Source organism: Marinomonas epiphytica (genome assembly GCF_054780655.1).
In genome coordinates this window covers 1-57671 of record NZ_BAAGVX010000016.1, presented here as the reverse complement: position 1 = coordinate 57671, position 57671 = coordinate 1, and the positions used below count along the sequence as shown (strand labels likewise).

Annotated in this window: 61 protein-coding genes and 4 tRNA genes (1 of these 65 running past the window's edge); 10 read left to right on the top strand and 55 right to left on the bottom strand. The window is 44.8% G+C overall.

Annotation, left to right across the window (positions count from 1 at the left end):
• Together ACYVGZ_RS04885 and ACYVGZ_RS04880 are read right to left on the bottom strand one after the other, a co-directional pair.
• On the bottom strand, window positions 1–1550 hold the 5' portion of the coding sequence (locus ACYVGZ_RS04885) for a DUF4962 domain-containing protein (RefSeq protein ID WP_460752012.1). Its footprint begins 532 nt before the window's first position; only the first 1550 of its 2082 coding nucleotides appear in the window; the start codon lies at window positions 1548–1550; the stop codon falls past the left edge of the window.
• Window positions 1551–1737: 187 nt separating this feature from the next.
• Entirely contained in the window at window positions 1738–2634 is an 897-nt protein-coding gene (locus ACYVGZ_RS04880; RefSeq protein ID WP_460752010.1) for an EamA family transporter, read from the bottom strand.
• A 126-nt stretch (window positions 2635–2760) separates the two neighbouring features.
• Between ACYVGZ_RS04880 and ACYVGZ_RS04875 the strand changes: the two genes are divergently transcribed.
• From ACYVGZ_RS04875 to ACYVGZ_RS04865, 3 genes are all read left to right on the top strand, one after another.
• Window positions 2761–3219 carry an Lrp/AsnC family transcriptional regulator gene (locus ACYVGZ_RS04875; protein ID WP_460752007.1) on the top strand — a complete coding sequence of 153 codons (459 nt, stop codon included), beginning with the start codon at window positions 2761–2763 and terminating at the stop codon, window positions 3217–3219.
• A gap of 806 nt (window positions 3220–4025) precedes the next feature.
• Complete coding sequence (locus tag ACYVGZ_RS04870) at window positions 4026–5702, top strand: dsDNA nuclease domain-containing protein (RefSeq protein WP_460752004.1); 1677 nt, start codon at window positions 4026–4028, stop codon at window positions 5700–5702.
• 1 nt (window position 5703) lies between these two features.
• Window positions 5704–7854: a DEAD/DEAH box helicase gene (locus tag ACYVGZ_RS04865; RefSeq protein ID WP_460752002.1), complete on the top strand. Its 2151-nt coding sequence runs from the start codon at window positions 5704–5706 to the stop codon at window positions 7852–7854.
• A gap of 322 nt (window positions 7855–8176) precedes the next feature.
• Here ACYVGZ_RS04865 and ACYVGZ_RS04860 read toward each other — a convergent pair whose 3' ends face one another.
• Complete coding sequence (locus tag ACYVGZ_RS04860; protein ID WP_460751999.1) at window positions 8177–9130, bottom strand: nucleotidyl transferase AbiEii/AbiGii toxin family protein; 954 nt, start codon at window positions 9128–9130, stop codon at window positions 8177–8179.
• Window positions 9096–9506: a DUF6088 family protein gene (locus ACYVGZ_RS04855; protein WP_460751995.1), complete on the bottom strand. Its 411-nt coding sequence runs from the start codon at window positions 9504–9506 to the stop codon at window positions 9096–9098. The genes ACYVGZ_RS04860 and ACYVGZ_RS04855 overlap by 35 nt, the downstream gene beginning before the upstream one ends.
• A gap of 306 nt (window positions 9507–9812) precedes the next feature.
• Here ACYVGZ_RS04855 and ACYVGZ_RS04850 point away from each other — a divergent pair, with 306 nt between their 5' ends.
• Entirely contained in the window at window positions 9813–10580 is a 768-nt protein-coding gene (locus tag ACYVGZ_RS04850; RefSeq protein WP_460751993.1) for an endonuclease/exonuclease/phosphatase family protein, read from the top strand.
• A gap of 515 nt (window positions 10581–11095) precedes the next feature.
• A complete protein-coding gene (locus ACYVGZ_RS04845; RefSeq protein ID WP_460751990.1) occupies window positions 11096–11227 on the top strand; it encodes a hypothetical protein in 132 nt (43 codons plus the stop codon).
• A gap of 177 nt (window positions 11228–11404) precedes the next feature.
• Here the strand turns inward: ACYVGZ_RS04845 and ssb are convergent, their stop codons facing one another.
• A complete protein-coding gene (gene ssb, locus ACYVGZ_RS04840; RefSeq protein ID WP_460751987.1) occupies window positions 11405–12097 on the bottom strand; it encodes a single-stranded DNA-binding protein in 693 nt (230 codons plus the stop codon).
• 32 nt (window positions 12098–12129) lie between these two features.
• Entirely contained in the window at window positions 12130–13488 is a 1359-nt protein-coding gene (locus ACYVGZ_RS04835; protein WP_460751984.1) for an MFS transporter, read from the bottom strand.
• 157 nt (window positions 13489–13645) lie between these two features.
• Here ACYVGZ_RS04835 and uvrA point away from each other — a divergent pair, with 157 nt between their 5' ends.
• Window positions 13646–16468, top strand: a complete 2823-nt coding sequence (gene uvrA / locus ACYVGZ_RS04830; RefSeq protein ID WP_460751982.1) for an excinuclease ABC subunit UvrA — start codon at window positions 13646–13648, stop codon at window positions 16466–16468.
• Window positions 16469–16600: 132 nt separating this feature from the next.
• On the opposite strand, the gene rplQ is transcribed toward uvrA, so the two are convergent.
• From rplQ to ACYVGZ_RS04585, 49 genes are all read right to left on the bottom strand, one after another.
• Window positions 16601–16978, bottom strand: a complete 378-nt coding sequence (gene rplQ / locus ACYVGZ_RS04825; RefSeq protein ID WP_460751980.1) for a 50S ribosomal protein L17 — start codon at window positions 16976–16978, stop codon at window positions 16601–16603.
• Window positions 16979–17021: 43 nt separating this feature from the next.
• Window positions 17022–18026 (bottom strand): DNA-directed RNA polymerase subunit alpha, encoded by a 1005-nt coding sequence (locus ACYVGZ_RS04820; protein WP_460751979.1) that lies wholly within the window; start codon window positions 18024–18026, stop codon window positions 17022–17024.
• A gap of 33 nt (window positions 18027–18059) precedes the next feature.
• Window positions 18060–18680: a 30S ribosomal protein S4 gene (gene rpsD / locus ACYVGZ_RS04815; RefSeq protein ID WP_460751976.1), complete on the bottom strand. Its 621-nt coding sequence runs from the start codon at window positions 18678–18680 to the stop codon at window positions 18060–18062.
• 16 nt (window positions 18681–18696) lie between these two features.
• A complete protein-coding gene (rpsK, locus tag ACYVGZ_RS04810) occupies window positions 18697–19089 on the bottom strand; it encodes a 30S ribosomal protein S11 (RefSeq protein WP_009836290.1) in 393 nt (130 codons plus the stop codon).
• A 66-nt stretch (window positions 19090–19155) separates the two neighbouring features.
• Complete coding sequence (gene rpsM / locus ACYVGZ_RS04805) at window positions 19156–19512, bottom strand: 30S ribosomal protein S13 (protein WP_460751972.1); 357 nt, start codon at window positions 19510–19512, stop codon at window positions 19156–19158.
• Window positions 19513–19632: 120 nt separating this feature from the next.
• The gene (rpmJ, locus tag ACYVGZ_RS04800) at window positions 19633–19749 is read right to left on the bottom strand and encodes a 50S ribosomal protein L36 (protein WP_460751969.1); all 117 of its coding nucleotides are present in this window, start codon (window positions 19747–19749) and stop codon (window positions 19633–19635) included.
• A gap of 19 nt (window positions 19750–19768) precedes the next feature.
• A complete protein-coding gene (secY, locus tag ACYVGZ_RS04795; RefSeq protein ID WP_460751966.1) occupies window positions 19769–21100 on the bottom strand; it encodes a preprotein translocase subunit SecY in 1332 nt (443 codons plus the stop codon).
• Entirely contained in the window at window positions 21101–21535 is a 435-nt protein-coding gene (gene rplO / locus ACYVGZ_RS04790; RefSeq protein ID WP_460751963.1) for a 50S ribosomal protein L15, read from the bottom strand. It abuts the gene before it with no gap.
• 1 nt (window position 21536) lies between these two features.
• Window positions 21537–21722, bottom strand: coding sequence for a 50S ribosomal protein L30 (gene rpmD / locus ACYVGZ_RS04785; protein ID WP_460751960.1), 186 nt, complete (start codon window positions 21720–21722; stop codon window positions 21537–21539).
• A 6-nt stretch (window positions 21723–21728) separates the two neighbouring features.
• The gene (gene rpsE, locus ACYVGZ_RS04780) at window positions 21729–22229 is read right to left on the bottom strand and encodes a 30S ribosomal protein S5 (RefSeq protein WP_460751957.1); all 501 of its coding nucleotides are present in this window, start codon (window positions 22227–22229) and stop codon (window positions 21729–21731) included.
• Between the two features lie 10 nt (window positions 22230–22239).
• Entirely contained in the window at window positions 22240–22590 is a 351-nt protein-coding gene (gene rplR / locus ACYVGZ_RS04775) for a 50S ribosomal protein L18 (protein WP_460751954.1), read from the bottom strand.
• 10 nt (window positions 22591–22600) lie between these two features.
• On the bottom strand, window positions 22601–23134 hold the full coding sequence (gene rplF, locus ACYVGZ_RS04770) for a 50S ribosomal protein L6 (RefSeq protein ID WP_460751951.1): 534 nt from the start codon (window positions 23132–23134) through the stop codon (window positions 22601–22603).
• Window positions 23135–23142: 8 nt separating this feature from the next.
• Window positions 23143–23535 carry a 30S ribosomal protein S8 gene (gene rpsH / locus ACYVGZ_RS04765; protein ID WP_460751948.1) on the bottom strand — a complete coding sequence of 131 codons (393 nt, stop codon included), beginning with the start codon at window positions 23533–23535 and terminating at the stop codon, window positions 23143–23145.
• A 130-nt stretch (window positions 23536–23665) separates the two neighbouring features.
• Window positions 23666–23971 carry a 30S ribosomal protein S14 gene (gene rpsN, locus ACYVGZ_RS04760; RefSeq protein WP_013797829.1) on the bottom strand — a complete coding sequence of 102 codons (306 nt, stop codon included), beginning with the start codon at window positions 23969–23971 and terminating at the stop codon, window positions 23666–23668.
• A gap of 12 nt (window positions 23972–23983) precedes the next feature.
• Window positions 23984–24523 (bottom strand): 50S ribosomal protein L5, encoded by a 540-nt coding sequence (gene rplE / locus ACYVGZ_RS04755; protein ID WP_460751945.1) that lies wholly within the window; start codon window positions 24521–24523, stop codon window positions 23984–23986.
• A 17-nt stretch (window positions 24524–24540) separates the two neighbouring features.
• Window positions 24541–24858 (bottom strand): 50S ribosomal protein L24, encoded by a 318-nt coding sequence (gene rplX / locus ACYVGZ_RS04750; RefSeq protein WP_460751943.1) that lies wholly within the window; start codon window positions 24856–24858, stop codon window positions 24541–24543.
• Between the two features lie 17 nt (window positions 24859–24875).
• On the bottom strand, window positions 24876–25244 hold the full coding sequence (rplN, locus tag ACYVGZ_RS04745; protein ID WP_445977677.1) for a 50S ribosomal protein L14: 369 nt from the start codon (window positions 25242–25244) through the stop codon (window positions 24876–24878).
• A gap of 47 nt (window positions 25245–25291) precedes the next feature.
• Window positions 25292–25552 carry a 30S ribosomal protein S17 gene (rpsQ, locus tag ACYVGZ_RS04740; RefSeq protein ID WP_110577371.1) on the bottom strand — a complete coding sequence of 87 codons (261 nt, stop codon included), beginning with the start codon at window positions 25550–25552 and terminating at the stop codon, window positions 25292–25294.
• A 1-nt stretch (window position 25553) separates the two neighbouring features.
• A complete protein-coding gene (rpmC, locus tag ACYVGZ_RS04735; protein ID WP_110577370.1) occupies window positions 25554–25745 on the bottom strand; it encodes a 50S ribosomal protein L29 in 192 nt (63 codons plus the stop codon).
• The gene (gene rplP / locus ACYVGZ_RS04730) at window positions 25746–26159 is read right to left on the bottom strand and encodes a 50S ribosomal protein L16 (RefSeq protein WP_013659455.1); all 414 of its coding nucleotides are present in this window, start codon (window positions 26157–26159) and stop codon (window positions 25746–25748) included.
• Between the two features lie 10 nt (window positions 26160–26169).
• On the bottom strand, window positions 26170–26850 hold the full coding sequence (gene rpsC / locus ACYVGZ_RS04725) for a 30S ribosomal protein S3 (protein ID WP_460751938.1): 681 nt from the start codon (window positions 26848–26850) through the stop codon (window positions 26170–26172).
• Between the two features lie 14 nt (window positions 26851–26864).
• Complete coding sequence (gene rplV, locus ACYVGZ_RS04720) at window positions 26865–27197, bottom strand: 50S ribosomal protein L22 (protein WP_460751935.1); 333 nt, start codon at window positions 27195–27197, stop codon at window positions 26865–26867.
• Window positions 27198–27211: 14 nt separating this feature from the next.
• On the bottom strand, window positions 27212–27487 hold the full coding sequence (gene rpsS / locus ACYVGZ_RS04715; RefSeq protein WP_012071932.1) for a 30S ribosomal protein S19: 276 nt from the start codon (window positions 27485–27487) through the stop codon (window positions 27212–27214).
• A 15-nt stretch (window positions 27488–27502) separates the two neighbouring features.
• On the bottom strand, window positions 27503–28327 hold the full coding sequence (gene rplB, locus ACYVGZ_RS04710) for a 50S ribosomal protein L2 (RefSeq protein WP_460751932.1): 825 nt from the start codon (window positions 28325–28327) through the stop codon (window positions 27503–27505).
• A gap of 14 nt (window positions 28328–28341) precedes the next feature.
• Complete coding sequence (gene rplW / locus ACYVGZ_RS04705; RefSeq protein ID WP_191596020.1) at window positions 28342–28638, bottom strand: 50S ribosomal protein L23; 297 nt, start codon at window positions 28636–28638, stop codon at window positions 28342–28344.
• The gene (rplD, locus tag ACYVGZ_RS04700) at window positions 28635–29240 is read right to left on the bottom strand and encodes a 50S ribosomal protein L4 (RefSeq protein ID WP_460751928.1); all 606 of its coding nucleotides are present in this window, start codon (window positions 29238–29240) and stop codon (window positions 28635–28637) included. Before rplD ends, rplW begins: the two co-directional genes overlap by 4 nt.
• Before the next feature lie 12 nt (window positions 29241–29252).
• Window positions 29253–29891 carry a 50S ribosomal protein L3 gene (gene rplC / locus ACYVGZ_RS04695; RefSeq protein ID WP_460751925.1) on the bottom strand — a complete coding sequence of 213 codons (639 nt, stop codon included), beginning with the start codon at window positions 29889–29891 and terminating at the stop codon, window positions 29253–29255.
• Window positions 29892–30020: 129 nt separating this feature from the next.
• Window positions 30021–30332: a 30S ribosomal protein S10 gene (gene rpsJ, locus ACYVGZ_RS04690; protein WP_012071937.1), complete on the bottom strand. Its 312-nt coding sequence runs from the start codon at window positions 30330–30332 to the stop codon at window positions 30021–30023.
• A gap of 212 nt (window positions 30333–30544) precedes the next feature.
• Window positions 30545–31768: an elongation factor Tu gene (gene tuf, locus ACYVGZ_RS04685; protein WP_460751920.1), complete on the bottom strand. Its 1224-nt coding sequence runs from the start codon at window positions 31766–31768 to the stop codon at window positions 30545–30547.
• A gap of 35 nt (window positions 31769–31803) precedes the next feature.
• Window positions 31804–33897: an elongation factor G gene (fusA, locus tag ACYVGZ_RS04680; protein ID WP_460751918.1), complete on the bottom strand. Its 2094-nt coding sequence runs from the start codon at window positions 33895–33897 to the stop codon at window positions 31804–31806.
• A gap of 21 nt (window positions 33898–33918) precedes the next feature.
• Entirely contained in the window at window positions 33919–34392 is a 474-nt protein-coding gene (gene rpsG / locus ACYVGZ_RS04675; RefSeq protein WP_460751915.1) for a 30S ribosomal protein S7, read from the bottom strand.
• A 92-nt stretch (window positions 34393–34484) separates the two neighbouring features.
• Complete coding sequence (gene rpsL, locus ACYVGZ_RS04670; protein WP_036163109.1) at window positions 34485–34856, bottom strand: 30S ribosomal protein S12; 372 nt, start codon at window positions 34854–34856, stop codon at window positions 34485–34487.
• Window positions 34857–34993: 137 nt separating this feature from the next.
• Window positions 34994–39196 carry a DNA-directed RNA polymerase subunit beta' gene (gene rpoC / locus ACYVGZ_RS04665; protein ID WP_460751912.1) on the bottom strand — a complete coding sequence of 1401 codons (4203 nt, stop codon included), beginning with the start codon at window positions 39194–39196 and terminating at the stop codon, window positions 34994–34996.
• Between the two features lie 65 nt (window positions 39197–39261).
• The gene (gene rpoB, locus ACYVGZ_RS04660; protein WP_460751909.1) at window positions 39262–43362 is read right to left on the bottom strand and encodes a DNA-directed RNA polymerase subunit beta; all 4101 of its coding nucleotides are present in this window, start codon (window positions 43360–43362) and stop codon (window positions 39262–39264) included.
• A gap of 183 nt (window positions 43363–43545) precedes the next feature.
• Window positions 43546–43917, bottom strand: a complete 372-nt coding sequence (rplL, locus tag ACYVGZ_RS04655; protein ID WP_460751906.1) for a 50S ribosomal protein L7/L12 — start codon at window positions 43915–43917, stop codon at window positions 43546–43548.
• Window positions 43918–43992: 75 nt separating this feature from the next.
• Window positions 43993–44493, bottom strand: coding sequence for a 50S ribosomal protein L10 (rplJ, locus tag ACYVGZ_RS04650; protein WP_460751902.1), 501 nt, complete (start codon window positions 44491–44493; stop codon window positions 43993–43995).
• Between the two features lie 215 nt (window positions 44494–44708).
• Window positions 44709–45404 (bottom strand): 50S ribosomal protein L1, encoded by a 696-nt coding sequence (gene rplA, locus ACYVGZ_RS04645; RefSeq protein WP_460751900.1) that lies wholly within the window; start codon window positions 45402–45404, stop codon window positions 44709–44711.
• On the bottom strand, window positions 45404–45838 hold the full coding sequence (gene rplK / locus ACYVGZ_RS04640; RefSeq protein ID WP_317005406.1) for a 50S ribosomal protein L11: 435 nt from the start codon (window positions 45836–45838) through the stop codon (window positions 45404–45406). The genes rplA and rplK overlap by 1 nt, the downstream gene beginning before the upstream one ends.
• Window positions 45839–45887: 49 nt before the next feature.
• Complete coding sequence (gene nusG, locus ACYVGZ_RS04635) at window positions 45888–46421, bottom strand: transcription termination/antitermination protein NusG (RefSeq protein ID WP_460751897.1); 534 nt, start codon at window positions 46419–46421, stop codon at window positions 45888–45890.
• Between the two features lie 9 nt (window positions 46422–46430).
• A complete protein-coding gene (gene secE, locus ACYVGZ_RS04630; protein ID WP_460751894.1) occupies window positions 46431–46799 on the bottom strand; it encodes a preprotein translocase subunit SecE in 369 nt (122 codons plus the stop codon).
• A gap of 40 nt (window positions 46800–46839) precedes the next feature.
• A tRNA-Trp gene (locus ACYVGZ_RS04625) sits at window positions 46840–46915 on the bottom strand.
• Window positions 46916–47030: 115 nt separating this feature from the next.
• Window positions 47031–47106, bottom strand: a tRNA-Thr gene (locus tag ACYVGZ_RS04620).
• A gap of 4 nt (window positions 47107–47110) precedes the next feature.
• Window positions 47111–47185 (bottom strand) — tRNA-Gly (locus ACYVGZ_RS04615).
• A gap of 3 nt (window positions 47186–47188) precedes the next feature.
• Window positions 47189–47272 (bottom strand) — tRNA-Tyr (locus tag ACYVGZ_RS04610).
• A gap of 73 nt (window positions 47273–47345) precedes the next feature.
• Window positions 47346–48077 carry an SPOR domain-containing protein gene (locus ACYVGZ_RS04605; RefSeq protein WP_460751892.1) on the bottom strand — a complete coding sequence of 244 codons (732 nt, stop codon included), beginning with the start codon at window positions 48075–48077 and terminating at the stop codon, window positions 47346–47348.
• Window positions 48074–48808 carry a type III pantothenate kinase gene (locus ACYVGZ_RS04600; protein WP_460751889.1) on the bottom strand — a complete coding sequence of 245 codons (735 nt, stop codon included), beginning with the start codon at window positions 48806–48808 and terminating at the stop codon, window positions 48074–48076. Before ACYVGZ_RS04600 ends, ACYVGZ_RS04605 begins: the two co-directional genes overlap by 4 nt.
• Complete coding sequence (birA, locus tag ACYVGZ_RS04595; RefSeq protein WP_460751886.1) at window positions 48792–49748, bottom strand: bifunctional biotin--[acetyl-CoA-carboxylase] ligase/biotin operon repressor BirA; 957 nt, start codon at window positions 49746–49748, stop codon at window positions 48792–48794. Before birA ends, ACYVGZ_RS04600 begins: the two co-directional genes overlap by 17 nt.
• A gap of 14 nt (window positions 49749–49762) precedes the next feature.
• Window positions 49763–50650, bottom strand: coding sequence for a phytanoyl-CoA dioxygenase family protein (locus tag ACYVGZ_RS04590; protein WP_460751883.1), 888 nt, complete (start codon window positions 50648–50650; stop codon window positions 49763–49765).
• A 13-nt stretch (window positions 50651–50663) separates the two neighbouring features.
• Complete coding sequence (locus ACYVGZ_RS04585; protein ID WP_460751880.1) at window positions 50664–51836, bottom strand: alpha/beta hydrolase; 1173 nt, start codon at window positions 51834–51836, stop codon at window positions 50664–50666.
• A 117-nt stretch (window positions 51837–51953) separates the two neighbouring features.
• Here ACYVGZ_RS04585 and ACYVGZ_RS04580 point away from each other — a divergent pair, with 117 nt between their 5' ends.
• The 4 genes from ACYVGZ_RS04580 to ACYVGZ_RS04565 all read left to right on the top strand — a co-directional run bounded on the left by ACYVGZ_RS04580 (window position 51954) and on the right by ACYVGZ_RS04565 (window position 56273).
• Window positions 51954–52388, top strand: a complete 435-nt coding sequence (locus ACYVGZ_RS04580) for a GNAT family N-acetyltransferase (protein ID WP_460751878.1) — start codon at window positions 51954–51956, stop codon at window positions 52386–52388.
• Window positions 52389–52517: 129 nt separating this feature from the next.
• Window positions 52518–53855 carry a GH1 family beta-glucosidase gene (locus tag ACYVGZ_RS04575; RefSeq protein ID WP_460751875.1) on the top strand — a complete coding sequence of 446 codons (1338 nt, stop codon included), beginning with the start codon at window positions 52518–52520 and terminating at the stop codon, window positions 53853–53855.
• Between the two features lie 133 nt (window positions 53856–53988).
• The gene (locus ACYVGZ_RS04570) at window positions 53989–55230 is read left to right on the top strand and encodes a uracil-xanthine permease family protein (RefSeq protein ID WP_460751872.1); all 1242 of its coding nucleotides are present in this window, start codon (window positions 53989–53991) and stop codon (window positions 55228–55230) included.
• Between the two features lie 155 nt (window positions 55231–55385).
• Window positions 55386–56273 carry an EamA family transporter gene (locus ACYVGZ_RS04565; RefSeq protein WP_460751869.1) on the top strand — a complete coding sequence of 296 codons (888 nt, stop codon included), beginning with the start codon at window positions 55386–55388 and terminating at the stop codon, window positions 56271–56273.
• Window positions 56274–57671 lie beyond the last annotated feature (1398 nt).

The following is a 57671-nucleotide window of genomic DNA, read 5'->3' as shown; positions in this document are numbered from 1 at the left end:
ATACAGTAGCGGTCTTGGTGCTCGCCTTCGAAGTTCGACGTAGTGTTCTCGGCGTACTGGCCTTTGCCATCGAACAATGGCAAGTTTTTAGAGAAGGTACGACGACGCCACTTAATGTGCATGTCTACACCAAAGCCACCGTAGTAACCGGTAATGGCCGCCAAGGTATCGCCAAAGGCATGCAAGGTATAAGCGTTTTGGTCACCGTGTGAATGGCTGATAGAACCAAATGGGCTACATTTGTACACCATATGAATGTGCTCATCGCGCTTGGTCATGTTGCTATGGAAAGCGGCCCAGCCAGTGATCGGGAAGACTTTTAATAACGGCTCGTCAGACGGTGCAACCTCTGGCATATCATTCCATAGGTAATCAAAGCGCAAATCATCGTAACCGAAATCCCACCAGCCAAAGTTATAGAATTTGGTATGGGCTTCTGTATCACGAGCTTTCAATTGGTTGTAATACCAGATGTATTCAGGCTTGTTGTTCACACCCGCAAAATGCTTAATGTTGTAAGCCAGTTTCAAGCCAGGGAAGTCACCAATACTGGACTGGTCACAGAAGCTGGCTCGCTTAGAGTGCACCGGCATACAGTAGAGGGGGAAATCTCCCGTGTTTTTGTAAAACTCTTTATTAAACATATTGATGGACGTGTAGCTTTTCAGCAAATCGAACGACTCTCCAAGGAATGCCATCTGAGTATTCCAGTAGTCTGGGCCTTCTGCCCATGCGCCATCTTGCCCACCCCATGGCGGGTAATGTTTCGCATAGTACTCGATACCGTACTCGATATATTCACGCGCTTTCGGATATTCATTGTAAAGGGCAATACAAGTTGGGATCACTGCGGAACTGATACTGCGCACCCCATGGCTGTTTAATGGGTTCGCTAGTAGATCCACGGTTACTTGCAAGTGATGCATGATCTCTTCTAAACGAGCAATAAGCGCCTGTTTAATGGTGTCACGTTCCGCTTCAGTGAAGTAAGCGTGCAGCCAGTCGTAACCCCAAGCCATCGCCGCAATCACACGGAAAGCCGCTTCATCGTTATAACCGCGAGAAGTCACGCCTTCTGGGTCATAAGAGGCTAGTTGTAATGTCCAAGCTTTGGCTTTCGCTATCATGGCTTGGTCTTCTAGCACGATACCAGCAATGGACAAGTTACGGGTGGCGTTAAAGGCTTCTTGGCAGCTAACGTACATTTGACGCCAGTAAGGGCGCCACAAAGACGCTTTTCCGACCGTTTCTTCAGGATAAGGCTGAGGCTCTTCGTAGGGCGCTACGTCTAAAAATTTCTCGGTAGAGTTCGCCATGAAGGCATCGAACTTACAGTAGCTCGGATCTTGTTTTAGATTGTCACGAAAGGCCGCTAGGTCTTTGCTTTGCACCAATAATCGTGGATGCTCGACACTTAAGTTATCCAAAAAGGATAAGTCGATATCGGCGGGTTGAACCTTAATAGGCATGACATCCACTAGATTACCTGCGGACTTATCATTCTCCATTTTGATGGCTTTAATCGCATCAAATGACTTTTGATCAGACATTAGAACCTCATTGTAAAAGGAAGTTGCTACAAACCTAAAAATCATTTTTCAGCGTCTAAGCTTACTCAAAAAGCGTCATCGGCATGGTTGTTAGGTTTGTGCGATATTGTTATTAAAATCAGCATAGACCCATGCTTTATTGAGTAATCTTAACGCTTTTCAATTAATTTGTCATACAAATAAAATTCTACCCTTTGGCCTTTGCCTCATGCTGTAAAGCTGGTTTCGTGGCGAAAGGTGATAGTACGATCCCCATTGAAGCCACAACGATAGCCCCAACACCCAAACATTGCTGTACAGATAATTGCTCACCTAGAATAAAAAAGCTCACGATGGCTCCCATTACGGGTTCACCGCTTGCCATAACACCATAGACGTTTGTGGGTAAATTACGCAGTGCAAACATCTCTAGCATTAAAGGAATAGCACTGGACAACATGGCAATCACAACCACAAAAAGAAATAAATTCATGTCTAATATTTGTGATATTGAATCAGAGTTCCCTACTGGCATCACCATCAGTGAGGCGCATATCAAACCTAACGATGGCGCTTTGCTGCCAAAGTGCTCCCCCGCTTTCTTGCCCATCACAATGTAAGCGCCCCAAAAAAATGCCGCCACCAAGGCATAACACAACCCGGTTACATCAAGGCTTTCTACCTGAGCGGATTTAGGCAATAACAAAAAAATGCCCGTTGCAGCCAATAGCACCCACAAATAATCAGAGCGTTTCTGAGAATAAAACGCAGCCACCGACAAAGGACCTATTAACTCGACGGCTAATGCCACCCCCACTGGCACTGTCTTAATTGACAGGTAGAAAAACAAATTCATGCCAGCAACCGCTAGCCCATAAGCAAACACGGTGGATAAACTTTTGCGGGTTGGCCGTACGCGCCAAGCTTTTAATAAAATGAATAGTAGCACCGCAGATACCGACAAACGCAGCACAGTGACATCTTCTGGTGTGAAGACAGAGAACATAGACTTGGCCAATGCAGCTCCAGCGGTAATGGACACAATGGCGATAAGTAAAGCGGTGATCGAAACCACAAGCCTGAATGAAGAGGAAGTTGTCGTCATGAGTTGATCTCTTTTAAGTCAAAATGAATGAGATAAAATTTATCAACTTAACAGGCTTTTCTAAGTTATTATTTCTCTGTTTTTGATAATTTTTATCAAATTTTCGAACCAAAAGGGCAACAACTGATGGACACTTTAGATAAGAAGATTCTTGAACAGCTGCAAATAGACGCCAAAGCTTCAATGGCATCTATTTCAGAAAAAGTTGGTTTATCTGAACCCGCCTGCTACCGCCGAGTAAGGCAACTTCGCAGTAGCGGTGTCATAGAACGGGAAATGGCCATTGTGAAACCCAAGACCATGGGCTGGCCCCTAAGTATGTTAGTTATGGTCACCTTCGAAAGAGACCACAGTGCCATTATTAATAGCTTTCTCACACGGGTTAACAAAGAACCGGAAGTACTCGATTCTTGGTGTGTAACAGGGGATCATGATGTGGTGCTGCAAGTGCTGTCTACCGACATGGAAGCCTTCGATGATTTCACCAACCGGGTGCTACACAAAGACGACAGCGTGAAATACTTTCGCACTCTCGTGGTACTCAAACACGCCAAAGCCAACAGCCCTATTCCGCCGGCGGGGTAACAGCTCACAAATACAGTAAGAGAACGAAGGCTTTACGGTCTATCTAAACAAGGGAAGTAAAACAAACCAGAATGCGAATTTTACTCTCAGCCATTTATCTCGTATAAAGATGATGAGTGATTTAATTTTACTCTGACCACTATTTACACATGCTATTTAGTTCCACCCCTCATTTAAACTCTATATAGCAATTAACCTGCTTATGGCTGAAGGTTCGTGTTTAAGAACTGGGATTATAAATGGTATATGAAATTTTGGTAATATGAATGATACTTTGCTTGTAGTTGTTGAAGACTAGTACCACAAGCTCTTAGTTATCATAGATTTAAATTATGCACTCTTTTCACGCCCCTTCTACGATTCATAGCATGATAGAACGCATTCTCATAATCTATTTGTAAAGTCCTAGAGAAAGCTATTTACTCCATAAGCAGTAAACTAAACACCTAAGCCCTTCATATTTGAAGTCAGGTTTTACCTATTTGGTTCCTATTGAAAAAATAAAATATTTTTCCATATTTTACAAAAGGCAAAACTATAAAACCCTCTCTCACTTCAATTGTACTAATTGTTTTTTTGCCTAGCGCATGCTAGCTTAACTTACTTATACTGTTCAGATAAACTATTGATTGTGATGAAAATTATTAGAATCACAATTTCACTCTAGACTTTTAAAAATGTATCAGATTAAGAGCGGATACAGGTATAGCGTTTAAAAATAGAAAGCCTTACTCATTGGTAAAAATCTCTACTTGATGTCGGTTGAATTTGATCGAAATATAGTAGCAAGTTAGGAGCAAAAAAACATGGAACAAAGTGATAGCGGTGGAGTTGGTGCTAAAAAAGGCTTTTTATACCAAGACTACGCTGCGGCATACTTTTTATTAAAGATGTTAATGGATAAGAGTATTATCTCGATACAGTGTGAAGTGACCGACGACATTGATGTTGTTTATCAAGACTATATAGAGTATGTCCAAGTTAAAACTACTGATGCAGAGAGAAAGTGGACTTTAAAAGAATTCACAGAGCCTAGCTATAAATATGTAGAGCCAACAGGTAAACAGCGTAAAAAGCAAAAAGTCCGTAATAACGACTCTATCTTACACAAATCAATGAACTGTGATAACGACACCAGCAAACGCAGTAAATTTCGTATTTTGTCTCCAAGAGATATTCTAAAGCCTCTAATTTTTTTGAAAACCCCATTTCACGCAAGACCCGGAAAACCAGGTCGTAGTGAGCTTTTAGCCCAATTAAAAAAGAAGATTTCCGATTATAAATCCCCCAATGGTAATGATGTAGAGTATTGGTTAGATAATGCCACTTGGGAAGTTATACCTGCACCTGAACACTTAGAATTAGAGTGTCGAAAAATGATTTTGCAGTCTGCTTGCAGTAAAGGTTATATGCTTAATATTGATCGAGATTGTGACGTTATTTTAAACTCTATTCTAAACACTCTAACTAAAAAAAGTGCTATTTCTCGGATAATTTATTCTGTAAGAGATAAAAGTTATTCAAGGCATGATTTTTTCGATTGGTTTTATAAAGAATTAGATACTATTACGAAAAACTCATCAAATAACGTCAAAATATACACTAAAAGCACATCTGAATTGCAAGCAGTGTTAAGAGAATTTACATCTAGAACAGATATCTATGCTGATAAATCATTTGTGGGCGATAAAAGTTGCTCTGGTTTAGAAGGCAAGTATGAAATGCGGCGTTACCGATATGATCATATTGCAAAGTCAATAAAAAAGTGGTTGCCCGAAGTTTTACTTACACCGAGTGAGTTAGCGGACATTCGACCAGAAAACTTTGAAGCAAAAATCAAGGAATATACGAAAAGAATAGATAAAAACATTGGCGCGCTGTCAAAAATGGTTGCTCATGTACTTCTTCACTCAGTCATTCGGACTACGACGGGCAGTCAACCAATTCCAGCTTACCTATATGTTGATGATGATAAAGAAACCTGTTTCGAAAACGTCCATATCGTTATTAGAGACCATTCAGAAGATCAGCTGTGGATGGGGTTTAGCTACTTCGTTAAAGATGACTTTGAAGGTCGTCTAGCAGAAATTGTTGATGACTTTTTCGTTTTATTAAACTCCGACGCTTTTGCTGAAAAAAAAGCCAAAATACTCGATGTCAAAGAAGATCGTTTTTTAGTTAGCCATGATATAGATAAGTTACTTCTAAGTACTACATCAATTGACGAATGCTTAGATAGTTTTCATTTTGTATTCTTTATTGGATACGAGTCTGAGCATTTAAGCTGTAAGAGTGCAGATTTAGATGATGATTACCAAGAAAAAATAATTGACGAAGTATACATAAGGTTTGCGAGACTGATTGATGGCTTAATTGACAAAGACGATTTTATGCAAGATTTACATATCGATGTTTATCTTTATCCAATCCCTTCCGTAGACAACCTTTTAACAACTGCTCAAAAAGAATTTGAGGTTAGCTGATATGGAAAAACTAGCTTATAAAAATTATGAGAATTTACTTTCTAAAGAACTTACGCCTTTTGAATATTTAAAAATAGCCAATAACTACCTGTCCAATTCATTTTATGAAAAGGATGGACGAGAAATGGTTATCCGTGCACTTGCTCATAAAAAACATTTTTATCTTTATCAGAAACTATTAAAAAATCTAGTCAGAAAGTCAGGCTTGTACCCTTATTTAAACAAGCACTTTGCTGATGTTAGTGACGAACATAAGCTGCTAATTGAGTTAAATAGAAGTAGCTTTGATAAGAACTTTGTCTATCACGCGATGCAGGCAAAGATTCTTAACTTGTTGCTATCTAGGCAAAATGTTGTTCTTAGTGCCCCTACAAGTATGGGGAAAAGCGTTATTATCGATTCTCTGATAGCTAGCTCAAGATATAACAAAGTTGTGATTGTTGTTCCTACGATTGCTTTAATCGATGAAACACGTAGACGTATATTCGAAAAGTTTAACCATGATTATCAAATCATATTTCACGGCTCTCAAGCTATCACAAGAAAAAAAGTAGTATTTATTCTTACGCAAGAAAGAGTGAATGAACGTGACGATCTTAAAAATATAGACTTGTTCATTATCGATGAATTTTATAAGTTGGCATACCAAGAGAGTGATGATGATTCGAGAGCAATAGCGTTAAATATAGCTTTAAGTAAATTATTAACTATATCCAAGCAGTTTTACATGATTGGTCCTCACATAGATAGTGTTAGAGGGCTTGGAAACTTAAACAAGAACTACGTTTTTATCCCATCAGAATTCAACACAGTAGCTTTGAACTTAAATGAATATAATATTGGCGGTGACAATTACCTAGAAAAGAATAACGTTGTTAAAAGTATACTGAGTAAATACGATGGGCAATGTTTAATATATTGTAGAGGGCAAAACTCAGCGGCTAAGCTTGCTAATTTTTTAAATAAAAACATTAAGTTGCCCAGTAATATCCCTAGAGACTTTTTAGATTGGGTTGCGGAAAACTATGGTAAAGAGTGGATTTATCACAGAGCTTTAGCTTGTGGAATTGGTATACATCATGGGACTCTTCCTCGCGCGATTCAGCAGAAAACAATAGACTTGTTTAATACGCATAGAATTAGAGTACTGTTGTGTACTTCAACCATTATAGAAGGCGTAAATACTGTTGCAGAAAATGTCATAATATACGACAACAGAAACGCAAACAAAGGAATTAACAAATTTACACATAACAACATAGCAGGCAGATCTGGCAGAATGAACCAACACCTTATTGGAAATGTTTTTTGCCTTGAGAGAATCCCAGCGAACGATGTTGAGTCTCGCTCTGTTGATGTTCCATTAGGTCTACAAGGTAGTAATACGCCTATGAACCTACTAGCTGGAATTCAAAATGAACACTTCTCTGAAGAAAGTACAGAGGGCTTTTCTACGTTTATTAATGACTTTAGATTACCATTAGAATTACTAAAGAGTAATTCTGCCTACAGTATTCAAAAACTTTTAGCTGCGTTAGATTTTGTTGAGGACTTGGAGCGAACTAGTATAGACAATTTGATCAGCCCAAAAACAGTAGATAGTTCAAGTTTGACTATTATTGTAAAATTCTTAAAACTTGTTGAATCAGCGCCCTTGCAACGATTACGAATTCAGCACGAAGATAACAATATTTTAAGACATAGAATTTCTTCTTATATATTCGCAAAATCTCATCAAGATTATCTAAGCTCCCGTATTTGTGATATTTACAATACTCATGGCGATGTTAATGAACGTTCAGATCGCACAGAAATTGAACTATCCATTCTAAGAAATATATTTCAGCATGCAGTTCCAAGAGCATTAAATTTACTTCAAGATCTTGTTAACTTCACATACTTTCCGACGAATGCTGGTAAAGGTGCTGATTTTGGATACTTGATGCATTTGTTTGAAAACAGCCATCTTCCTTCTGTCTTTACAGCATTGGAAGAAATGGGGATTCCAATTCAAACTCTTGAAAAACTTAATGCGGAGCGGTTTAATGACGTCAAAATAGAAGTAATTCTCAGATATCTAAGGCTTTATCTCTGTAAGTTCAAATATTTTACCAACTTAGAAAAATCATTTATTAAAAAATCAATAATTTAAAGAGATATCAATTAAATAATAAAACGAGGCAGAGTTAAATTAACAGCTCCTCTACTGCGATTTACCCCCATAACGAACACACATTCAATCTCCCAATCAAAAAAAGCCCCGCAATTGCGAGGCTTTCTATTTTGGTGCTTAAACCACAAGTCTCAGAACGGATATCATCGTCGAAGTTCGGTGCTTGCTGTGGTTTTTGCTCTGGCTTCGCAGCAGGTTGTTGTGGAGCGCTGTTTGCGTAACCACCCTGTGCACCACCAGCATGAATAAAATGGGTCAGAGTTGAATCAACACAAATAAGAAATAACCTTGCTGTCGCATCTCAGCTAGAAATATAAGAAGCTATTCTTTCCAAACTTAAGATGGCTTTCTCAAAAACGATCTGTTGGTCATCATCAGCATAGGACATTGCTTCTGCAAACTGACGATACTCTTGAGCATACAAGGAGTCTGATTTTAGTCTGTCTATCATGATACCGATACTATCCACAAAACCACCATTCACATCACGATTCTCTATCTCTTGGTCGCCTTCAAACGAAGTAATAGCAATCGATTTGAACTGTGGTACATGCTGTGAAATTTCCTGTTCAAGCGCACATAAATCATGAATATGTCGGACAAGAGTAGGATCATCGCTCTCACTGTCTCTGTCACGTTTGAGTACTCTCCAGGTTAAAGCACTGAGTTTGTCTGCACCTATTTCAGTTGGTTGCATACACGCAATACTTGTTTCGGCAGGCTCACCTAAGTATTCGTTTACCATAGAAATAATTGGTTTTAAGACAGGAGGTAGACTAGGAGGAGTAAAACTAAATTCTAGCTCTAGATCTGTTCTTAAAGCGTCATGGGTAGATGTGTTTTTAGGGTAACTAAGAGGGAACTTAAAATATTTTCCACTTTGTTGTAGAAGCTCTTCATTGAACGTTAAAAAATTTTCGATACTTAGTGAGCGTATCAAACACGTTCTCAATTCCCTTTTGGCATTGCGTCTCTGTCCCTGTGAAAGTGAGCCTAGGTAGTGACAACGAAAGTCGAGGTCTTCAGAAAACCTTTGAATCAGTCCATACCCCTTTGAAAGGCTAGTGCCGCCTGAAAATATCGTTTGGATATTTTCAACCTCAGAAATATTTGAAGATATTAGCTTTAATGCTTGAACGGCAAACCAATCTTTTTCAATAAAAGCCTCACTTACATTGCGATGCGAGGCTACTTCCTGAATCAGATCCGGTTCTGGAATATTATGAGACACGTTGATACTTAATTGTTGATCCATTTAAGCTCATACGTCTTGTTACTCGCCCCTTAACCGCTATAACACGACCAGTTGGCACTTGAGTGGTTTGATTTTGGTTGTATTGCGTCTGCTCTTTTGAGCTTACAACCTTAACATTTAATTTATTTAAAGCTTCTACTGCTAAATCTGTTAAAGGTCTGACTGGCAAAACCTTTCCAGTATATTTAGATACTTTCGTTTTTGCGTATAAGCCTTGCCCAAAACGAATCAAACGTTGTTCAGACACAAGTTGTCTTAATGCTCTTCCTATCTGGTCTCTATCAGAAAGGTCAAAAAAATCACTAGGCGTAAAGACATCAGATTTACTTCGGATAATACGATAATTAACCTTGCTTTTAAGGGTTTTGGTAGCCATCTAAAGTCCTCCTCTGAAAATCACCAAAGATACAAACATACGACAAATTGATTAACAAATATACGACAATTAAAAGGGCTACACAAGTAAGCCCCATGACATGGAAGCCTTCGATGATTTCACCAACCGAGTGCTACACAAAGACGACAGCGTGAAATACTTTCGTACTCTCGTGGTACTCAAACACGCCAAAGCCAACAGCCCGATAACTGCGAAGAGTTAGTTATGTATGAGAGTAGAACTTTTGACAGCTCATGCTAAAAATTCGTATGGTGACCCCATTCTAACCTTCACAAGGAGCGTTAATTGAAGACTGGCCTGAACATTATTACATGGAATTGTAATGGAGGGTTTAGAAACAAACTTGACCCTATAAATAAATTAGAAGCGGATATTCTTGTTATACAGGAATGTGAAGACCCTGCACGCTCAACAGAGGCGTATAAAGCTTGGGCTGGCAGTCAATATCTATGGAAAGGCGAATCCAAAAACAAAGGCATTGGGGTTTTCGCGAGAAACGAGAATACGATCCAAGAGTTAGACTGGCAAGGCTCTTTTACTATACAAGGCTTAACCAGCAAGAGCCCAACCTTAACATGGCACTCAAACCATTTAAGACTGTTTATGCCCGTACTCATTAACAATGAACATACATTGCTGAGCGTATGGACGAAAGGTGGTAGAGATGATGTATTTGGTTATATGGGACAGTTTTGGAAGTACCTACAAATTCACAGAAAAGAGTTGTCTAATAGAAAAACGATTATTGCGGGCGACTTCAATAGCAACGTGAAGTGGGATAAACCCGACCGATGGTGGAATCACTCGGATGTTATAAAAGAGCTAGCAGACTTAAAAGTCATGAGCCTTTATCATAAAATTTACAACGAAGAACAAGGTCGCGAGACCCAACCCACCTTTTACCTTCATCGTAATGAAAGTAAACCTTACCATATAGACTACATTTTTGTTTCGGAAGACCTTTTGTCTAGATCTAAACTAGAATTTCCTAACGAAGAATGGCTCAAGTTTAGTGATCATCGCCCTATGTGCATGCGCCTAGCGGCCAATTAAAGCTTTAATTATCAGTGGTTGGTAGGGCAAGCGTATAGGAGAGCTCTATGCTGGTCGATGGTTCATTTGTTTACGTTATGGGAACTGCGTTCCCAGCGGTGCATTACGGCCTTCGGCCTAACGCCCCCTACGAGTTGGTGGATATTTTTCTCTTCAAAGTACAGGGCAGTGGCTGGTGGGACAGGCACGTTTAGGAAAGCTCTATGCTGGTCGATGGTTCATTTGTTTACACTATGGGAACTGCGTTCCCAGCGGTGCATTACGGCCTCCGGCCTAACGCCCCCTACGAGTTGGTGAATATTTTTCTCTTCAAAGTACTGGGCAGTGGCTGGTAGGACAGGCACGTTTAGGAGAGCCCTATGCTGGTCGATGGTTCATTTGTTTACGTTATGGGAACTGTGTTCCCAGCGGTGCATTACGGCCTCCGGCCTAACGCCCCCTACGAGTTGGTGGGTATTTTTCTCTTCAAAGTACAGGGCAATAGTTGGTAGGACAGGCACGTTTAGGAGAGCTCTATGCTGGTCGATGGTCCATTTGTTTACGCTATGGGAACTGCGTTCCCAGCGGTGCATTACGGCCTTCGGCCTAACGCCCCCTACGAGTTGGTGGATATTTTTCTCTTCAAAGTACAGGGTAGTGGTTGGTAGAGCATATGCTGGTCGATGGCTCATTTGTTTACGTTATGGGAACTGCGTTCCCAGCGGTGCATTACGGCCTCCGGCCTAACGCCCCCTACGTTGTTCGTGGTAATCACGACAATAAAAAAAGCCCCGTTATACGGGGCTTTCGTTTTTGTTTTTTTACATCTTCTAACTTGTCTTTGATCAGAACGGAATATCGTCGTCGAAGTCGTCAAAGTTCGGTGCTTGCTGTGGTTTTTGCTCTGGCTTCGCAGCAGGTTGTTGTGCTGGTTGTTGCGGTGCACTGTTGCCCCAGCTACCAAATGATTGTGGAGCGGCTTGCTGCGGTGCAGGTTGTTGTGGTTGCTGACCATAGCCGCCTTGTGCTGGCTGTTGGTTGAAGCCACCCTGTGGCGCTCGTTGTTGTGGTGCTTGTTGCTGAGGCGCTTGATTAAAGCCACCCTGCGGTTGTTGTGGAGCGCTGTTTGCGTAACCACCTTGTGCACCACCAGCATCGTAACCACCTTGTTGGCCACCCATGCCGTTGTCGTTACGGCCATCAAGCAGTTGCATTTCGTTGGCTACGATCTCTGTGGTGTAACGCTTGATGCCGTCTTTTTCCCATTCACGTGTACGCAGGGAACCCTCTACGTAGACTTTGGATCCTTTTTTGATGTAGTCGCCAGCAATCTGACCTAGGCGGTAATTACCACGGTCCATAAAAGCAACACGGTGCCATTCGGTACGCTCTTGCATTTGGCCGGTTTGCTTGTCGCGCCAGCTTTCAGATGTCGCAAGGTTTACATTCGCCACAGCGGCACCTGAAGGCATGAAGCGCACTTCGGCGTCGTTACCTGCATTACCAATTAAGATGACTTTATTTATTCCACGTGCCATGACGTTTTCTCCAACTCTTGTCTGAATGTTCTCTAAATGTGTATTTGCGGTGCGATTTGGCGCAACGCGTCTTTATCTAGTTTTTTCTTATCTACTTTAAGATAAGCGGTTTGCTCATCGGCAAACACTTGCAAGTCTTCCACTCCTTGGACCTGTGAGAGTTTCGCAGTCAACGTGGTGATGGCACTTTGGCTCGGATCGCTCACACTGAAGGCAATACTGCTCAATTGTCTTGGCGCTGGTTGTATAAAACATACCACAGTCCAAGCGAAGAATAGTAAACCCACGGTCCAAAAAACAGCGTCATTTGAATAATTTTGTAACAACCAGCCACCCACTAAGCCGCCTAAAAAGGAACCCATGAATTGGTGGGTTGAGAATACTCCCATTGCGGTTCCACGGTAGCCGACTGGGGCCAGCTTACTGATCAAAGATGGCAAGGTCGCTTCAAGGGTATTGAACGCAATAAAATACAACCACAGCAAGACGCCAAGCATCCATACATAGGCTACCCACTGCAACAATACAGCGCTCAGGGCCATCAGCAACAACACAAAAACCAATACGGCTTTCATGTGGCCTTTACTCTCAGCCAAAACAACTAATGGTACCATACCTACAAAAGCAAAACCCATGACGGCTAAGTAAATCCAACTATGTTGATTCAGCGGAATGTTAAACTGCTCTATTAAAAGGTTTGGAATGGTTAAAAATAAGGCTGTTAAACTACCATGCAATAAAAGCACACTGATGTTTAAAAACCTTAATCGACCATCTTTTAAAACTCGCCCCAGTGCCACAAGGCTTGGGCTAGTGTCACGTCGAAAAGCATGCTGAACCAAGTTTGGTACGGCCCATACAATGAGTCCCATGCCTAATAAAGAGAATACAAACGATAGGTAAAACAGCCCCGACAGGCCTAACTGTGCAAAGAGCCAAGGCCCTAATACTAATGACAGCATAAAAGAAGCACCAATACTGATGCCCACAGTCGCCATCGCTTTGGTGCGGTTCTGCTCTCTCGTTACATCACTCAATAATGCCATTAGGGTACTGGCAATTGCGCCTGCTCCCTGTACAGCACGCCCTAAAATGAGGGTCATTATGTTGTCTGTGTTGGCACAGATTAAACTGCCTAAAGCGAATAAAACTAAGCCAATTAAAATCACTCGTTTACGGCCAATACGGTCAGACCACATTCCCATAGGGATTTGCAGCAACGCTTGGGTAAAACCATAAATACCAATCGCTAAACCTATTTTGGCTGCGTCAGCTCCGTTAATGCCATCGGCAGCTACGCTGATCACAGGCATGATCAGAAATAAGCCCAGCATACGAAACAAGTAGATTAATGCTAACGCGAGAACGGAACGACGTTCGAGTGCATTCATAAGGCGTTTAAACCGGCCAATAAAAAAGGGTTAAATTAGAAAGATGGTAATATTACAAAAAATACCGTTGAAGCTCCATTTCAACTACTGTAAAAATAGACAGTAATTAGAGTAACATATAAGACTTAACTGTCATCCAAATTTACATTGGAGAAACATGGATACCATTACGATACGTGGCGCCCGCACCCACAATTTGAAGAATGTGGACCTTGATATACCAAGGGATAAGTTAGTAGTCATTACCGGCTTATCAGGCTCTGGTAAGTCTTCCTTGGCGTTTGACACCCTGTATGCTGAAGGACAGCGCCGCTACGTAGAATCCTTGTCTACGTATGCCAGACAATTTTTGTCTATGATGGAAAAACCAGACATAGATCATATTGAGGGCTTGTCACCGGCGATTTCCATTGAGCAAAAGTCCACTTCGCACAACCCTAGATCTACCGTAGGTACTATTACCGAAATCTATGACTATTTACGATTGTTGTTTGCACGGGCAGGACAGCCAAGATGTCCTGACCATGGCGAGCCATTAGAAGCACAAACGGTCTCGCAAATGGTAGACAAAATTATTTCTCTACCCGAGAACAGCAAGATGATGCTTTTGGCTCCCATTGTAAAAGATCGCAAAGGTGAGCACTTACACACCATCAATGAGCTTCTTTCAAAGGGATTCATTAGGGCACGCATTGACGGCATTGTCGTTGACCTTGATGACGCCCCTGCCCTAGAAAAAAACAAGAAACACACCATTGAAGTGGTCGTAGACCGCTTTAAAGTACGCGAAGATCTACAATTACGTTTGGCTGAATCTTTTGAGACTTGCCTTGGTTTATCAGACGGCATCGCAAAAGTCGTAAACATGGACGACGAAGACGATGTGCATATTTTTTCTAGCAAATTTGCCTGCCCTGTTTGTGGATACAGTTTAACTGAGCTAGAGCCCCGTTTGTTCTCGTTCAATAACCCGAATGGTGCGTGTCAGACATGTGACGGTCTAGGTACCCACCAGATGTTCGATCAAGAGCGTATCATACAAGACGAAAACTTAACCCTCGCTGAAGGCGCGATACGCGGCTGGGGCCGACGCAGTATTTATTATTATCAACAGCTTACGGCACTTGCTAAGCATTATGGGTTTGATATTGAAGCGCCTTTCAAAGACATTCCAGAGAAGTTTCAACAGCGCATCTTACAAGGCTCTGGAAAAGACAAAATAGAGTTTATGTATATCAATGAGCGTGGCGATAAAATGACGCGCTCACATAGCTTTGAAGGTGTGATTCCAAACTTACAGCGCCGCTACCATGAAACTGAGTCGGACTCGGTTCGAGATGATCTGTCTCAGTATATTAGTACCCGCGCCTGCCCTGACTGTCATGGTTCACGCCTTAATCGCGCTGCACGCAACGTCTTCATTGCTGAGCAAACCTTGCCCGAGATTGTGACTTATCCTATTGCCGAGTGTTTGAAGTATTTTGAAAACTTGGAGCTGGCTGGAGCGCGGGGTGAAATCGCCTCTAAAATTCTGAAAGAAATCCGTGACCGCCTCACTTTTTTAGTCAACGTAGGTTTGGATTATCTCACCCTAGATCGTAAAGCCGACTCTTTATCAGGGGGAGAAGCTCAGCGAATCAGGCTAGCAAGTCAAATCGGCGCAGGCTTAGTCGGTGTCATGTACATTCTGGACGAGCCTTCCATTGGCTTACACCAGCGAGACAACGAACGCCTAATTGCCACACTGACACGCTTACGTGACTTAGGTAATACGGTGATTGTAGTGGAGCACGATGAGGATGCCATTCGCATTGCCGACCATGTTGTGGATATCGGCCCTGGCGCAGGTGTACATGGTGGTCAGATCATTGCGAGCGGTACACCACAAGACATTATGGATTGCCCTGAATCGGTCACCGGACAGTTTTTGACGGGTAAACGTAGGATAGACATTCCAGCGCTTCGTCATCAAGCCAAAAACAAGCAGTCGCTGAGCTTAATTGGGGCAAAAGGTAATAACCTAAACGACGTTACCTTAAATATCCCAGTCGGCGTAATGACCTGTATCACAGGCGTATCTGGTTCAGGTAAATCAACACTCATAAACGGTACTCTATACCCGTTGGCTGCGACCGCTCTGAATGGAGCAACCACATTAAAAGCAGCGCCTCATGAGCGTATCGAGGGCTTAGATTTATTTGATAAGTGCGTGGACATAGACCAAAGCCCAATTGGCCGCACACCAAGGTCAAATCCTGCTACCTATACCGGTATTTTTACCCCAATGCGCGAACTCTTTGCAGCCACACAGGAAGCCCGTTCAAGGGGTTATAAACCAGGTCGTTTTAGTTTTAACGTGAAAGGCGGACGCTGTGAAGCCTGCCAAGGTGACGGTGTAATAAAGGTAGAAATGCACTTCTTACCAGATGTGTATGTACCTTGTGATGTCTGTAAAGGACACAGATATAATCGGGAGACACTAGAAATCCAATATAAGGGTAAGAACATTCATCAATGCTTAGAAATGACCATTGAAGATGCTCGTGAATTCTTTGACCCTGTGCCTAGCATTGCCCGTAAGCTGCAAACTCTAATCGATGTTGGCTTAGGCTATATTCGCCTTGGACAAGCCGCTACGACCCTCTCGGGCGGTGAAGCGCAAAGGGTAAAACTGGCCAAAGAGCTTTCCAAACGAGATACAGGAAGCACTTTGTACATATTGGATGAGCCAACCACGGGCTTGCACTTCTCGGATATTGAACAGCTGCTAAAAGTTCTACATCGTCTACGAGATCATGGCAATACCGTGGTGGTTATCGAGCATAATCTTGATGTGATCAAAACGGCGGATTGGATTGTAGACCTTGGGCCTGAAGGCGGCAGCGGTGGTGGCTACATCATTGCGGAAGGCACGCCTGAAGCCGTTGCGAAGTCAGAATTGTCACATACGGGCCGCTTCTTAAAAACAATGCTAGGATGATCTGAGGCGCTGAATAGCCTTATTATAAAGCCGACTCTCTTAGTGTCGGTTTTTTGTATCACTTAAAAGCCAAATTTAGAGCAAAAAAAAGCCGGACTTAAATAAGTCCGGCTTTTTTATACTTTACTGAGATTACTCAGCCGCTTCTGCAACTGGTCGATCAACCAATTCAACATAAGCCATAGGAGCGTTGTCTCCAGGACGGAAACCGCATTTTAGAATGCGAACGTAACCACCTGGGCGAGCTTGGTAACGAGGACCAAGTTCAGAGAACAATTTACCTACTGCATCTTTGCTACGAGTACGAGCAAAGGCAAGGCGACGATTCGCAACGGAATCAGTTTTCGCCAATGTGATCAAAGGCTCTGCAACACGACGAAGCTCTTTAGCTTTCGGCAACGTAGTTTTAATGACTTCGTGCTCGAATAAAGAAGCAGCCATGTTTTTGAACATCGCTTTACGATGCGAGCTAGTACGGTTTAAGTGACGTCCACTCTTACGATGACGCATTATTCATTCCTTACTAAACTACTTAGGTCAATACAATAATGACCTAGCGAGCTAGTACTTTGCTATCGTCTTTCAAACTAGCCGGTGGCCAGTTCTCTAAACGCATTCCCAAAGACAAACCACGCTGTGCTAAAACATCTTTAATTTCAGTTAATGATTTCTTACCTAGGTTTGGCGTCTTAAGAAGCTCAACCTCAGTACGTTGAATCAAATCACCGATGTAGTAAATGTTTTCTGCTTTCAAACAGTTAGCACTTCGAACGGTCAATTCAAGATCATCAACCGGGCGTAGCAAAATTGGATCGATTTCATCCTCTTCTTCTTCAACAGGTGCTTCGCTTTCGCTCTCAAGAGCAACAAAAACAGCGATTTGTTGTTGAAGAATAGTCGCTGCGCGACGGATTGCTTCTTCAGGATCGATCGTACCGTTAGACTCGATGTCTAGGACAAGTTTGTCTAGGTCAGTACGTTGCTCAACACGAGCGTTATCAACACTGTAAGCAACACGACGTACAGGGCTAAAAGAGGCATCCAGTTGCAGGCGGCCAATTGGACGAGTCTCATCGTCGCCAGCAACACGAGCATCAGCAGGCTCATAACCACGACCACGTGACACTTTGATCTGCATGTTTAATTCAGCAGTATCATCTAAGTGCGCGATGACGTGATCAGGGTTAGCAATCTCTGCATCTGCAACCAACTGAATATCACCAGCAGTTACAACACCAGGACCCTTTTTACTTAAAGTAAGAGTTGCTTCATCTTGCCCGTGTAGAGCGATCGCAACTCCTTTTAGGTTAAGAAGAATCTCAATTACATCTTCTTTAACCCCTTCAATTGCGCTGTATTCGTGCAATACACCGTCGATTTCAACTTCAACAATTGCGCAACCAGGCATTGAAGACAATAGGATGCGACGTAACGCATTTCCTAGAGTATGGCCAAAACCACGCTCAAGCGGCTGTAAAGTCACTTTAGCGCGAGTGTTACCCAATTCTTGAACTTCAATGTTGCGTGGGGTTAACAATTCGCTCACTGAACGCTGCATAGATCCACCTATTTCCTAATCCCAACTACCGGCTTACTTAGAGTAAAGCTCGACAATTAGGTTCTCATTAATTTCAGCTGATAAATCGGCACGTTCTGGAGCTGCTTTGTAAGTAGCTTCCAATTTAGTTGAATCAACTTCGATCCAGTGGATCGGTGCGCGATTTTTAGATAGCTCTAGTGCGCTTTGTACACGCAACTGCTTCTTAGCTTTTTCACGGATAGACACAACATCACCAGCTTTAACTTGGTAAGATGCGATGTTAACCGTTTGACCGTTAACTAGAATGCCTTTGTGGCCAACTAGTTGACGGGCTTCCGCACGTGTAGAACCAAAACCTGCGCGGTATACAACGTTATCTAAACGTGACTCCAAAAGTTGCAGAAGGTTTTCACCAGTTGCACCTTTGATACGAGCAGCAGATTTGTAGTAGTTACGGAATTGTTTTTCAAGAATGCCGTACATACGGCGAACTTTTTGTTTCTCACGTAATTGTAAGCCGTAATCAGAAAGACGACCACGACGTGCACCGTGCACACCAGGAACTGTTTCTGCTTTACATTTAGACTCAAGAGCGCGTGAACCGCTCTTCAATTGCAAGTCGGTACCTTCACGACGAGACAACTTACAAGTTGGACCTATATAACGAGCCATATGTCTGTCTCCTCAATTAAACGCGACGTTTCTTAGGTGGACGGCAACCGTTGTGCGGGATTGGCGTCACATCTGTGATGTTATTGATACGCAAGCCCAATGCATTCAATGCACGAACTGCGGACTCACGACCTGGGCCAGGGCCCTTGATCATTACGTCAACGTTTTTAAGGCCGAATTCTTGTGCGACAGCACCGGCACGTTCCGCTGCTACTTGAGCTGCGAAAGGAGTACTTTTACGAGAACCGCGAAAACCAGAACCACCGGCAGTCGCCCAAGACAATGCATTGCCTTGACGGTCGGTGATAGTCACGATCGTGTTGTTAAATGACGCGTGTACATGAGCAACACCGTCGACAACCGTCTTTTTGACTTTTTTCTTGGTATTGCGCGTAGCTGGCTTAGCCATATTGCACTTTTCCTATTTAATGCTCAGCTCTAGTTATCTCTGTAACTAGAGCGAAACGCGTTTATATTACTTACGAATTGGCTTACGAGGGCCTTTTCGTGTGCGAGCGTTCGTTTTGGTACGTTGACCACGAACAGGTAGGCTGCGGCGGTGACGAATACCGCGATTACAACCTAGGTCCATCAAACGTTTGATAGACATACTGACTTCACGGCGCAGATCACCTTCTACAGTATACTTAGCAACTTCGCCACGAAGTTGGTCAAGCGTTTCATCGCTTAGAGATCCGATTTTGTCAGTCTCTGCAACACCTGCAGCAGCGCAAATTGCGCGCGAACTAGTGCGACCAATTCCGAAGATGTAAGTCAGAGAAATGACCGCATGTTTATTGTCAGGAATATTGACACCGGCTATACGAGCCATTCACTTTACTCCGTTGTTATGGATGATAAATCATCACTTTACATAATTAGGGCGGCTGATTATGCCTACTTTTAGACTATAAATCAACCACCCTATCCTATCATCGAGCAAACTAATAAATTAACCTTGACGTTGCTTATGTCTTGGTTCTGTTTTACAGATCACTCGAACTGAACCGTTACGACGAACGACTTTACAGTTACGACAGATTTTCTTTACAGATGCACGTACTTTCATGTTCAACTCCAACCTATGCTTAGCGCATTAGGCCATTTGGACCATAACCAGTCAGATTAGATTTCTTCATTAATGACTCATATTGCTGACTCATCAGATGACTTTGAACTTGCGACATAAAGTCCATGACAACCACGACTACGATCAACATAGACGTACCGCCAAAGTAGAATGGAACATTCCACGCAACAACAAAGAACTGAGGCATCAGCGACACTAGCGTGATGTATAAAGCACCAAACAGTGTCAAACGAGTCATAACACCATCAATATATCGAGCTGTATGATCGCCTGGACGAATACCCGGTAAAAAAGCACCGGACTTTTTCAAGTTATCTGCCACATCTTTAGGGTTGAACACCAGCGCTGTATAAAAGAAGCAAAAGAAAACAATTGCTATCGCAAATAACAGCACATAGAGCGGTTGCCCAGGAGCTAGCGCTAAAGAGACATTTTGCAACCATTCCATTCCTTCACCTTGACCGAACCATTGGCCGATCGAAGCAGGGAATAGTAGGATACTTGAAGCAAAGATAGGTGGAATTACGCCCGCCATGTTCACTTTAAGTGGTAAATGACTCTTTTGTGCGGCAAACACTTTTTTGCCTTGCTGTCGTTTCGCATAGTTAACCGTAATACGACGTTGACCACGTTCGATGAAAACAACAAACGCAATCGTCGCTATGGCTAAAATACCAATCAACAACAGAGCGAGAATATTAATATCGCCTTGACGAGCCGACTCAAAAGATTGACCTAGAGCTGCAGGTAAACCCGCTACGATACCAGCAAAAATAAGAATGGAAATACCATTACCAATGCCTTTCTCAGTAACCTGTTCACCTAACCACATTAAGAAGACAGTACCAGCGACCAGAGTTACAACCGCGACTGCGTAGAACTCTAAACCACTGCTAAAGGAGATACCTTGGCTTGCTAAACCCACTGCCATACTGGCAGATTGAACAAGGGCAAGTAACACCGTACCGTAACGAGTGTATTGGGTAATCTTACGACGCCCAGCTTCACCTTCTTTCTTAAGTTGCTCTAGCTGCGGACTCACAACCGTCAATAACTGCATAATGATAGAGGCAGAAATATAGGGCAGAATACCTAGAGCAAAGATACTCATACGCTCTAGTGCGCCCCCTGAGAATACGTTAAATAAACTCAGAATTGTGCCTTCATTTTGATCAAACAGTGCTGACAGCCTATCAGGATTAATTCCTGGCACAGGGATGTGTGCACCGATTCGGTATACAATAATTGCTAGAAACACGAAGCGGATGCGAGCCCAAAGCTCGCTCAAGCCACTTTGCATTCCAGCGGGTAGTGAGCCACGCTTTGCCATCTATTCCTCGACTTTTCCGCCAGCCGCTTCGATAGCAGCACGAGCACCTTTAGTCACTTTAAGACCACGAACAGTAACCGCTTTGTCGATAGAACCAGACAAGATTACGCGCGCAGATTTAATTTGGTGACCAAGAATGTCGGCGCTTTTCAGAGCAGCCAAATCTACAACTTCAGCATTTACAGCAGCAAGTTCGTTTAGACGAACCTCAGCAACATACTTTGCCTGACGTGAAGTAAAACCAAATTTTGGCAGACGTTTCTGCAAAGGCATTTGACCACCTTCAAAACCAGGTTTTACTGAGCCACCAGAGCGAGACTTAAGACCTTTATGGCCACGTCCACCGGTTTTGCCCAAGCCGCTACCAATACCGCGACCAACACGTTTAGGAGCATGTTTGCTACCTTCGCCAGGACGAAGTGTATTTAAGAACATGTTATTCTCCTACAACTTTAACCATGTAATAAACTTTATTGACCATACCGCGAACAGAAGGAGTGTCTTCTAGTTCACGAGTTTGGCCAACCTTACTAAGACCCAAGCCTTTAACTGTTTCACGGTGCTTTGGAAGACGACCGATCGGGCTACGGGTTAATTGAACTGTGATGGTTTTATTTGCCATGTCACATTACCCCAAAATTTGATCGACTGACTTACCGCGTTTTGCCGCGATTTGCTCAGGTGCTTTCATGTCCTGCAAACCTTTGATCGTAGCGCGAACTACGTTTACTGGGTTTGTAGATCCGTAACATTTTGCTAATACGTTGTGTACGCCAGCGATTTCAAGAACCGCACGCATAGCACCACCGGCGATAACACCAGTACCTTGAGAAGCAGGCTGCATGTAAACCTTAGATGAACCGTGATTGGCTTTAACAGGATACTGAAGAGTATCGCCATTTAGCTGCACAGACACCATGTTACGGCGAGCTTGTTCCATTGCTTTTTGGATCGCTTGAGGCACTTCACGTGCTTTACCGCGACCAAAGCCAACCTTACCATTTCCATCACCGACAACTGTTAGAGCTGTGAAAGAGAAGATGCGACCACCCTTTACAACTTTAGCAACGCGGTTTACTTGAACTAACTTCTCTTGCAAGTCGCTAGCTTGTTGTTCGTTAACTGCCATTTGCTACCCCTTAAAACTCTAGACCGGCTTCACGTGCAGCGTCAGCTAGTGCTTGAACGCGACCGTGGTATTTGAAGCCAGAACGGTCAAAAGCGACCGAAGTGACACCTGCTTCTTTAGCTCGTGTAGCAATCAAAGTACCTACTTCTTGAGCAGCTGCTTTGTTACCAGTCGCTGTAGCACGTAGAGCTTCTTCAAGAGTAGAAGCGCTCGCTAGAACCTTGCTACCGCATGGAGAAATTACTTGAGCGTACATATGGCGTGGTGTGCGATGTACAGTAAGACGATTCGCACCTAACTCACGAATGTGCAAGCGCGCACGGCGTGCACGACGAATTCGAGATTGTTTTTTAGTGTTCATGAATGCTTACCTACTTCTTCTTAGCTTCTTTACGACGAACGTATTCGTCAGCATAGCGAACACCTTTGCCTTTATAAGGCTCAGGCGGACGGAAACCGCGAACTTCTGCAGCAACCTGACCAACGACTTGCTTATCAATGCCTTTGATCACGATTTCTGTTTGTGAAGTACATTCAGCTGTAATGCCTTCAGGAAGTTCGTAGTCAACTGGGTGAGAGAAACCCAGAGACAGGTTAAGTACTTTGCCTTTAACAGCAGCACGGTAACCTACACCTTGAAGAAGCAATTTTTTCTCAAAACCTTGGCTAACACCAACAACCATGTTGTTTACCAAAGCGCGAGTTGTACCAGCTAAGGCACGGCTTTGTTTAGCACCATCGCGGGCAGCGAAAGTGATAACGTTTTCTTCTTTTTTCACAGCAACGCTTGCGTGAACATTAAACTCTAGTGAACCTTTACCACCTTTAACAACAAGGTTTTGGCCATCAAGAGTCAAATCTACACCGCTAGGAAGCGTCACAGGACTATTAGCAACTCGAGACATACTAACTCCTAGAATACAGTGCAGATTACTTCGCCACCGATACCAGCAGCACGAGCTGCACGGTCAGTCATCACACCTTTAGAGGTAGAGATGATTGCAACACCTAGGCCAGCTTCTACTTTAGGTAGATTGCTAGAACCTTTGTATTGACGCAAACTTGGGCGAGATGCGCGTTTAATTTCTTCGATAACCGGCTTACCTTCGTAGTATTTCAACTCGATAGTTAAAGTCGGCTTAACCGCTTCGTCTACAGAAAAGCTAGTTACGTAGCCTTCTTCTTGTAGAACAGAAGCAACTGATGCTTTCATTTTTGATGAAGGCATGCTCACAGTGGTCTTTGCGGCCATCTGTGCATTACGGATGCGTGTAAACATATCCGCAAGGGTATCTTGCATACTCATTTAAGAGCTCCTAATTGAAAAAACCATTGTGCAGCAAATAGAGCTCGCGCATAGTACACAGCAGCGAGCAGAATGTCCAGCTTTTAGACACTCCACTCACTGCAATGTATTATGATCGCGCTCTACTTGCTTACCAACTAGCTTTCTTCAAGCCTGGTACGTCACCGCGCATCGCTGCTTCACGCAGTTTGATACGAGACAAGCCGAAACGACGGTAAACACCGTGTGGACGACCTGTTACTTGGCAACGATTACGTTGGCGTGAAGAAGATGAATCGCGTGGAAGTGCTTGAAGCTTCAAGGTAGCTTCCCACTTTTCATCGTCCGATGCATTAACGTCGCTAATGATCGCTTTTAGAGCAGCACGCTTTTCAGCGTACTTTGCTACTAACTTGGTGCGTTTTGCTTCGCGTTGAACCATTGAAACTTTTGCCATGATTCCTACCTCTTATTTCTTGAAAGGGAAATTAAAGGCGGCTAACAAAGCACGACCTTCTTCGTCGCTACGAGCAGTAGTAGTGATTGTGATATCTAAACCACGTACACGATCTACTTTATCGTAATCGATTTCTGGGAAGATGATCTGCTCTTTAACACCCATGCTGTAGTTACCACGACCGTCGAAAGACTTAGGATTAAGTCCACGGAAGTCACGGATACGTGGAATAGCTACATCAACCAAACGGTCGAAGAAATCCCACATACGCTCACCACGTAGCGTTACTTTACAACCGATCGGGTAACCGTCACGGATTTTAAAGCCTGCTACTGATTTACGTGCCTTAGTTACTACAACTTTTTGGCCGCTAAGTGCTTGTAGATCGTTTACCGCATGTTCAAGAAGTTTCTTGTCTGCGATAGCTTCACCAACACCCATGTTCAATGTGATTTTAGTGATACGAGGCACTTCCATCACATTTTTGTAGTCAAACTCTTGAGTAAGAGTTGAAACTACTTGATCTTTATAAACTTGCTTAAGTCTCGCCATGGCTATAATTCTCGCTCTTAGGCGTCGATCGCTTCACTATTTGATTTAAAGATACGTACCTTAGTACCGTCTTCATTCAATTTAAAGCCGACGCGATCCGCTTTGCCAGTAGCTTCATTGAAGATAGCTACATTAGAAATTTGGATAGGTGCTTCTTTTTCAACGATTCCACCAGTTGTGCCCTTCATAGGGTTTGGCTTCTCGTGCTTCTTCACAGTGTTAACACCGGAAACAACAACACGGCTTTCGTCTACTACCTTAACCACTTTACCGCGCTTGCCTTTGTCTTTACCGGCAATCACGATAACTTCGTCGTTACGTTTGATTTTACGCATAATGTCCCCTCTCCCTCTTACAGCACTTCTGGTGCAAGAGAAACAATTTTCATGAATTGCTCTGTACGCAACTCACGTGTTACAGGGCCAAAGATACGAGTACCAAGTGGCTGTCCTGAAGCGTTAAGTAGAACCGCTGAGTTTACATCAAAACGGATTACAGAACCATCTGGACGACGAACACCTTTCTTAGTTCTTACGACAACAGCGTTAAGAACCTGCCCTTTTTTAACACGACCACGAGGGATCGCTTCTTTAACTGTGACCTTAATAATGTCACCGATAGCAGCATAACGACGATGTGAGCCACCCAGTACTTTTATACACTGAACACGCTTTGCGCCGCTGTTATCTGCAACATCAAGCATCGATTCTGTTTGAATCATTACTGCTCTCCAATCAAATTAGATAACAAGTCTCACGAGTGGGCAGCTTAAACAGCTGCCGCTTTCTCAACAACTTGAACCAGATTCCAAGTCTTAGACTTAGAGTAAGGACGTGTTTCTACGACCTTAACGGTATCACCGATCTGACACTCATTGTTTTCATCGTGAGCGTGTAGTTTTGTTGAACGACGAATAAACTTACCGTATAGAGGGTGTTTTTCAGTACGCTCAACAAGTACCGTGATGGTTTTATCCATCTTGTCGCTAACTACTTTACCAGTAGCTGTACGCGCTTTTGTCTCTGCCATCTTAGTTACCTGCCTTATCGTTTAGCACGGTTTTAACACGTGCGATATTGCGGCGAACTTGTGAGAGCAAATGAGTTTGCGCTAACTGACCAGTGGCTTTCTGCATACGCAGAGTAAATTGCTCACGTAGTAGTTCGATCAAGGTCGCTTGTAGCTCTGCTACAGACTTTTCTTGCAGTTCTTTTGCTTTCATCTACATCACCGTACGCGTTACGAAAGTTGTGGACAGAGGAAGCTTAGCAGCAGCTAATGCGAATGCCTCGCGAGCTAGCTGTTCTGAAACGCCCTCAACTTCATAAAGCATTTTACCAGGTTGAATTTGAGCAACCCAGTATTCCACGCTACCCTTACCTTTACCCTGACGAACCTCAAGAGGTTTCTGAGTAATCGGCTTATCAGGGAACACACGAATCCAGATTTTACCACCACGTTTGATGTGACGAGTCATTGCACGACGCGCCGCCTCAATTTGACGAGCAGTGATACGACCGCGAGCAGTCGATTTCAAACCGAATTCACCAAAGCTAACTTGATTACCGCGCAATGCTAAACCGCGGTTGCGGCCTTTCTGCATTTTGCGGAATTTAGTACGTTTCGGTTGTAACATGACTTACCCCCTACTTAGACTTCTTCTTTTGTGCGCCTTTATCAGCACGCACTTGTTCAATACCGCCCAAGATTTCGCCTTTGAAGATCCACACTTTAACACCGATGATGCCGTAAGTTGTGTTTGCTTCATAAGTAGCGTAGTCAATGTCTGCGCGTAGTGTGTGTAGAGGCACACGACCTTCACGGTACCACTCAGCACGTGCGATTTCTGCACCGCCTAGACGACCACTTACCTGAACCTTGATACCTTTCGCGCCTGCACGCATAGCATTCTGTACTGCACGTTTCATAGCACGACGGAACATAACGCGACGCTCTAGTTGGCTAGCAATGTTTTGCGCAACCAATTTCGCGTCCATTTCAGGCTTACGAATTTCTTCGATGTTGATGTGAACTGGAACGCCCATCATCTCAGAAACTGCATTACGTAGTTTCTCAACATCTTCACCTTTCTTACCAATCACAATACCTGGACGGGCAGTGTGAATTGTAATACGAGCTGTTTGAGCAGGACGTTGAATCTCGATACGAGAAACAGAAGCCTGAACCAATTTTTTCTCCAAGTACTCACGAACCTGAAGATCATTTAATAGCAGCTTAGAGTAGTTTTGATTGTTCGCATACCAAGTAGAAGTATGATCTTTAACTATCCCTAGGCGTATACCAGTTGGATGAACCTTCTGACCCATTGGGTTTCTCCTAATTAGTCAGCGACTTTAACTGTTATATGGCAACCGCGTTTTAAAATACGGTCAGCACGGCCTTTAGCACGTGGCATAATACGTTTCAGAGTCATAGCCTCGTCAACGTACGCCGTAGATACACGCAAGTCATCTATATCAGCACCTTCGTTATGCTCAGCATTAGCTACAGCAGACTCTAGCACCTTCTTGACAATTACTGCCGCCTTTTTAGGACTGAACGTTAGAATGTCCAGTGCTTCGCTAACAGATTTGCCGCGGATTTGATCTACAACCAAACGGGCCTTCTGCGCTGAGAGGCGAGCACCTTTTAATGAAGCGCTTACTTCACTCATGTTAATACTCCTAATTACCGTTTGGCTTTCTTGTCCGCAGCATGACCACGATATGTACGGGTCGGAGCGAACTCACCCAGTTTATGACCGACCATATCTTCAGTTACTAGAACTGGAACATGCTGGCGACCATTATGGACAGCGATAGTCAACCCTACAAAGTCAGGGAAGATTGTTGAACGACGAGACCAAGTTTTGATTGGTCGACGATCATTCTTCTCTACCGCAGCCTCTACCTTTTTCAACAAATGAAGGTCGATAAAAGGACCTTTTTTTAGTGAACGTGGCACAGTCGTTTCCTCTTATTACTTAGTACGGCGACGTACAATAAGTTTATCAGTACGCTTGTTGCTGCGCGTTTTGTAACCTTTAGTAGGCATACCCCATGGAGACACAGGATGACGACCACCAGAGCTACGTCCTTCACCACCACCATGTGGGTGATCAACTGGGTTCATCGCTGCACCGCGAACGGTTGGGCGAACACCACGCCAGCGACTAGCACCAGCTTTACCCAGAACTCTTAAGCTGTGCTCAGAGTTAGAAACTTCACCCAAAGTAGCGCGACATTCAGTCAGTACTTTACGCATTTCACCTGAACGTAGGCGAAGCGTAACGTAGCGACCTTCACGAGCAACTAGCTGAGCAGAAGCACCAGCGGAACGTGCAACTTGTGCACCTTTACCTGGCTTAAGCTCGATGCAGTGAACAATACTACCCACTGGAATATTTTGCAGAGGCAAAGTATTACCAGCTTTAATTGGCGCATCTGCACCACTGGAAACTACAGTACCGGCAACCATACCTTTGGAAGCGATAATGTAACGACGCTCACCATCAGCATATTTAACCAATGCAATGTTTGCAGAACGGTTTGGATCATATTCCAAACGCTCAACTACCGCAGGAATTCCGTCTTTGTTACGACGAAAATCAATCATACGGTAATGCTGCTTATGACCACCACCTACGTGACGCGTAGTGATGCGTCCGTTGTTGTTACGACCACCCGACTTGCTTTTCTTAGAAAGCAAAGGAGCGTAAGGCGCACCTTTATGCAAGTCGTTGTTAACAACTTTAACAACGTGACGACGGCCTGCAGACGTTGGCTTACTTTTTACAACAGCCATTGACCTATCTCCCCTTATTCAGCGACCATGAAATCAATGTCTTGACCTTCGGCTAAACGAACGTACGCTTTTTTCACGTCACTACGCTTACCTAGACCACGAACTGTGCGTTTTGTTTTACCTTTTTGGTTCAACGTACGTACAGACTCAACTTTGACTTCAAAAAGCGCTTCGATAGCTTGTTTGATTTCAGGTTTTGTTGCATCACCTGTTACTCGGAAAACATACTGACCGTTACCTTCGGCAACGATTGTCGCTTTCTCAGAGATGTGTGGACCCAACAGAACTTTATAAATGCGTTCGCCGATCATGCTAGTGCCTCCTCAACTTGTTTCAGAGCACCAACTGTCACCAACACTTTGTCGTAAGCAATCAAGCTAACAGGGTCGATAGACGCTGCATCACGCACATCTACGTTTGGTATGTTGCGAGCCGCTAAAAACAAGTTATCTTCCACATCTTGGGAAACAACTAAAGCGTTCTCAACATTCAATTCTGCCATTTTTGCTTTGAAGAGCTTAGTTTTTGGAGCTTCCAACTTAAGGTCTTCAACAACAACAAGACGGTCTTGGCGTACAAGCTCAGACCAGATGGTGCGCATTGCTGCACGGTACATCTTCTTGTTTACTTTCTGAGAGTGATCTTGTGGTTTTGCAGCGAAAGTAACACCACCAGAGCGCCATAGAGGGCTACGGATAGTACCTGCACGCGCACGACCAGAACCTTTCTGTTTCCAAGGTTTGCGGCCACCACCAGCTACTTCAGAGCGAGTTTTCTGAGCGCGTGAACCTTGACGACCGCCAGCCAAGTAAGCTGTAACTACTTGGTGCACTAGCGCTTCGTTGTATTCACGAGCAAAGGCTACTTCAGAAACTTCTACTGTTCCTTCTGCGCCTGTTAGATTCAAGTTCATTGTCTACCCCTCTTAGCGAGCTTTAACAGCTGATTGAAGAATAACATCACCGTTTACAGCACCAGGAACCGCACCTTTTACAAGAATAAGGTTACGTTCTGCATCTACACGAACCACTTCTAGTGATTGAGTAGTGACTTGTGCTGCACCCATTTGGCCAGCCATCTTCTTGCCTTTCCAAACACGACCAGGTGTTTGACATTGACCGATGGAACCAGGTGCACGGTGAGACAATGAGTTACCATGTGTAGCGTCTTGCATAGAGAAGTTATGACGCTTAATGGCACCTTGAAAACCTTTACCTTTCGATTGACCAGTTACGTCAACCAATTGGATAGATTCGAAATCAGCTACAGTTAGCTCATCACCAACATTGATTTCTTTCTCGTCACCAGACAAGCGGAACTCCCATAAACCACGACCCGCTTCAACGCTAGCTTTAGCAAAGTGACCTGCTGCTGCTTTGTTGACACGGTTAGAGCGGCGAGTACCGACAGTAACTTGCACAGCTTGGTAGCCATCAGTTTCTGCAGTTTTCACCTGAGTAACGCGGTTCGGTTCTACTTCGATAACGGTTACTGGCACGGATACACCATCTTCGTTGAAGACACGTGTCATTCCGGCTTTGCGTCCGACTAATTGAATAGCCATTTTTTACCTCGTTTGCCAGTTGTGTAAGGGGCTATCACCCGCTACGGCCGACCATTCCAGATCGTTCCACTATTAGTGCATAAGCCGACTGATAACCAGCCGGTTCTCGCACCCCTAAGACTTTGGGGATTAACCCAAAGAGATTTGTACTTCCACGCCTGCCGCAAGGTCTAGCTTCATTAGAGCATCAACTGTTTTTTCAGTTGGCTCAACGATGTCTAGAACACGTTTGTGAGTACGGATTTCATACTGATCACGCGCATCTTTGTTTACGTGTGGAGAAATCAATACTGTGTAACGCTCTTTGCGAGTAGGAAGTGGAATCGGTCCACGCACTTGCGCACCGGTACGTTTCGCTGTGTCCACAATTTCTTGTGTTGAAGCATCAATCAGACGGTGATCAAATGCTTTCAGACGAATACGGATTTTTTGGCTTTGCATTTCCAACTCCAAATACAGTGTTTAGATGACCTAACTGTACATTTATTAGGCCACAATCCTTTTTTAAGGACGGCGAATATTAGCCATTCAAAAACTGGTTGTCAAGTAACCAATTTAAAAAAGCCATCTCACCAGATACAAAAAAGGCTGTTCGCAAAACGAACAGCCTTTTTTCAAATAATTGCTAGAAGCCGATTAATTCGGCCAAGCGATTATTTTAGTACTTTAGCAACAACACCAGCACCTACTGTACGACCACCTTCACGGATCGCGAAACGTAGACCTTCGTCCATCGCGATTGGGTGAATTAGAGTAACAGACATTTGTACGTTGTCACCAGGCATAACCATTTCTACACCTTCAGGTAGCTCACAAGCACCAGTTACGTCAGTAGTACGGAAGTAGAACTGAGGACGGTAACCTTTGAAGAATGGAGTGTGACGACCACCTTCATCTTTACCTAGAACGTATACTTCAGCTTCGAACTCAGTGTGAGGAGTGATAGAACCAGGCTGAGCCAATACTTGACCACGTTGAACTTCTTCACGCTTAGTACCACGTAGAAGAATACCACAGTTCTCACCCGCACGACCTTCGTCTAGAAGCTTACGGAACATTTCAACACCAGTACAAGTTGTTTTCGTAGTTTCTTTGATACCTACGATTTCAACTTCTTCACCAACTTTGATGATACCGCGCTCTACACGACCAGTTACTACAGTACCACGACCTTGGATAGAGAAAACGTCCTCGATAGGCATGATGAAAGAACCGTCGATAGCACGCTCTGGCTCTGGGATGTAAGAGTCAAGAGTCTCAACAAGAGTCTTAACAGCCGTTGTACCCATTTCGTTGTCGTCTTCGCCGTTCAATGCCATTAGGGCAGAGCCTGGGATGATTGGAGTGTCATCACCTGGGAAGTCGTACTCAGAAAGAAGGTCACGTAGTTCCATTTCAACCAACTCTAGCATTTCAGCGTATTCTTCAGAATCCGCACCGCCACAGTCTTCAGCCAATAGATCAGCTTTGTTTAGGAATACAACGATGTAAGGTACACCTACTTGACGAGAAAGAAGGATGTGCTCACGAGTCTGAGGCATAGGGCCATCAGTTGCACCACAAACAAGGATAGCGCCGTCCATTTGAGCAGCACCAGTGATCATGTTTTTAACATAATCGGCGTGTCCTGGGCAGTCTACGTGTGCGTAGTGACGATCGTTAGAATCGTACTCTACGTGAGAAGTCGCGATAGTGATACCACGCTCACGCTCTTCTGGAGCGTTATCGATGTTAGCGAAATCTACTTTTTCGCCACCGAATACTTCTGCACATACACGAGTAAGTGCTGCTGTTAGAGTTGTTTTACCGTGGTCAACGTGACCGATTGTGCCAACGTTAACGTGCGGTTTACTACGTTCAAATTTACTCTTTGCCATGATACATACACCTTAAGAATTAGTAAGTATGATGATTAATCTTCATTTTTGATGATCGCGTCTGCCACACTAGCCGGTGCTTCAGCGTATTTCTCAAACTCCATTGCATAACTTGCACGCCCTTGCGACAAGCTACGCACGTCAGTTGCATAACCGAACATTTCCCCGAGAGGTACTTCAGCGCGGATTATCTTCCCTGACGGGGAATCGTCCATCCCCTGGACAAGTCCACGACGACGATTCAGGTCTCCCATCACGTCACCCATGTACTCTTCAGGGGTTACAACTTCCACTTTCATTACAGGCTCAAGGACACATGGATCTGCATCCAACGCGCCTTTTCTCAAACCTTGCGAAGCAGCAATTTTAAAGGCCATTTCGTTAGAGTCAACATCATGGTAAGAACCATCGAATAATACGACCTTAATACCCAATAATGGATACCCAGCGATCACACCATTCTTCATTTGCTCAGAAATACCCTTCTCTATTGCAGGAATGTATTCTTTTGGAATAACACCCCCAACAATCTCGTTAACGAACTCAAGCCCTTCTTTATCAGAAGGAATCAACTTCATCACGACGTGACCGTATTGACCACGACCACCAGATTGACGCGCAAATTTGTGATTAATCTCCACTTCTTTGCGAATTTTTTCTCGGTAGGATACTTGGGGCTTACCAATATTCGCATCCACCTTGAACTCACGACGCATACGGTCGACAAGAATATCAAGATGCAGCTCACCCATACCAGAGATAATAGTTTGACCTGTCTCTTCATGTGTCTCCACACGGAAAGATGGATCTTCTTGCGCCAGTTTACCTAACGCAACGCTCATTTTTTCCTGGTCCGCTTGAGACTTTGGCTCAACCGCAACAGAAATAACAGGCTCTGGAAACTCCATTCGTTCCAACACTACCACATCGTTCATATCACAAAGGGTGTCACCTGTAGTCACGAACTTCATTCCCACAGTGGCAGCGATGTCGCCCGCTAACACTTCCTTGATCTCTTCACGATTATTGGCATGCATCTGAACCATGCGACCAATGCGCTCACGCTTCTGCTTCACGGAATTGTAAACAGCATCACCCGATTTCAAGGTACCAGAGTACACTCGAATAAATGTGAGCGTACCAACGAAAGGATCCGTCGCTATCTTGAACGCTAATGCTGAGAACGGTGCCTCATCATCAGCAGAACGAGATACAACAGTTTCTCCATCCTCGAGCGTGCCTTCGATCGCTTTTACTTCAAGCGGCGAAGGCATATATTCTACTACCGCATCAAGAACAGCTTGCACACCTTTATTCTTAAAAGCTGAACCACAAGAAACCAAGACAACTTCATTGGCTAAAGTGCGGATACGCAAACCACGCTTAATGTCTTCGACGGATAGATCACCTTCTTCAAGGTATTTATCCATAAGCTCATCATCTGCTTCAGCTGCAGCTTCGACCATCTGCTCACGCCACTCCTGTGCTTCATCAACAAGGTCAGCAGGTATGTCTTCCAAAGTGTAAGTCATACCTTGATCTTGTTCATTCCACATGATGGCTTTCATCAATACCAAATCAACCACACCACGGAAGTCCTCTTCCGCGCCGATATTAATTTGAATAGGAACAGCATTGGCATTTAAACGGTCTTTAAGCTGCTCAACCACCGAAAAGAAGTTTGCACCGGTACGGTCCATCTTATTGACGAACACCATACGAGGAACTTCATACTTATTGGCTTGACGCCAAACAGTTTCGGTTTGCGGCTGAACGCCAGAGGAACCACAGAGCACAACAACGGCACCATCAAGAACACGTAAAGAACGCTCTACCTCAATGGTAAAGTCTACGTGCCCAGGCGTATCAATAATATTGATACGGTGCTGGTCAAATTGTTGACTCATACCACTCCAAAAACAGGTTGTCGCTGCTGATGTTATGGTAATGCCGCGCTCTTGCTCTTGCTCCATCCAATCCATGGTAGCCGCACCATCGTGCACCTCACCAATCTTATGGGACAGACCAGTATAGAAAAGAATGCGCTCAGTTGTCGTCGTTTTACCTGCATCAACGTGTGCACAAATACCGATATTACGGTAGCGGTTGATAGGTGTTTTACGTGCCACTGTGTTTGTTGCTCCGAACGATTAGAAACGGTAGTGCGAGAAAGCTTTGTTGGCTTCAGCCATACGGTGAACGTCTTCACGCTTCTTAACCGCAGAACCTTTGTTTTCAGCCGCATCAATAATCTCACCTGCTAGACGTAGAGCCATGGATTTCTCACCACGCTTACGTGAAGACTCAACCAACCAACGCATAGACAAAGCTACACGACGAGCTGGGCGTACTTCTACAGGTACTTGATAAGTCGCACCACCTACACGGCGAGATTTAACCTCTACCATAGGCTGGATGGATTCTAGTGCTTTTTCGAAGATACCCATTGGCTCTTCTGTTTTAGCGCGTGCTGCAACTGCATCTAGTGCATTGTATACAATGCTTTCAGCTACAGATTTCTTGCCACTAACCATTACATGGTTGATGAATTTAGCAAGAAGTTGGCTTCCGTGTTTAGGATCCGGAAGGACTTCACGCTTCGCGACGACGCGTCTTCTAGGCATATCTATATCCTCTTCAGGTTAGCCCGAGACAATTAAAACTGCTCGGCCTTACTGTATTAAAAATTTGTTTCTAAACGATGACTAAGTAAAACTTACTTAGGACGCTTAGTACCGTACTTAGAACGGCCTTGCTTACGGTTTTGAACGCCTGAAGTATCCAAGCTACCACGTACTGTGTGGTAACGAACACCTGGAAGGTCTTTTACACGACCGCCGCGAATCAGCACTACGCTGTGTTCTTGCAGGTTGTGACCTTCACCACCGATGTAGGAAGTTACTTCAAAGCCGTTGGTCAAGCGAACACGACATACTTTACGCAAAGCCGAGTTAGGCTTTTTAGGGGTAGTAGTATATACACGTGTGCAGACACCGCGGCGTTGCGGACAAGCTTGTAACGCAGGAACGTCACTTTTTACCACTTTACGCTTACGTGGTTTACGAACCAACTGGTTAACTGTTGCCATTAGACAAACTCCACAGATCCAATTCTCATGGCGGAAATCGCCAAAAATAAGGAGGCGCAAGTTTAATTTGCGCCTATAAAACAGTCAATAGGGAGGTGACTAAAAAATCACCTCCCTAGCCATTTAACAGCAATTTTTTAGTCTTTCAGGGCAGCACTTAGTGCTTCTTCTACTTCAGAAGCACTGACTGTTGAAATTCCATCCTTCGCTGCTTGCGCAAGATCTTTCTTATTCTTACGCTCATTGTGGTAAGCCAAACCTGTACCAGCTGGTATCAAGCGACCTACTACAACGTTTTCTTTTAAGCCACGCAAGTGATCTTTCTTACCTGTTACCGCACCTTCTGTTAAGACACGAGTGGTCTCTTGGAAGGACGCTGCAGAGATGAAAGACTCAGTAGCCAAAGAAGCTTTTGTGATACCAAGCAATACACGCTCGTATTTCGCAGGGAATTTACCCTCGCTTTCAGCCTTCTCATTTGCATCAAGCACTTGAGTCAACTCAACTTGGTCTCCTTGGATAAGATCTGTATCACCAGACTCACCAACATCTACCTTACGAAGCATTTGGTTAACGATAACCTCAATGTGCTTATCGTTAATCACAACGCCCTGTAGACGGTAAACTTCTTGCACTTCGTTCGTAATGTAGTCAGCTAATGCTTCTACACCTTTCAAGCGCAAGATGTCATGCGGGCTCAGAGGGCCATCAGCGATGATCTCGCCTTTTTCCACTTCTTCACCATCAAAGATGTTGATTTGACGCCACTTAGGAATCAAGGTTTCGATTGGGTCACTGCCATCTTGTGGTGTGATAACCAAACGGATCTTACCTTTTGTTTCTTTACCGAAGCTAACCACACCAGATGCCTCAGCCATAACAGCTGGATCTTTCGGGCGGCGCGCTTCAAATAGGTCAGCCACTCGTGGCAGACCACCGGTGATATCTTTGTTACCTTGAGATTCCTGAGGAATACGAGCCAACACTTCACCAGATTTAACTTCTGCACCATGATCCAAGCTTAGCAATGCTTTCTCTGGCAGCATGTACTGCACAGGAGAATCTGTTCCAGGAATCAATACTGGATTCCCTTCTGCATCAACCACAGAGATCATTGGACGCAAATCTTTACCTGCAGATGGACGGTCTTTGATTTCAAGAACTTCGATGGTCGTTAGACCCGTCATATCATCAGATTGACGGCGAATGGTAACATTCTCTTCCATACCACTAAATTCAAGACGGCCTTGCATCTCAGATACAATTGGGTGTGTATGTGGATCCCAGTTAGCCACTACTTGACCAGCGGTAACTGCATCACCTTCACGCACAGACAATACTGCACCGTAAGGAAGCTTGTAACGCTCTTTCTCACGACCAGACTCATCCGCCACAGCCAACTCAGAAGAACGAGAAGCCACCACAAGCTGGCCAGTCTCACGCTCGATACTCTTCATTTTGTGGAAACGGATAGTACCCGCACTCTTCACTTGCACGCTGTCTACAGCAGAAGCTCGAGATGCCGCACCACCGATGTGGAAGGTACGCATGGTAAGCTGAGTACCTGGCTCACCAATCGATTGCGCTGCCACAACACCAATTGCTTCACCGATGTTAACCTGATGACCACGACCTAGATCACGTCCGTAACACTTAGCACACACACCGTGGCGTGTTTCACAAGTAATTACAGAGCGCGTAATCATTTCGTCCACACCCGCTGTTTCAAGGGTACGTACGTCATGTTCATCAATCAAAGTACCAGCAGGTAATACTAGGTTACCTTTTGAATCTAGAACGTCCTGAGCAATAACACGACCCAGCACACGTTGACCCAGAGGCACAACAACATCGCCACCTTCAATCATGGCGCTAACGTTAATACCGTTAGATGTACCACAATCTGTTTCAGTAACAACCAAGTCCTGGGCAACGTCTACAAGACGACGCGTTAAGTAACCTGAGTTCGCTGTTTTCAAGGCAGTATCAGCAAGACCCTTACGAGCACCGTGAGTAGAGGTAAAGTACTGTAGTACAGATAGACCTTCACGGAAGTTCGCGGTGATTGGTGTCTCGATGATGGAACCATCTGGCTTCGCCATCAGACCACGCATACCACCTAGCTGACGCATCTGAGCAACACTACCACGGGCACCGGAGTCAGCCATCATATAAACAGAGTTAAAAGATTGTTGTTCAACCTCATTCCCCTCTTTATCGACAGTCGTTTCTTTCGCCAGGTTGTTCATCATAGCTTCAGTAACGGTTTCGTTTGTACGAGACCACAAGTCAATTACCTTGTTGTACTTCTCGCCTTGCGTTACCAGACCATCTGCGTATTGGTATTCAATCTCTTTAACTTCAGCTTCTGCTTGAGCGATGATATCAGCTTTCTCAGGTGGAATAACAAAGTCATCTACACCTACAGAAGAACCAGAAGCTGTCGCGTATTGGAAACCGGTGTACATCAATTGGTCAGCAAAAATACAGCTTTCTTTTAGACCAACACGACGGTAACACTCGTTAATCAAGTTCGAGATAGCTTTCTTCTTCATTGGTTGGTTAACCACTGAGAAAGGTAGGCCATCAGGCACAATATCAAACAACAACGCACGACCCACTGTCGTATCAGCAATAAAGGTAGAAGCTACTTTTTCGCCTTCCAGTGTGGTGTCTACTTGGTTGATACGCACTTTAACTTTCGCGTGAAGCTCAACTTGCTTCGCGCCGTATGCACGGTGTACTTCTTTAATGTCAGAAAACGCCATGCCTTCACCTTTGGCATTGATTTTCTCACGTGTCATGTAGTACAGACCTAATACCACGTCCTGAGAAGGTACGATAATAGGTTCACCGTTAGCAGGAGACAGGATGTTGTTCGTAGACATCATCAAAGTACGCGCTTCAAGCTGTGCTTCAAGAGTCAGAGGTACGTGAACTGCCATTTGGTCACCATCGAAGTCAGCGTTGTAAGCCGCACATACTAATGGGTGCAACTGGATCGCTTTACCTTCGATCAACATAGGTTCAAACGCCTGGATACCCAAACGGTGAAGTGTTGGCGCACGGTTCAACATTACTGGGTGTTCACGGATAACTTCATCCAAGATATCCCATACTTCAGGCGTTTCGCGTTCAACCATTTTTTTCGCAGCCTTGATTGTCGTCGCCATGCCACGCAATTCAAGCTTAGAGAAAATAAACGGTTTAAATAGCTCTAGGGCCATTTTCTTTGGCAGACCACATTGGTGCAAACGCAAAGAAGGACCCACAGTAATTACAGAACGACCTGAGTAGTCAACACGCTTACCAAGCAAGTTTTGACGGAAACGACCTTGCTTACCTTTGATCATATCAGCCAAAGATTTCAATGGACGCTTGTTAGAACCTGTAATAGCACGACCACGACGTCCGTTATCAAGCAAGGCATCAACAGACTCTTGTAACATACGTTTTTCGTTACGTACGATGATGTCTGGAGCAGATAGCTCAAGTAAACGTTTTAGACGGTTATTACGGTTAATCACTCGACGGTATAAATCGTTTAGATCAGACGTCGCAAAGCGACCACCTTCTAGTGGCACCAATGGACGAAGATCCGGTGGAAGAACCGGAAGAACTTCCAATACCATCCACTCTGGGTTGTTTCCAGAATGGTAGAATGCTTCAACCAACTTCAAGCGCTTAGAAAGCTTCTTGATACGTGTTTCAGAGTTTGTGCTACTCAACTCTTCACGCATTTGGTTGATTTCTTCAGGCATGTCTAAATCACGCAGCAACATTTGAACCGCTTCTGCACCCATGCGGGCATCGAATTCGTCACCGAACTCTTCTAGCGCTTCAAAGTACTGTTCGTCGTTTAGCAATTGGCCTTTATCTAGCGTTGTCATACCTGGATCGATCACGATGAAGGATTCAAAGTACAAAACACGCTCAATATCACGCAAGGTCATATCTAGAATAAGACCAATACGAGAAGGAAGAGATTTTAAGAACCAAATATGAGCAACTGGCGATGCAAGCTCAATATGCCCCATGCGCTCACGACGCACTTTAGACAGAGCTACTTCAACACCACACTTCTCACAAATAACACCACGGTGTTTCAAACGTTTGTATTTACCACACAAACATTCGTAGTCCTTAATAGGACCAAAGATTTTGGCACAGAACAGGCCGTCACGCTCTGGTTTAAACGTACGGTAGTTAATGGTCTCTGGCTTTTTAACTTCGCCGTAAGACCATGAACGAATCATATCAGGTGATGCTAGGCCGATACGGATTGCATCAAACTCATCTGATTGTCCCTGTGATTTTAGAAGACCTAATAAGTCTTTCATGGATATTCGCCCCACTCTTAAGGCTGGGGAGCAGTACTCCCCAGCAGGTCACATGTGATTCGTGCTTATTCGTTTTCCAACTCAATATCGATACCAAGAGAGCGAATCTCTTTAACCAATACGTTGAAGGACTCAGGCATGCCAGGTTCCATACGATGATCGCCGTCTACGATGTTCTTGTACATCTTAGTACGACCGTTCACATCATCGGATTTCACTGTCAACATTTCTTGTAGTGTATATGCAGCACCGTAAGCTTCTAGTGCCCACACCTCCATCTCACCGAAACGCTGACCACCGAATTGAGCTTTACCACCCAATGGTTGCTGAGTAACCAAGCTGTAAGAACCAGTAGAACGAGCGTGCATTTTGTCATCAACCAAGTGGTTCAACTTAAGCATGTACATGTAACCTACAGTTACAGGACGCTCAAAAGCTTCACCAGTACGGCCGTTAAACAAACGCACCTGACCACTTTCATTCAAACCAGCCAAACGCAACATGCGCTTAATTTCTGCTTCTTTCGCACCATCAAAAGCACCCGACGCCATTGGCACACCACCTTTAAGGTTTTCAGCCAAGGTTAGGATCTCTTCATCAGTGAAAGAAGCTAGATCTTCAGTACGAGCACACTGCAAGTCACCTTCATAGCCATTGTAAACTTCGTCTAGGAAGCCCCGTAATTCGGCTACAGCAGCTGCTTTCTCTCGCTCAACGGCCAACATCTCGTTGATCTTACGACCCAAACCTTTAGATGCTGCACCCAAGTGAGTTTCTAGTACCTGACCTACGTTCATTCGCGAAGGAACACCAAGTGGGTTCAATACGATATCAACTGGGTCGCCATTTTCGTCGTAAGGCATATCTTCAACAGGCATGATCTTAGAGATAACACCTTTGTTACCGTGACGGCCAGCCATTTTATCACCAGGCTGAATACGGCGTTTGATAGCAACGTAGACTTTAACGATTTTAAGCACACCAGGAGCTAGGTCATCACCCGTTTGAAGTTTACGTTTTTTATCTTCAAACTTAGCGTCAAGCTCTTTGCGACGCTCAACTAAAGCGGCTTGAGCTTTTTCAAGCTGCTCACTAGCTTCTTCATGGGCAACGCGAATTTTGAACCACTCTGGGTGATCAAGATTCGCTAAGTACTCTTCTGTGATAACAGCATTGCGAGCCAAACCTGGGCCGCCTTCTGCTTGTTGTCCAACCAAAGCTTCCGCTAAACGCTCGAAGGTGGCTTTCTCAACAATACGGAATTCTTCGTTCAAGTCCTTACGAACCTGATCAAGCTGCGCTTTCTCAATAGATTTAGCACGCTCGTCTTTTTCAATTCCGTCACGAGTGAATACTTGTACATCGATAACAGTACCGCGAGTACCAGTCTTAACACGCTGAGACGTATCTTTAACGTCAGATGCTTTTTCACCGAAGATAGCACGCAATAGCTTCTCTTCAGGCGTTAGCTGTGTTTCACCTTTCGGTGTTACTTTACCAACCAAGATATCACCAGGCTCTACTTCAGCACCGATGTAAACAATACCTGATTGATCCAGCTTAGACAGTGCACCTTCACCAACGTTCGGGATATCCGCGGTAATTTCTTCAGGCCCAAGCTTAGTATCACGCGCCACACAGGTAAGTTCCTGAATGTGAATAGAGGTGAAGCGGTCTTCTTCAACCACACGCTCTGATACAAGGATGGAATCCTCAAAGTTAAAACCGTTCCAAGGCATGAAGGCAATACGCATGTTTTGACCCAAGGCCAAATCACCCATATCCACAGAAGGACCATCAGCCATAATATCGCCTGATGCTACTTTCTCACCTTTCATGACCAAAGTACGCTGATTAATGCAGGTATTCTGGTTAGAACGAACGTATTTCGTTAAGTTGTAGATATCTACACCCGCTTCACCGGCGATCGTTTCTTCAGAGTTAACTCGAACAACGATTCGGCTAGCATCAACAGACTCAATCACACCGCCACGTTTAGCAACGATACAAACACCAGAGTCTTTCGCAACATTACGTTCCATACCCGTACCTACTACTGGCTTATCAGCCTTCAATGTAGGTACTGCTTGACGTTGCATGTTCGATCCCATTAGGGCTCGGTTAGCATCATCGTGTTCAAGGAATGGGATCAAAGATGCCGCTACAGAAACAACCTGACGTGGTGATACGTCCATTAGGTTTACTTTTTCTTTTGGAATCAGTGTGGTTTCGTGCATATGACGAACCTGCACCAACTCATCAACCAAACGCCCTTCTTCATCTACTGATGCAGAAGCTTGGGCAATAACGTATTTCGCTTCATCAATCGCAGAAACATAGACTGTTTCATCAGTCATTTTGCCATCTACAACCTTACGGTACGGTGTTTCTAAGAAACCATAGCTATTCGTACGTGCGTAAGTAGACAAAGAGTTAATCAAACCGATGTTTGGTCCTTCCGGTGTCTCGATAGGACATACACGGCCGTAGTGAGTAGCGTGTACGTCACGCACCTCAAAGCCAGCACGCTCACGAGTCAAACCACCAGGCCCTAAAGCTGATACACGACGTTTGTGTGTTACTTCAGATAACGGGTTGTTTTGGTCCATGAATTGAGACAATTGGCTAGAACCAAAGAACTCTTTGATTGCCGCAGCAACAGGCTTAGCGTTAAGCAGATCTTGTGGCATAAGACCATCTGCTTCAGCCATAGATAAACGCTCTTTCACAGCACGCTCTACACGTACTAGACCAACACGGAATTGGTTTTCTGCCATTTCACCAACAGAACGAACTCGGCGGTTACCTAGGTGGTCGATATCATCCACCATGCCGTTACCATTACGAATATCAAGCAATGTCTTTAGGACAGCAACGATATCGTCATTATCTAGAATACCTGCACCTGTGTCTTCTTCACGTCCTAGGCGGCGGTTGAATTTCATTCGACCTACACCAGAAAGATCGTAGCGATCTTCAGAGAAGAACAAGCCTTGGAACAAGCCTTCAGCCGACTCTTTGGTTGGCGGCTCACCAGGGCGCATCATGCGGTAGATTTCTACTAGAGCTTCTAACTGATTGTTAGTTGGATCAATACGTAGAGTGTCAGAAATAAATGGACCATTATCTAGGTCATTCGTGTACAACACATCTATTTCTTCAATACCAGCAGAAACCAACGCTTCTAAAAGATCGACAGACAATTCAGTGTTTGCTTCAGCAATCAACTCACCCGTTGCAGGGTGGATGAAGTCTTTTGCAGTTACTTTACCCAGCATGTATTCCAATGGAACATTCAGACGCTCTAGGCCTGCTTTGTCCATTACTCGAATATGCTTCGCCGTAATACGACGGCCTTCTTCTACGATCAGCTCACCATTTGCATCTACAATATCAAACAATGCTGTCTCGCCGCGGAGACGGTTTGCGATCAGATCCATCTCGAAGCCATCACGGCTCAAGTAGAATCGAGTAGTATCAAAGAAGGTCTCTAGGATCTCTTCAGTACCATAACCTAATGCACGCAATAAAATTGTTGCAGGCAATTTACGACGACGGTCGATACGAACGAAGACGCAATCTTTTGGATCGAACTCGAAATCCAACCAAGAACCACGGTAAGGAATTACGCGCGCAGAATGGAGCAATTTACCTGAAGAGTGAGTTTTACCACGGTCATGGTCAAAAAACACACCAGGAGAACGGTGTAACTGAGAAACGATTACACGCTCCGTTCCGTTAATAACAAAGGTACCGTTTTCTGTCATGAGTGGAATTTCACCCATGTATACTTCTTGCTCACGGATGTCTTTGATTGCCTTGTTCGAAGACTCTTTATCGTAAATGATAAGACGAACACGAACACGTAAAGGTGCCGCGTAGGTAACACCACGCAACTGACACTCTTTAACATCAAAAACTGGCTTACCTAGACGGTAATCGACATATTCAAGTGCCGCGTTGCCAGAAAAGCTCACCATTGGAAAGACAGATTTAAAGGCCCCATGCAGGCCTAATTCCCCACGCTCTGCAAGGGCTTTACCCTCTTGCAAAAAATTACGGTAGGATTCAAGCTGAATTGCCAGTAAGTATGGCACATCCAAAACGGGCGGCAGTTTACCGAAGTCCTTACGGATACGTTTTTTCTCAGTATATGAGTAAGCCATCAACATTCCCCAGCTTGTGCACATTGACGCAAAAGGCCTAAATCAGGCCCTACCATTAATGAGAGATTGTTCTCTCATAAAAAATCTTAATTTATTTGAGTTATCGAAAACCCAAAAAGGCCGGTGGCAAAAATGCCACCAGCCATTTCGACTATAGGCCGAAATCTGGAAATACAAGTATCATTACTTGATTTCGACAGATGCACCAGCTTCTTCAAGAGCCGCTTTAAGTGCTTCAGCGTCTTCTTTAGAAACGCCTTCTTTAACAGTCGCTGGAGCGCCGTCAACCATTGCTTTAGCTTCTTTCAAGCCTAGGCCAGTTGCTGCACGTACAGCTTTGATTGCGTTAACTTTCTTATCGCCTGCAGCAGTAAGAACAACGTCAAATTCAGTTTTCTCTTCAGCAGCCGCACCAGCATCGCCAGCAGGACCTGCAGCTACAGCAGCAGCTGCAGTTACACCGAATTTTTCTTCCATTGCTGAAATTAGTTCAACAACGTCCATCACAGACATTTCTGCTACTGCATTGATGATATCTTCTTTAGTTAGAGCCATGACTCAGATTCCTAGCATTTTCTCAAATTGCCCTAAGGCAATAAAATAAATTTTGTATCAAGAAGTGGAGTGAAATTACGCCGCTTCTTGCTCTTTTTGATCGCGAACTGCTGCAAGAGTACGTACAAACTTGCTTGTTGCGCCCTGAATTACACTCATCAGTTTCGCAATAGCTTCTTCGTATGTAGGCAGTGTTGCCAAACGATCAATGTCGCCTGCCGCGATCAACTCACCGTTGAACGCCAACGCTTTTACTTCAAAGTTGTCTTGATCTTTCGCGAAAGATTTCAACAAACGAGCCGCCGCACCTGGGTGTTCGTTTGAAAAAGCAATCAACGTAGGACCAACAAAACTCTCTTTCAAGCATTCGAAGTCAGTGCCTTCAACTGCACGGCGAGCCAAAGTGTTACGTACAACACGTACATATACACCAGCTTCACGCGCTTCTTTACGTAGTGCAGTCATGCTGCCCACGGTAACACCGCGGGAATCAGCTACTACTGCAGACAACGCAGTTTTGGCAGCATCGCTAACTTCGGCGACAATGGCTTTCTTGTCTTCTAGACCTAATGCCACTGGTTTTCTCCTGGATTAGCAGGGAAGCATCTTCCCCTATTTTTACCAACTCTCCGATTTCTCGAAGTACTTGCTGGTGAGTTAGATCCAGTAATCTGAATCGGGCCACACCATCTGCGCAGGACAAACGTTTAACAACGTTTAATTAAATCTCAAAGACTCCTGCGGTCTTTGACGGCCTGCATATACAAAACACAGACCCCAAAGCGCATGATTTAGAAGCTTAACGCACCTAAATCAATTTGTAGACCAGGTCCCATAGTAGAAGACAAGGTCACTTTTTTCATGTAGACACCTTTAGAAGAAGCGGGCTTAGCACGACGTAGGTCAGCCAATAGCGCTTCAAGGTTGCCTTTGATAGATTCAGCTGGGAATTCAATAGAACCCACGCCAGCGTGAATGATACCATTTTTATCAGTACGGTAACGAGCTTGACCTGCTTTAGCGTTTTTAACTGCTGTAGCAACGTCAGGCGTTACTGTGCCAACTTTCGGGTTAGGCATAAGACCACGAGGACCTAAAACCTGACCAAGTTGACCAACGATGCGCATTGCGTCTGGAGAAGCAATAACCACATCAAAATCTAATTCGCCGCCTTTCACACGCTCAGCTAGGTCTTCGAAACCTACAACGTCAGCGCCTGCTTCTTTAGCAGCCTCTGCGTTAGCGCCTTGAGTGAATACAGCAACGCGTACGTCTTTGCCAGCACCGTGAGGCAATACAGTTGAACCACGAACAGCCTGGTCAGACTTACGAGGATCAACACCAAGGTTGACAGAAACGTCTACAGATTCTTTGAACTTAACAGTAGATAGTTCAGACAAAAGTGCCACTGCTTCTTCAACAGAGTACTGTTTTGTTGCATCTACTTTTTCTGCGATCAAACGAGCGCGTTTAGTTAGCTTAGCCATTAGTTCACACCCTCAACTTCTAGACCCATAGCGCGTGCGCTACCAGCGATAGTACGAACCGCTGCATCCATATCAGCCGCTGTTAAATCAGCTTTTTTGGCTTCAACAATCTCTTCAAGCTGAGCACGAGTAACTGTACCAACTTTTTGAGTGTTTGGACGTGGAGAACCACTCTTCAGACCTGCTGCTTTTTTCAACAAAACAGACGCTGGAGTAGATTTCGTTTCGAATGTGAAGCTACGATCACTGTATACAGTGATGATAACTGGTGTAGGAAGACCCGGCTCAACACCTTGAGTCTTAGCATTAAATGCCTTACAGAACTCCATGATATTCACACCGTGTTGACCCAATGCTGGACCAACTGGTGGACTTGGGTTCGCTTGACCCGCTTTAACTTGTAGCTTGATATAAGCTTGGACTTTTTTAGCCATTTTTAAACTCCAGATGGGTCACTGCCCGAAGGCTACCCGTTCAACATTATCAGGCTTTTTCAACCTGACTAAATTCCAAATCAACCGGCGTTGAGCGCCCAAAAATAAGCACCGCAACCTTGATTCGGCTTTTATCGTAGTCCACTTCCTCAACAACACCATTAAAGTCAGCAAACGGCCCTTCGTTAACACGAACAACCTCACCCACTTCAAACAATGTTTTCGGACGCGGTTTATCCACACCGTCATTAACACGTTGCAGAATTGCTTCCGCTTCACGGGTTGTTATCGGTGATGGCTTATCCGCCGTACCACCAATAAAACCTAAGACGCGAGAAGTACCTTTAACCAAATGCCAAGAGTCGTCATTCATATCCATTTGAACCAAAACATAACCCGGATAGAATTTTCTTTCGCTCTTGCGCTTTTTACCATCTCGGATTTCAACGATTTCTTCCGTTGGCACCAAGATTTCACCAAAATTCTCTTCTTGCCCCATAACCTGCACTCGCTCAATAAGCGAACGCATTACGTGCTTTTCGTACCCTGAGTACGCTTGTACTACATACCATCGTTTGGTCACGAGTAACTCCTAACTAATTACTGAGGAAACGACCCAACCAAGGAACGAATCCACGCCCCACAGTACGAGAGACATAAAAATTACCACCGCCAATACAATCATGGTGGTCTGAACTGTCTCTTGCCTTGTAGGCCATACAACCCTGCGGATTTCATTCTTCGCTTCTTTCGCCAAAGTAAAGAACGCCTTTCCTTTTACAGTTTGAAGCGCAACAAAGCCAGCAACACCAGCCAACACCAAAATAGCTATCAAGCGATACAACAGCGACTCTGCAGAGTAATAGTTATTACCTACAACACCCGCAGCCACCAACAAAATAACAATCGCCCATTTAAACACATCTCCGCGAGACGCTTGAGCTTCTGTACTCGAACTCATACTTCAGGTGATCCCTAACTAAGAAATAGGATACGAAAAATGGCAGGCCAAGAGGGACTCGAACCCCCAACAGCTGGTTTTGGAAACCAGTGCTCTACCAATTGAACTATTGGCCTACATTCGTATGGGCGGAGGATGATACCCAAAGACGCTAGCTTTAGCAAGGGTATTCGCCCAAAAAACAGACAATAAAAAAGGCGGCTAAACCACCTGTCTTTTGCTTATGAAAGCTGGAGCTCATGAGCAGATTTGAACTGCCGACCTCACCCTTACCAAGGGTGTGCTCTACCAACTGAGCTACATGAGCAAATTGGAGCGGGTAGCGGGAATCGAACCCGCCTCTTCAGCTTGGAAGGCTGAGGTAATAGCCACTATACCATACCCGCAATTGGTGGAGGGAGGTGGATTCGAACCACCGAAACTTTCGTGGCAGATTTACAATCTGCTCCCTTTGGCCACTCGGGAACCCCTCCACTACAAGTCGCTTTTATGCAACACCCCAAAAGGTGGGAGACATTATATGAATCGTTTCTCCAATTGCAAGCGTTAACAAGGATTTTTTTCTAATTTTATCATTATCTTGGATAGATCAAGGGCAGAAATGAATTGCCCCCACATTTGCTCACTAATTGGACGCTCTATATTTGTTTGCTGAAGCGTAACACTACGCTGATGCTGAAAAACATCCACCGCATAACCGGTTGCTTTCTCTATACGCAACTTAGCTTGATCGGCACGTGCCTGAGAAGAAAACAAGCCAAGCGAAATACGGTTTTTCATTTCACCGCGACTAATAATAAAGCTATCAATAGATTTGCCCGCCAATTCTTTTACTATGGCTTGGGCGCGAGTTTGGGTATCAGGGGCTGCAATATAAAGCCAATACTTAGGTCGTGCCCCTGTTACCTCTTTGTTGGCATAACTTACTCCAAGCTGATCGAGCACCTGCGTTGCAATTTTTTGATCCGCTTTCTTTTCTGTTTCGAACCAGGGGCACAGTAAACTCGCTTGCTTTGCATCCCCATCTCCTAACACTTGATCTAGCGCTTCTAGTACATTTGCAGGCGCTTTTTCAGTAGAAGTAGTATTTGAGGTCGAGCTATCTAGGTCTAGTTGCGCTAACTCAGCCGCACTCAACTCAGACACCAATTGAATCGGTACTGAAATAGGCGCTTGATAGACAGGGGCAACACGAGGCGCAATCACATCTTGCTGTAGGCTTGTCCAAGTAAAAAATGCCGCATTACCTAATATTAAAATCACTAGCAACCACTTCATTGCAGCTCCCTCACCATTTCATCTCCCAATATCTTTGCTCCCTCTGCCACTAAATATGGCCTAAGCTCTGCGTCAATGCCCAAAGCTTGCAGCAATGCTTCTGCATCACCACCTGTCGCTAACCAGGTATAATTTTTATATGACTGATGCACCCGATCTAAAAAACCTAATGCCATTTCACGACACCCTTCTGCTACAGCCCTTGCCGTAGAATTTGGCAAGTTATCGCCTTCAACCACTTCACTCGGCTGGTATCTAACCTTAGCGGTATTCTGCAACAGAGCACTTTCCATCAAAGACAACCCAGGCGTAATGTAGCCCCCCAAGTGCACACCATTAGCGTCTACCAAGTCAACTTTAATTGCTGTTCCGGCATCCACAATTACAGTGGCCTTTGCTGTGTAATGATAGGCGGCAATCACCGTTAGCCAGCGATCCACACCTAACCGATGAGGCTCATCATAAGCATTTTGAATGCCACAAGCTGTTGCCTGGCTAGTAAGTATGTACCAAGGACAGACACTTACGTGCTCTTTGATCTGCTGTATTAACTGCTGACTATCGTGTTCTGAACGCACACTGGCAAAATACACGGCCTGCATACAAAGGCCTGTCGCCAAGGCTGCAGCCAAATCAGCCCCATGGTAAAGCGCGTCATCTTGACTATATACTGTGTACTTTACTCTGCTATTACCCGCATCAACTATGAGTACCCTATCGCTTTCGTACACTGATCTCTCCGCCATGTAACACGGTCATTTCTCCGTTTTCATCTTCCAGCAGCAATGCACCACTATCATCTATCCCTCGTGCCACACCCTGACGCACCTGCTGAACTGAACTCACGGTCACAGCTTGATTGAACAGCACATCATGAGCCTGCCACTGGGCCTTATAATGAGCCATTCCATGACCTTGTTCGAAAACGCGACACACCTCAACTAATTCATTTGTTAAATCAGCCAGAATTTGATTACGACTGGGCTTGTCCGTTAAACGAGAGGCCAGATCAGTCCATGGCTGCTCTACGCTCACCATTTGCGCAGCGTCCATTTCTACATTCATACCTATGCCGATAATGACATGACACACATCTTGATCTGCGACCATCTCCAACAAGATGCCACACAGCTTTTGGCCATTAACCTGAATGTCATTGGGCCATTTCAAGCCTGGGTTAGGAATGCCTTGTTTTTTTAATACCTTGGCAACAGCAACTCCCACAGCCAAACTCAGACCTTCTACAACGCTGGGGCCGCTCTCAAATCGCCACGCAAAGGACATCATTAGATTCTTGGCGACGCCACCTTCCCATTGTCGACCACGACGACCTTTACCTTGTGTTTGACGCTCGGTCGCAATGACCATTGGCATTGCCAAGCCGTCATTAATGCAAGCTTTTACATCCTGATTGGTTGACTCCGTCTCAAAAGGCAGTTGAAGCGCAACCAGAGTAGGAAAACCGCACTCTTTAAGTTTTTGCTGATTAAGCAGTTCTAACGGTTTCGGCAAACGATAGCCTCTTCCTTTGACTGAATACACCTCTATGCCTAAGCCTTCTATTTTTTTTAGCTGCTTCCAAACCGCAGCCCGAGTCACCCCTAATGACTGCCCCAGCTCTTCACCTGAGTGGAATTTACTGTCACTCAAAAGGGCTAAAATTGCCTGCATAATTCGATCTCCGATTAATGAGCTTGTGCGAAAGGAGGAAAACCCTGAGCCTGTTCCGTTTGCAACCAATTTTCTGTGGGGTAATCACAGGCAAGGTCGACCGCATGTACCGCATAGGCATGCCGAGAACGTGACGAGCGGTTCGCATAGCTTAAATGAGGAAACTCACCATTCAATAAAACAAGCGACCCTTTCGGAACAGGTAACGCCACTAACTCATCATTATTCCATTCATGCTCTTTAAGGGCGACCATTCTTGTTTCTAGTGCCCCTTCTTCTATACGTTCAAACCGCTTGAGTAACCCTTGTTTATGCCCTTTAGGTATTCCCCATAAACAGCCGTTCTCTAGAGTCGCATCTTCGAGGGCGAACCACAGTCCGATCACACTCATTGGCGATGTGTACAGAAAGGTACTGTCCTGATGACAGTTTACTTCACCACCGATATTAGGCTGCTTAAAAATATACATTGACTGGGCAGCCCTTGGTAAAGACATACCCAACTGCTGCAACACCCTATGCCACACACTGGATAACGAGAAGCTCTTAAACACTTCATCTTGATGATGTAACCCATGACCAACCTTATTAATTGAAAGAGAAAGGTCCTGTTTAAGTGAGCCTTCTGCATCAAAGGCTTCTTCCTCAAAGAAAAAAGAGATCTTATCAGCTGAGTCCATAAAATATTGATCAGTGTGGCGAGTCTGCTCATTGGTTGTAAAAACAGAGCGCACAGACTCAGGATCAAAACCTGACATTAACTCCGACATCCTACATTGCAACTGATCGCATATTTCAGAGGGGATCAGTGATTCCAACACTAAATAGCCTTCTTCATGATACTGAGCAACTTGCTTTTCTGTCAGCATAATTTCTGGCATTGGCCTTGTTAATACAGGCATAGGTCCATCCTTATTATTGTATATCGTTAACTTGCATGAAACTGCGAACATCACTCATTAACTTACTGAACATTGGGTTCCAGGAAATCCGCCCTGCGTGCTCACTGTTTTCCAGTAAATCGGCTGATTTTTCGCCGTACCAATTGTTTGGCTGAGATCGACAAGCCTCATAGAGAGCCGGTTCTGATGCATACCAACCGCACACTCGGTATTCCCCGTCTGCACCATAATACGGGTTATCGGGAGAGCCCTGTATTGCCATATGAGACAAGCCTAAAATTTGCTGCTCAGGCCAGTCGGTTAAATGCACGTGAATGTTATCCGCTAAGCCATCCACTGGTCGGCGACTGTATAACACCATCTGATTGCTATTATCCCCCATTACCTGCTGAAATACATCTAGAGTGACTTGCGAGTCGACGGTTTTATCTTCGTAAGATAAGGCGATGAAAACAGGTACTTGGGCCTTAGTTTCAAGCAGTAGCGTCTTAGTTTCTTTCGCCAGCAAATAGGCTTCTTTTATTGCCGGGACAGGAATAGAAGCATATTTCGCAAAGTCATCATCTGGGTGCTGATCAAGCCATGTTATAAAAGGCGCTAACCAAGGTGATAACCAATCTATGCCGCTGTTTATTTTCAATAGAGGAGAGAATAGCACCACACCGGAGACTGATGTATCAGAATGCCAAGCATAATCTGCCGCAAGGGCACCCCCCGTTGAAAAGCCTCCCACATACAGTCGATCTACCTCGGTGGCAAATTGGTCTGCAGCATGTTCAAAACTTGTTTGCCAATCTTTACGAGTGACAGGGATAAGATCTTTTCCTTGCGTACCATGACCAGCCAAAAGAATGACGCGCACCCTAACACAGGACTCTTGTAATGCCTGTGCCACATCGCGCATTGAAAAAGGAGAATCAGACAAACCATGAGACAAAAGAATCCCTGTAGAGTTTTCCTGTGAACAAACATTCTCATCAGGTAAATATTCAAACGGCATGACGGCGGCTAATTCTCGTTCTTTTTGCGCCTCATTGACCCACACTTTTCGCTCTAACAAAAACGCTCGGGATCGATTTACGTAGTCCACAAAGGGCTCCCCAGGCTGAACGATCAACTTGTCCGTTTCCGCTCGAAGCGGGAACGCCGCTATTAGTACCCCTACTAACAATATGAAACGCACCATTTGTCGCTCCTTGTATTTTGGCTTAAATTCCACCAAAGCCTGCCATCGAAAAGGTTATGATAGTATATTCTGCTTTCATCTAGGAACGTTGTTCTTCCTACTAAATTAAGATGCCCTATGACAAAAGCCATAACCCTCCCTGAACTGGTGCCCTCTCTTTGGTTTCCTCTTGTAAAAAAGTTCTACCAAGAACACTACCCAAGCGGCAAGCCAAATAAGGCGGATCCGATTTGGGCCATCCGGCACAATGGCAAAGTCATCTGTGCAGTACGCCTGAAACAAATTGAAACGCATCAGCTGCTCACAGCGATGGCAACCGCTTCTGAACATAGAGGGCAAGGCATCGGGCATATCATGCTTAACGGCCTAACGGCGCAACAGGTGCTGAAAAACTGCTACTGCTTTTCACTCCCCCACCTTACTCGCTTTTATCAGCAACACCACTTTCAAGAGATTTCCGCTACACAACTGCCTGCGGAACTGAGATCTCGCTTTGTAGCATACACACAACACGGCCGCCAGCTCATTCCCATGCAGTACATGCATCCTTAAAAACAACTTAAATACTCTTAAGTCTCTAAATTATAGGTTTCAGGATTGCAGCCAAAAGCCAGCTAGATTAACTTAATTGGCAATAACTTAATCGTTTAACCTAATTACAATAAGAAGCGGAGCTTTTATATGTCTATCACCCTGCCTCCACACTCAAAAATGCGACATAAGGACTTTTTATTTGGTGTTGCGACTGCCGCATTCCAAATTGAAGGAGCTAACTCAGCCGATAAGCGACTGCCCTGTATTTGGGATACTTTCTGCGCCACTCCAGGCAAAGTGCTGAATGGCGACAATGGAGCAGTGGCATGCGATCACTATTACCGCTGGAAAGAGGATATAGCACTTATCAAGAGCCTAGGAGTTGATGCTTATCGCTTATCTATTTCTTGGCCAAGAGTCATGGACGAACAGGGCAAGCCTAATTCAGCCGGTTTGGACTTTTACCGCAACTTGCTGAAAAAGCTAAAACAAGAGGGTATTAAAACCTTTGTCACACTTTACCACTGGGACCTCCCTCAACACCTTGAAGAAAAAGGTGGTTGGCTGAATCGAGAAACAGCCTACCGATTTAAGGAATACGCCGAATTAGCAACCCGCGAGCTTAATGCATGGGTAGACAGCTGGGCAACGTTTAACGAACCATTCTGTGCTGCCATATTGGGTTACGAGCTAGGTATTCACGCCCCTGGGCTCGCAAAACCTGAGTACGGTAGACAAGCCGCTCATCATATTCTTCTAGCCCATGGTCTAGCTCTACCGACTATCCGAAAAAATGCCCCTGACGCTCAGGTTGGTATTGTTTTGAACATGAACCGCTCTTACCCTGCCAGTGAGAAGGAAGAAGATAAATTTGCTTGCCTTGTGCGTGAAACCCTCGACAATCAATTCTTTATTGAACCTATCATTAAGGGCACCTACCCTAAACTTCTTAAGCACCTACCCGAGGCATACCAACCAAGGGTGCTACCGGGTGATATGGAGATCATCGCTCAGCCTATCGACTTTCTAGGAATGAATTACTACACCTGTAACCATAATGCCTATGATGCCGACAATCTTTTTAAAGATGTCAAAAACAGTGAAGAAGTAGAATACACAGACATCGGCTGGGAAATAGCCCCTCACGCTTTTGAAGACCTATTAATAAACCTCAATAAGCAGTTTGATTTACCTCCCATGATTATTACCGAAAACGGTGCAGCTTGCGCTGACACGATAGTGAATGGAGAGATCAACGATGAGCAACGAGTGCGCTACCTACAAGGGCACATCAACGCTGTACACAATGCGATAGAAGCAGGAGTGGATATCCGCGGCTACTTTGCTTGGAGTCTTATGGACAATTTCGAGTGGGCAGAAGGCTATAGCAAACGCTTTGGGTTAACGTATGTTGATTACAAAACCCAGCAACGTACTATTAAGCGTAGCGGTCATGCATACCAAACCATGCTAGCAACCCGCTAATACAGACAGCCGCCGACGCGCTTTGCTAGGCGGCACCCCCCAATAACCCCAATTCTCCCTACCTTCACCTAGCGCTTAGTAAGCGTTATGGATAAAATGTGCACGCCCTCAACCGACTAACATAGGAAAAGACATGAAAAACGCCATATTAGGTGTACAGATGCTGTTTGTGGCATTTGGCGCCCTCGTTCTCGTTCCCTTATTAACGGGATTAGACCCAAGTGTTGCTTTATTTGGTGCCGGAATCGGTACGCTACTTTTCCAATTCATAACCCGCCGCACTGTCCCCATCTTCCTCGCTTCATCTTTTGCCTTTATTGCCCCTATTATTTACGGTGTTCAAACTTGGGGGATCGCTTCTACCATGGGTGGATTAATGGCCGCAGGTTTCGTGTATGTTCTACTTGGCGCTTTTATTAAAGTTAAGGGTGCAGAGTTCATACACACTCTTCTACCGCCGGTCGTCATAGGCCCAATCATCATGATCATTGGCTTAGGTCTTGCCCCTGTCGCTGTAAATATGGCGCTGGGTAAGGCTGGCGACGGCTCAGTACAACTTGTTGACGCAGATATTTCTATCTGGATTGGTTTAGCCTCTCTACTAAGTACAGCCCTCATTAGTGTGTACGCCAAAGGGCTATTCAAGTTGCTGCCAGTCTTTGGAGGAATTGCAATAGGTTACGTATTAAGCTTGTTTGCTGGCATCGTCAGTTTTGAGGCAGTACATCAAGCAGCATGGTTTGCCGTACCTAACTTCACAACGCCGGAATTCAACATCAACGCCATTTTATTTATGATTCCAGTGGCAATCGCACCTGCTGTAGAACATGTTGGTGACATTCTTTCTATCTCTAATGTTACTGGTAAAAACTACCTGAAAAAACCAGGTTTACATCGCACTATCACAGGAGACGGTGTTGCCACTATGGGGGCAGCCATGTTTGGAGCACCGCCAAACACCACTTACAGTGAAGTCACTGGCGCTGTCATGCTAACCAAGGCATTTAATCCAGTCATTATGACTTGGGCCGCGGTTGCTGCCATCGTATTAGCGTGGGTGGGCAAGCTGGGCGCTTTACTACAGACTATTCCTCTACCAGTTATGGGTGGAATAATGATTTTGCTATTTGGCTCTATCGCTGCCGTTGGTCTTAACACCTTAATCAAACACCAAGTAGATTTACATAAATCTCGTAATCTAGTGATCGTTGGTGTCACCCTAGTATTCGGAATTGGTGGAATGGCTTTTGGTGTTGGTGAATTTAGCCTTAAAGGCATCAGTCTATGTGGCTTAGTCGCCATCATTCTTAACCTAATTCTGCCCAAGGACATTGGTGATAATCACATTGTCGATAAAGCTCAAATCGACGACTAATCCTTAAAAAACACAATGGCTAAGCAAATCAGCCATTGTGTTTCATTTTTTAAAGTCAATACTCACACAATCCATATTTTTAACATTGCTTACCCATAGGAAAGTATTATCTTTGCGCGTAAAGTAGGTAGCCTTCATATATAAGGATATACCCTATGACACCGAAAGACATGCTCATTGGCTTAGCCATTATTTTTGCCTGGGGCTTCAATTTTGTTGTTATTAAATGGGGGTTAGACGACCTAACACCTATGATGCTTGGCGGCCTGCGTTTCCTCGTCATCGCTGTTATTGGCTCGCTAATTTTCAAAAGACCTAACACCCCTATCAAGTGGATATTGGCTTATGCCTTGAGCCTCAACTTTGGCCAGTTCGCTTTGCTTTTTACGGGAATGGTATTTGGTATGCCTGCAGGGCTTGCTTCATTAGTACTTCAATCTCAGGTCATCTTCACGTTGCTTTTTGCCGTTTTCTTACTCAAGGAAATTGTTAGACCCTATCAAATTTTAGCCATAGGAATAGCGTCCGGAGGGCTTACAGTTATTGGTCTTGCCAATGACAACGCAAACATGACCCTATTAGGGTTTGTTCTCACACTGGCTGCTGCTTCAAGTTGGGCTCTGGGGAACATTACAACCAAAGCAATAATAGAAAAGGGTTATGACGCCAACATCAACCTAATTGTCTGGGCCTGCTGGGTTCCTCCTCTGCCATTTTTTATCTGCGCATATTTTCTTGATGGGCCAGAGTTAATGTGGTCGAACCTTATAGGCATTGACTGGAAAACCATTGCCACGCTTGGTTACCTTTCTATTATTGCCACGCTAGCAGGCTACGGCCTTTGGAGCTTCTTAATGTCACGCTATTCCGCAGGCACAGTTGCACCACTCACCCTTGGCGTACCAGTTGTTGGCATTAGCTCATCTGCAATAATACTCAGAGAAGACATTAGCCAAGCACAGTGGCTAGGCATATTATTAGTACTGCTAGGGCTGATACTCAACACATTCGGTAGCAAGCTGCGTAGGTCAAGACGAATTTGATACCGAACTCGCAGTCTTTGTATGTATCCAATAGGTTGAGGGTGTGCATTTACGCAGACACGTCGAGGTACGAGACAGGCGCAAGTCAATGGATAACCACAACCGATACGCCCAATGTAAATTATACGGGTGCTTCGCACTCACGGCGCATGATCTCCATGGATTTTGGTAATTTGTAGGTCACGGTTCCCGAAGCGAATCTGACGCCAAGGGCGCAGCCCTCGTGTTACACCACGCAATTTGGTTCAATCATGGGTGCTTCGCACTCACGGCGCATTACGGCCTTCGGCCTAACAGCGCCCTACATTTGACAACGCATAATCAACATGGAATTTGGGTGATTTGTAGGTCACGGTTCGCGAAGCGAATCTGACGCCGAGGGCGCAGCCCTCGTGTTACACCAACGTAATTTGCTGGAGTCACATGGGCGCTTCGCACCCAGCGGCGCATTACGGCCTTCGGCCTAACAGCGCCCTACATTTGACAACGCATAATCAACATGGAATTTGGGTAATTTGTAGGTCACGGTTCGCGAAGCGAATCTGACGCCGAGGGCGTAGCCCTCGTGTTACACCACGCAATTTGGTTCAATCATGGGTGCGGCGCACCCAACGGCGCATTACGGCCTTCGGCCTAACGGCGCCCTACAGCCGAGGGCGTAGTCCTCATGTTACACAAACGCAATTTGGTCGAATCATGGATGCTTCGCACCCGCGACGCATTACGGCCTTCGGCCTAACGGCGCCCTACATTTGACAACGCATAATCAACATGGAATTTGGGTAATTTGTAGGTCACGGTTCGCGAAGCGAATCTGACGCCGAGGGCGTAGCCCTCGTGTTACACCACGCAATTTGGTTCAATCATGGGTGCGGCGCACCCAACGGCGCATTACGGCCTTCGGCCTAACGGCGCCCTACAGCCGAGGGCGTAGTCCTCATGTTACACAAACGCAATTTGGTCGAATCATGGATGCTTCGCACCCGCGGCGCATTACGGCCTTCGGCCTAACGGCGCCCTACAGCCGAGGGCGTAGCCCTCATGTTACACCAACGCAATTTGGTTCAATCATGGGTGCGGCGCATTACGATTGGGGATGTAAAAAAATATAATAGGTTGCGGTTATGCATTTACGCTGACGCGTCGAGGTACGAGACAGGCGCAAGTTAATGGATAACCACAACCGATGTGTCCAACATCGGTTATATAGGTGCTTCGTAACGGCGCATTACGGCCTTCGGCCTAACGGCGCCCTACAGCCGTGGGCGTAGTCCTCATGTTACACCAACGCAATTTGGTTCAATCATGGGTGCGGCGCATTACGATTGGGGATGCAATAAAATTTAATAGGTTGCGGTTATGCATTTACGCAGACGCGTCGAGGTACGAGACAGGCGC

Bases quoted from the DNA above. Each gene is read 5' to 3' on its own strand.
- rpsJ (WP_012071937.1), bottom strand. From the start codon at position 30,332: ATGCAAAGCCAAAAAATCCGTATTCGTCTGAAAGCATTTGATCACCGT.
- rplL (WP_460751906.1), bottom strand. From the start codon at position 43,917: ATGGCTCTAACTAAAGAAGATATCATCAATGCAGTAGCAGAAATGTCT.
- ACYVGZ_RS04855 (WP_460751995.1), bottom strand. From the start codon at position 9,506: ATGGCTACCAAAACCCTTAAAAGCAAGGTTAATTATCGTATTATCCGA.
- tuf (WP_460751920.1), bottom strand. From the start codon at position 31,768: ATGGCAAAGAGTAAATTTGAACGTAGTAAACCGCACGTTAACGTTGGC.
- rpsQ (WP_110577371.1), bottom strand. From the start codon at position 25,552: ATGGCAGAGACAAAAGCGCGTACAGCTACTGGTAAAGTAGTTAGCGAC.
- ACYVGZ_RS04565 (WP_460751869.1), top strand. From the start codon at position 55,386: ATGACACCGAAAGACATGCTCATTGGCTTAGCCATTATTTTTGCCTGG.
- rplN (WP_445977677.1), bottom strand. From the start codon at position 25,244: ATGATTCAAACAGAATCGATGCTTGATGTTGCAGATAACAGCGGCGCA.
- rpoB (WP_460751909.1), bottom strand. From the start codon at position 43,362: ATGGCTTACTCATATACTGAGAAAAAACGTATCCGTAAGGACTTCGGT.
- uvrA (WP_460751982.1), top strand. From the start codon at position 13,646: ATGGATACCATTACGATACGTGGCGCCCGCACCCACAATTTGAAGAAT.
- ACYVGZ_RS04570 (WP_460751872.1), top strand. From the start codon at position 53,989: ATGAAAAACGCCATATTAGGTGTACAGATGCTGTTTGTGGCATTTGGC.
- rpmJ (WP_460751969.1), bottom strand. From the start codon at position 19,749: ATGAAAGTACGTGCATCTGTAAAGAAAATCTGTCGTAACTGTAAAGTC.
- rplQ (WP_460751980.1), bottom strand. From the start codon at position 16,978: ATGCGTCATCGTAAGAGTGGACGTCACTTAAACCGTACTAGCTCGCAT.
- rplF (WP_460751951.1), bottom strand. From the start codon at position 23,134: ATGTCTCGAGTTGCTAATAGTCCTGTGACGCTTCCTAGCGGTGTAGAT.
- rplP (WP_013659455.1), bottom strand. From the start codon at position 26,159: ATGTTACAACCGAAACGTACTAAATTCCGCAAAATGCAGAAAGGCCGC.
- ACYVGZ_RS04590 (WP_460751883.1), bottom strand. From the start codon at position 50,650: ATGCCTGTATTAACAAGGCCAATGCCAGAAATTATGCTGACAGAAAAG.
- rplA (WP_460751900.1), bottom strand. From the start codon at position 45,404: ATGGCTAAGCTAACTAAACGCGCTCGTTTGATCGCAGAAAAAGTAGAT.
- rpmD (WP_460751960.1), bottom strand. From the start codon at position 21,722: ATGGCAAATAAAACCATCACAGTTCAATTAACCCGTAGCCCGATCGGT.
- rpsN (WP_013797829.1), bottom strand. From the start codon at position 23,971: ATGGCAAAAGTTTCAATGGTTCAACGCGAAGCAAAACGCACCAAGTTA.
- rpsH (WP_460751948.1), bottom strand. From the start codon at position 23,535: ATGAGTATGCAAGATACCCTTGCGGATATGTTTACACGCATCCGTAAT.
- secY (WP_460751966.1), bottom strand. From the start codon at position 21,100: ATGGCAAAGCGTGGCTCACTACCCGCTGGAATGCAAAGTGGCTTGAGC.
- ACYVGZ_RS04865 (WP_460752002.1), top strand. From the start codon at position 5,704: ATGGAAAAACTAGCTTATAAAAATTATGAGAATTTACTTTCTAAAGAA.
- rplV (WP_460751935.1), bottom strand. From the start codon at position 27,197: ATGAGTGAAGTAAGCGCTTCATTAAAAGGTGCTCGCCTCTCAGCGCAG.
- ACYVGZ_RS04575 (WP_460751875.1), top strand. From the start codon at position 52,518: ATGTCTATCACCCTGCCTCCACACTCAAAAATGCGACATAAGGACTTT.
- rplO (WP_460751963.1), bottom strand. From the start codon at position 21,535: ATGTTCTTAAATACACTTCGTCCTGGCGAAGGTAGCAAACATGCTCCT.
- rplC (WP_460751925.1), bottom strand. From the start codon at position 29,891: ATGGCTATTCAATTAGTCGGACGCAAAGCCGGAATGACACGTGTCTTC.
- rplD (WP_460751928.1), bottom strand. From the start codon at position 29,240: ATGAACTTGAATCTAACAGGCGCAGAAGGAACAGTAGAAGTTTCTGAA.
- ACYVGZ_RS04875 (WP_460752007.1), top strand. From the start codon at position 2,761: ATGGACACTTTAGATAAGAAGATTCTTGAACAGCTGCAAATAGACGCC.
- birA (WP_460751886.1), bottom strand. From the start codon at position 49,748: ATGCAGGCAATTTTAGCCCTTTTGAGTGACAGTAAATTCCACTCAGGT.
- secE (WP_460751894.1), bottom strand. From the start codon at position 46,799: ATGAGTTCGAGTACAGAAGCTCAAGCGTCTCGCGGAGATGTGTTTAAA.
- rpoC (WP_460751912.1), bottom strand. From the start codon at position 39,196: ATGAAAGACTTATTAGGTCTTCTAAAATCACAGGGACAATCAGATGAG.
- rplX (WP_460751943.1), bottom strand. From the start codon at position 24,858: ATGCGTAAAATCAAACGTAACGACGAAGTTATCGTGATTGCCGGTAAA.
- rplW (WP_191596020.1), bottom strand. From the start codon at position 28,638: ATGATCGGCGAACGCATTTATAAAGTTCTGTTGGGTCCACACATCTCT.
- rpsM (WP_460751972.1), bottom strand. From the start codon at position 19,512: ATGGCTCGTATAGCCGGTGTCAATATTCCTGACAATAAACATGCGGTC.
- rpsL (WP_036163109.1), bottom strand. From the start codon at position 34,856: ATGGCAACAGTTAACCAGTTGGTTCGTAAACCACGTAAGCGTAAAGTG.
- rpsC (WP_460751938.1), bottom strand. From the start codon at position 26,850: ATGGGTCAGAAGGTTCATCCAACTGGTATACGCCTAGGGATAGTTAAA.
- ssb (WP_460751987.1), bottom strand. From the start codon at position 12,097: ATGGCACGTGGAATAAATAAAGTCATCTTAATTGGTAATGCAGGTAAC.
- rpsG (WP_460751915.1), bottom strand. From the start codon at position 34,392: ATGCCTAGAAGACGCGTCGTCGCGAAGCGTGAAGTCCTTCCGGATCCT.
- rpsK (WP_009836290.1), bottom strand. From the start codon at position 19,089: ATGGCTAAGCCAGCTACGCGCAATACCAAGAAAAAAGTCAAAAAGACG.
- ACYVGZ_RS04835 (WP_460751984.1), bottom strand. From the start codon at position 13,488: ATGAATGCACTCGAACGTCGTTCCGTTCTCGCGTTAGCATTAATCTAC.
- rplR (WP_460751954.1), bottom strand. From the start codon at position 22,590: ATGAACACTAAAAAACAATCTCGAATTCGTCGTGCACGCCGTGCGCGC.
- ACYVGZ_RS04860 (WP_460751999.1), bottom strand. From the start codon at position 9,130: ATGGATCAACAATTAAGTATCAACGTGTCTCATAATATTCCAGAACCG.
- ACYVGZ_RS04880 (WP_460752010.1), bottom strand. From the start codon at position 2,634: ATGACGACAACTTCCTCTTCATTCAGGCTTGTGGTTTCGATCACCGCT.
- ACYVGZ_RS04580 (WP_460751878.1), top strand. From the start codon at position 51,954: ATGACAAAAGCCATAACCCTCCCTGAACTGGTGCCCTCTCTTTGGTTT.
- rplE (WP_460751945.1), bottom strand. From the start codon at position 24,523: ATGGCGAGACTTAAGCAAGTTTATAAAGATCAAGTAGTTTCAACTCTT.
- rpsD (WP_460751976.1), bottom strand. From the start codon at position 18,680: ATGGCTCGTTATATAGGTCCAACTTGTAAGTTGTCTCGTCGTGAAGGT.
- ACYVGZ_RS04820 (WP_460751979.1), bottom strand. From the start codon at position 18,026: ATGCAGCGTTCAGTGAGCGAATTGTTAACCCCACGCAACATTGAAGTT.
- rpmC (WP_110577370.1), bottom strand. From the start codon at position 25,745: ATGAAAGCAAAAGAACTGCAAGAAAAGTCTGTAGCAGAGCTACAAGCG.
- ACYVGZ_RS04585 (WP_460751880.1), bottom strand. From the start codon at position 51,836: ATGGTGCGTTTCATATTGTTAGTAGGGGTACTAATAGCGGCGTTCCCG.
- rpsE (WP_460751957.1), bottom strand. From the start codon at position 22,229: ATGGCAGTTAACGAACAACAAGCTAGCGACTTGCAAGAGAAGTTAGTT.
- ACYVGZ_RS04605 (WP_460751892.1), bottom strand. From the start codon at position 48,077: ATGAAGTGGTTGCTAGTGATTTTAATATTAGGTAATGCGGCATTTTTT.
- ACYVGZ_RS04845 (WP_460751990.1), top strand. From the start codon at position 11,096: ATGCTGGTCGATGGTCCATTTGTTTACGCTATGGGAACTGCGTTCCCA.
- ACYVGZ_RS04870 (WP_460752004.1), top strand. From the start codon at position 4,026: ATGGAACAAAGTGATAGCGGTGGAGTTGGTGCTAAAAAAGGCTTTTTA.
- rplB (WP_460751932.1), bottom strand. From the start codon at position 28,327: ATGGCTGTTGTAAAAAGTAAGCCAACGTCTGCAGGCCGTCGTCACGTT.
- rplK (WP_317005406.1), bottom strand. From the start codon at position 45,838: ATGGCTAAAAAAGTCCAAGCTTATATCAAGCTACAAGTTAAAGCGGGT.